Origin of the sequence: Pseudomonas sp. CYM-20-01 (genome assembly GCF_023169845.1) — a bacterium.
GTDB classification, from domain to species: domain Bacteria; phylum Pseudomonadota; class Gammaproteobacteria; order Pseudomonadales; family Pseudomonadaceae; genus Aquipseudomonas; species Aquipseudomonas azotoformans.
This window is the reverse complement of record NZ_AP025169.1, coordinates 4,753,181-4,809,357: the sequence shown is the minus strand read 5'-3', so window position 1 is coordinate 4,809,357 and position 56,177 is coordinate 4,753,181. Positions and strand designations below refer to the sequence as shown.

The window sequence follows — 56,177 nt, the reverse complement described above, 5'->3', positions numbered from 1 at the left end:
CGGACGTCGGCCAGAGCCGCATCGATCCGAATGGCTTGCCGGTCAGTTGGTCGATCCAGGTGGCCAGCCTGGGTAACCGCGAGGGGGCCGACGCGTTGCAGAAGAAGCTGCGTAGCCAAGGCTACAATGCCTATATCCGTAGTGCCGATGGCAAGAACCGGGTGTTTATCGGGCCGCTGATCGAGCGTGCCGAGGCGGATCGCCTGCGCGATTTGCTGGATCGCCAGCAGAACCTCAAGGGTTTCGTGACCCGGTTCCAGCCTGAGCGCGGTTGATTTCGCAGCGGCTTGAGTTTGAAATGCGGTCAAGTGTGGGAGGGGGATTACCCCTCCCACAGTTGTTTCGGGGTGTGCTTGAAATTGGATTCACTCGTCCCAAACTACTGATTTGCAAGGCAGCCACAATCACAGCTTACCGACAGCCCGACGCTCTGCTAAAATGCGCCGCCTCATCTGTCCGTAGGCTACAACGTGCCATTTACCTGGGTTGATTGGGCGATTGTTGCAATCGTCGCCATCTCCGCTTTGATCAGTCTAAGCCGCGGCTTCGTTAAGGAAGCACTGTCGTTGCTGACTTGGATCATCGCAGGAGTCGTAGCCTGGATGTTCGGTGGTTCATTGTCGGTCTACCTGGCTGGATACATCGAGACACCTTCGGCTCGCGTCATCGCGGGCTGCGCCATCATGTTCATCGCCACGCTGCTGGTGGGGGCAATGGTCAATTATCTTATTGGCGAGTTGATACGTGTCACCGGCCTCTCCGGGACCGATCGATTTCTCGGCATGGCCTTCGGTGCCGCGCGTGGCGCGTTGCTGGTGGTCGTGGCGGTCGGGCTGTTGAGCCTGGGGCCGGTACAGCAGGATTCGTGGTGGCAGGAGTCGGTACTCGTGCCAAAATTTCTATTGGTTGCAGACTGGTCCAAGAACCTCATTCTGGGGTGGAGCAGTCAGTGGCTGGCCAGCGGAATCAGCGTACCCGCTGATCTTCCGTTCAAGGAACACCTCTTGCCGGCCAAAACGCCTCAGTAAGTTGTGTTCAGTCAAGATTCATTAAGTAGGGGTTGCGTCGCATGTGTGGCATCGTCGGTATCGTCGGTAAGTCGAACGTCAATCAGGCGCTGTATGACGCGCTAACCGTCCTCCAGCACCGCGGCCAGGACGCTGCCGGTATTGTGACCAGCCACGACGGCCGGTTATTCCTGCGCAAGGACAATGGCCTGGTACGTGACGTGTTCCATCAGCGTCACATGCAGCGCCTGGTCGGGCACATGGGTATTGGCCATGTGCGTTATCCGACTGCCGGTAGCTCGACTTCGGCCGAAGCTCAACCGTTCTACGTCAACTCGCCTTACGGCATTACCCTGGCGCACAACGGCAACCTGACCAACGTTGAACAACTGGCCAAGGAGATTTACGAATCTGACCTGCGCCACGTCAACACCAGCTCCGACTCGGAAGTGCTGCTCAACGTGTTCGCCCACGAGCTGGCCCAGCGCGGCAAGCTGCAGCCGACCGAAGAAGACGTATTTGCCGCCGTGACTGACGTGCATAACCGTTGCGTCGGTGGTTACGCGGTAGTGGCCATGGTCACCGGCTATGGCATCGTCGGTTTCCGTGACCCGCACGGCATTCGCCCGATCGTGTTCGGCCAGCGTCACACCGACGAAGGCGTCGAGTACATGATCGCTTCCGAAAGCGTGTCCCTGGACGTGCTGGGCTTTACCCTGATCCGCGACCTCGCGCCGGGCGAAGCGGTGTACATCACCGAAGACGGCAAGCTGCACACCCGCCAGTGCGCTGTGGCACCGAAACTCACCCCGTGCATCTTCGAACACGTCTACCTGGCGCGTCCGGATTCGATCATCGACGGCGTTTCGGTCTACAAGGCACGCCTGCGCATGGGCGAGAAGCTGGCCGAGAAGATCCTGCGCGAGCGTCCCGAGCATGATATCGACGTGGTGATCCCGATCCCGGACACCAGCCGTACCGCTGCGCTGGAGCTGGCCAACCACCTGGGCGTCAAGTTCCGCGAAGGCTTCGTGAAGAACCGCTACATTGGCCGCACGTTCATCATGCCGGGCCAGGCGGCGCGCAAGAAGTCGGTACGCCAGAAGCTCAACGCCATCGAGCTGGAGTTCCGCGGCAAGAACGTGATGCTGGTGGATGACTCCATCGTGCGTGGCACCACCTGCAAGCAGATCATCCAGATGGCCCGCGAAGCCGGTGCGAAGAACGTCTACTTCTGTTCCGCAGCGCCTGCCGTGCGTTACCCGAACGTGTACGGCATCGACATGCCGAGCGCCCACGAGCTGATCGCGCACAACCGTTCGACACAGGACGTGGCCGACCTGATCGGCGCCGACTGGTTGATCTACCAGGACCTGCCAGACCTGATCGAGGCGGTCGGCGGTGGCAAGATCAAGATCGAGCAGTTCGACTGCGCGGTATTCGACGGCAAGTACGTGACCGGCGACGTTGACGAGGCCTACCTGAACAAGATCGAGCAGGCGCGCAACGACTCGTCGAAGATCAAGACCCAGGCGGTCAGCGCGATCATCGACCTGTACAACAACTGAGTGACAACCGGCCCTGAGGGGCCGGTTTTGTATCTTAAATAAAGAATCGAGTAAGGAGTGGCAGCATGAGTCAGGAATGGGATGCCGGTCGGTTGGACAGCGACCTCGATGGCGTAGCTTTCGATACCCTGGCTGTGCGCGCCGGCCAGCACCGCACCCCGGAAGGTGAGCACGGTGATCCGATGTTCTTCACCTCCAGCTACGTGTTCCGTACTGCGGCTGATGCCGCTGCGCGCTTTGCCGGCGAAGTGCCGGGCAACGTCTATTCGCGTTACACCAACCCGACCGTGCGTGCGTTCGAAGAGCGTATCGCGGCGCTGGAAGGCGCTGAGCAGGCGGTTGCAACGGCGACCGGCATGGCAGCCATCCTGGCGGTGGTGATGAGCCTGTGCAGCGCTGGCGACCATGTGCTGGTGTCGCGCAGCGTTTTCGGTTCGACCATTAGCCTGTTCGAGAAGTACTTCAAGCGCTTCGGCATTGAAGTGGACTACGTGCCCCTGGCGGACCTGTCCGGCTGGGATGCGGCGATCAAGGTCAACACCAGGCTGCTGTTCGTCGAGTCGCCGTCCAACCCACTGGCCGAACTGGTGGATATCGCGGCGTTGTCCGAAGTGGCGCACGCCAAGGGCGCAATGCTGGTGGTCGACAACTGCTTCTGCACCCCGGCGCTGCAACAGCCGTTGAAGCTGGGCGCGGATATCGTTGTGCACTCGGCCACCAAGTTCATCGACGGCCAGGGCCGCTGCATGGGCGGTGTGGTTGCGGGGCGCAGCGAACAGATGAAGGAAGTTGTCGGCTTCCTGCGCACCGCTGGCCCGACCTTGAGCCCGTTCAACGCCTGGATCTTCCTCAAAGGCCTGGAAACCCTGAGCCTGCGCATGAAGGCCCATTGTGCCAACGCCCAGGCCCTGGCCGAGTGGCTGGAGCAACAGGACGGTATCGAGAAGGTGCACTACGCCGGTCTCAAGAGCCACCCACAACACGAATTGGCTCAGCGTCAGCAGCGTGGTTTCGGTGCTGTGGTTAGCTTTGAAGTAAAGGGCGGCAAAGAGGGCGCCTGGCGCTTTATCGATGCGACACGCCTGATCTCCATCACTGCCAACCTGGGTGACAGCAAGACCACCATTACCCACCCGAGCACCACCTCCCACGGTCGCCTGGCGCCGCAGGAGCGTGAGGCAGCGGGTATCCGTGACAGCCTGATCCGCATCGCGGTAGGCCTGGAAGACGTGGCTGACTTGCAAGCTGACCTGGCTCGCGGGCTGGCGGCCTTGTGATCGAGTGGTCCATGGAAGCGGCAGCGGCCAGTAACGGGCGTGTCGCGCTGGTGACGGGTGCTGCGCGCGGCATTGGCCTCGGGATTGCCGCGTGGCTGATCAGCGAAGGTTGGCAGGTGGTGTTGACCGACCTGGACCGCGAGCGCGGTTCCAAGGTGTCCAAGGTACTGGGAGACAACGCCTGGTTTATCAGCATGGATGTGGCCGACGAGAAGCAAGTCGCCCAGGGTGTTGCCGAGGTGTTGGGGCAGTTTGGGCGCCTGGACGCGTTGGTCTGCAACGCGGCGGTGGCCGACCCGCGTAACATCACCCTGGAAAGCCTGGACCTGGCGTACTGGAATCGGGTGCTGGCGGTGAACCTCAGTGGGCCGATGTTGCTGGCCAAGCACTGTGCGCCGTATCTGCGTGCCCACGGCGGCGCCATCGTCAACCTGGCGTCGACCCGGGCTCGCCAGTCGGAGCCGGACACCGAGGCCTATGCGGCGAGCAAGGGTGGCCTGCTGGCCCTGACGCACGCCCTGGCGATGAGCCTGGGGCCGGAAGTGCGGGTCAATGCGGTCAGCCCCGGCTGGATCGATGCGCGTGACCCGGCGGCCCGGCGTGCCGAGCCGTTGAGTGACGCCGATCACGCCCAGCATCCGGCGGGTAGGGTGGGGACCGTGGAAGATGTGGCGGCGATGGTGGCATGGCTGCTGTCGCGCCAGGCGGGGTTTGTCACCGGGCAAGAGTTTGTCGTGGACGGTGGCATGAGCAAGAAGATGATTTACAGCGAGTAGGGCGGATAGCCGTCTTGAAGCAATTTTGTCTTTTTCAGAAAAACTTCAAGCAGGCTATTGACTTAGGTCTGCTACCTGCGTAAATTTCGCGGCCTCAACGAAGCAAAGGGTGATTAGCTCAGCTGGGAGAGCATCTGCCTTACAAGCAGAGGGTCGGCGGTTCGATCCCGTCATCACCCACCACTTCTTGAGAGTTTTGCTTCAGGGCAAGACGCAACGTTAAAGGTTGCACCGACGCGCAGCGGTAGTTCAGTCGGTTAGAATACCGGCCTGTCACGCCGGGGGTCGCGGGTTCGAGTCCCGTCCGCTGCGCCATATTATTCAGGTTCGATGTGTCGGACTTGAGATTGAACAGCCAAGGCTGATCAATCAGATGTTTAAAGACGGTTGAGGGTTTACGATCAACCGGTCAAGCGATACGCAGCGGTAGTTCAGTCGGTTAGAATACCGGCCTGTCACGCCGGGGGTCGCGGGTTCGAGTCCCGTCCGCTGCGCCATATCTGCCTCAAGGCCCACTGAACGCCTTGGAGCACAAAGCAAGCCTCTGGCTACTTTGATCCGATAGCAAAGACCCTGGTCGAAAGACCGGGGTTTTTTGTGTCTGCGATTTGATAATGCAACCTGGAGGAGCCCGCAAACGAGCTCCTGCAGGTTCGAGTCAGAATCCCAATTTGTCGCGTAGCCCGTAGTACCAGGCGCCCATTGCCGCAAACGGTGTGCGCAACAGTTGCCCGCCCGGGAACGGGTAGTGTGGCAGGTCGGCAAACGCGTCAAAACGCTCTGCCTGGCCTCGCAGTGCCTCCGCCAGTACCTTGCCCGCCAGGTGCGTATACGTCACGCCATGGCCGCTGCAGCCCTGTGAGTAGTAGATGTTGTCGCCCAGGCGACCTACCTGCGGCAAGCGCGACAGGGTCAGCAGGAAGTTTCCGGTCCAAGCGTAGTCAATCTTCACGTCTTTGAGCTGTGGGAAGGCCTTGAGCATCTTCGGGCGGATGATCGCTTCGATGTTTGCCGGGTCGCGTGCGCCATACACCACGCCGCCGCCGAAGATCAGGCGCTTGTCGTTGGTGAGGCGGTAGTAGTCGAGCAGGTAGTTGCAGTCTTCGACGCAGTAATCCTGCGGCAGCAAAGTTTTCGCCAGCTCGTCGCCCAAGGGGGCGGTGGTGATTACTTGCGTGCCGCACGGCATCGACTTGGCGGCCAACTCCGGCACCAGGTTGCCCAGGTAGGCATTCCCCGCGACGATGATGAACTTGGCCCTGACCTTGCCCTCGGCGGTATGCACCACCGGGTTGGCGCCGCGCTCGATACGCACGGCAGCGGATTGCTCGTAGATCGTACCGCCCAGGGACTCCACGGCGGCCGCTTCGCCGAGTGCCAGATTGAGCGGGTGGATGTGCCCACCGCTCATGTCCAGCAGGCCGCCGACGTAGTTGTCACAGGCCACTACTTCGCGAATACGGCGTTCGTCCAGCAGCTCCAGTTGAGTGTGGCCGTAGCGCTCCCACAGGCGCTTCTGCGACTCCAGGTGGCCCATATGCTTGCTGTTGAGCGCGGCGAATACACCGCCGTCCTTCAGGTCGCACTGAATCTGATACTTGGCCACGCGCTCACGGATAATCTTGCCGCCCTCGAACGCCATCTGCCCCAGCAGTTGCGCCTGCTTGGGCCCAACGCTGCGCTCGATCACATCGATATCCCGGCTGTAGCTGTTGACGATCTGCCCGCCGTTACGGCCCGAGGCGCCAAAACCCACCTTGGCGGCTTCCAGCACCGTTACGCGAAAACCGTTCTCCAGCAGGAACAGCGCACTGGAGAGGCCGGTGTAGCCTGCGCCGATCACGCACACATCGGTTTCGACTTCGCCTTGCAGGACCGGGCGAGGGGGAACGGCATTCGCGGAAGCGGCGTAATACGACTGGGGATAGGGGGTGTTCGCCATCCTGGAACCTCTGTTTTATATTTTTTACGAGTGCGCCGATCCTACCTGAGTTGAAAATTGCCTGCCAGCCACCCGAAATCCGCGGGTGTGCCCCGCGCAAATAAAAAATTCGCATATTCATAGGGTTAGCTGCAAAAAAGATGTTGACACCCCTCCGGAATTCCGTAGAATGCCGCCTCACAGCAGGCACGTAGCTCAGTTGGTTAGAGCACCACCTTGACATGGTGGGGGTCGTTGGTTCGAGTCCAATCGCGCCTACCAAACAAAATCCGCTCTGCTGGGCGGTCTAGAAGGGCTCACCGAAAGGTGGGCCCTTTTTTGTTGCCTGCGATTTGCAAAACTTTTGCAAACCCTCTCTTCAGCCCGTATCTCCAAGAAAAATCTGCAGCAACACCAGTTCAACAACCGCCACCAGCAGCAAAAACATCACGAACCCGAGTGAGAACACGCGTTTTCGCCGTGGTGGGGTGTAGTCGCCTGCGAACTCAAGCAGCTTCCAGATGAATTCGAGAAACTCGCTCACGATGGCGGCTTACTTGGCTTTGGCGTTCTTGATATCGCTGATCATCTGTTTGGCAATCGCCTGCACCTGCTTCTGCGTCATGGCCGAGGCAATGCCTTCCCAGGCGGATGACGAGGTGTCGTAGGTGCGCGAGCCAATCGGCGTGCCGGATTTGAGGTCCGAGTAATCTGCGCGGGAGAACACCCAGGCGTTACCTACCAGCGCACCGGCTACATACCGTGAGCCCGGCTCGATGTAGCGAAACTTGCTCACATTGATCTTGATGCCGACACCTTCTTCACCACTCGGAATCACTGCAGGGCTTTCGGTGACGTTGAAGCCGGCCTGGCGGGCTTCGACCTGGAGCGCGTTGTTCCAGTCACGCTTGAGCAGGTTCCAGTCCGGGTTTTGCTCGACCTGGCCTTCGCCCTTGATGCTGACCACGAGGTTGTGTTTCGCGGAGTCCGGGATCGCCAGCGCGGCGCTGCCGCCACTTTTTACCTTGGCGGCGCAACCACCCAGCATGGACAGCGCAACTGCGCAGGAGAGGGCGATCAGGACCTTTTGGGTTTTCATTGAATTTCCATATCCACAACAGTAATCGGGAAGAGTGTGCTGATTTGAGGTGCGCGCCTGATAAGACAGGCGGCGCTAAGATGCGCGAATCCCTGCGGGTCTGTCCACATCTCGTTACATGCATGCTGTGCAATCACCCACAAAATTTATTGGTTCGCAGCAACAATTTTTCTTGTTGGACACCTCCCGTCCCCAGGCAGCAAAGTTGCCGCCACTGACGCTCGACCTTCCGGGTCAACAATAAAAAACCGAGCCGACTGCACGCCACTTCCTGCTGTGAACCCTTTGTTCACATCCTGCTGTAATGGCGCCGCAGCGCGCACTTAAGGACCTCACCGCCATGCAAACTGTTGTGAACTTATGGCCGTTGATCGGCGTACTTGTGATCGTGGTTGGCTTTGTTTTGCGCATCAACCCTCTGTTGGTGGTCACCGCGGCCGCTATCGCTACCGGGCTTGCCGCCCATTTTCCCCTGGAAAAAATCCTCGCCACCATGGGCGATGGCTTCCTTCAGACCCGTGCCCTGCAATTGATTCTGTTGCTGCCTCTGGCGGTCATTGGCCTGTTGGAGCGCCATGGGTTGCGCCTGCATGCGCAGAACTGGATTGCACGGTTCGAGCGCGCCACGGTCGGGCGTTTGTTGATCATCTATTTGTTTGTGCGTGAATCCACGGCCGCCATGGGCCTGACCAGCCTGGGCGGGCATCCGCAGATGGTGCGTCCGTTGCTGGCGCCGATGGCTGAGGGTGCAGCGGAAAAACGCTACGGCAAGCTTCCCGACAAACTGCGTCATAAAGTGCTGGCGATGTGCGCGGCGACTGACAATGTCGGCCTGTTTTTTGGTGAGGATATCTTTGTCGCCTTCGGTGCAATCGCCTTGATGCATACCTTCCTGCTGGGGTCGGGGATTGATGTGGAGCCGCTGCATATTGCGGTGTGGGGGATTCCTACCGCGATCTGCGCCTTCATCATTCACGCGATCCGCCTGCATCGGTTTGACCGCAGGCTCACCCGAGAGATGACGCCGGCAGCTGCATCCGTGGAGGCTGCACAATGATTATTTCCATTCAATACCTGTACTGGCTGGCCGGGGTCCTGCTGCTGATCACGGCTTGCATGATCCTGATGGACCGCACCCATCCCAAGCGTTGGTCCAGTGCATTGTTCTGGCTGTTGTTCGCCATTCCATTCCTGATCGGTGAGCGTCTGCCTTCGGTGGCTATCGGGGTAGGCATAGTGGTCATGGCCTTGATTGCCGGCATGGGCGGCGTCGGCCGTGGCAAGCATGCCGAGTTGCACGACAAGGCATCCCGTGCCAGTGCGGGTCGCCTGGGGCACAAGCTGTTCATCCCGGCGTTGGCGATTCCGCTGACCACGGTGATCGGCTCGGTATTGCTCAAGCACACCGAGATTGGCGGAGTGCCGTTGCTGGACCCGAAAAACACCACCTTTGTCTCCCTTGGTATCGGCTGCCTGATCGCCCTTGGCCTGGCGTGCTGGTTGACCCGCGATACGCCGGTGCAAGCCTTGCGTGAATCCCGTCGCCTGACTGAAGCGCTGGGCTGGGCCATGGTGCTGCCGCAGATGTTGGCAATGCTGGGCTTACTGTTCAACGAAGCTGGGGTTGGTACGGCTGTCGCGCATGTCACCACCACTTATATCAACCTGGATTACAAGTTGGTGGCGGTGATGGTCTACGTGTTGGGCATGGCGTTGTTTACGGTGATCATGGGTAATGGCTTCGCGGCTTTCCCGGTGATGACTGGCGGTGTCGGCGTGCCGGTGCTGGTCGGCATCTATGGTGGTAACCCGGCGGTGATGGCGGCGATCGGCATGTTCTCCGGCTACTGCGGTACCCTGATGACCCCTATGGCCGCCAACTTCAATATCGTCCCGGCGGCATTGCTCGAGCTGCCGGACAAGAACGCGGTGATCAAGGCTCAGCTGCCGACCGCGTTGATGATGCTGGTGGTCAATATTGTGCTGCTTTACCTGTTGATGTGAGGCCGTTATGCAAATAGTTCTGCTGACGGGTTTCGAGCCCTTTGATCAAGACCCGGTCAACCCCTCCTGGGAAGCCGTGCGCCAACTGGACGGCGTGCAGCTGGGCAGCGACGTGCAGATTGTTGCGCGTCGACTGCCTTGCGCATTTGCCACAGCGGGCCCGTGCCTGGCCGGGCTGATCGAAGAGTTGCACCCGGCGATGGTAATTGCGACTGGCCTGGGGCCTGGGCGTAGCGATATCTCAATCGAGCGGGTGGCGATCAATGTCAATGATGCACGCATCCCCGATAACCTCGGGGAGCAACCTATCGATACGGCAGTTGTAGACGGCGGCCCGGCGGCCTACTTCACGACCTTGCCGATCAAGGCGATGGTCAAGGCCGTGCGTGAGGCGGGAGTCGCGGCCTCGGTATCGCAGACGGCTGGGACATTTGTGTGTAACCAGGTGTTTTATCTGTTGCAGCATGCGCTCGCAGGTTCTGGGGTGCGCAGTGGGTTCATCCACGTACCTTTTCTGCCAGAGCAGGTGGCAGATTCACAGCGGCCCTCAATGGCGCTGGATACATTGGTTGCGGGGCTGCAGACAGCTGTGCTGGCGGCGTGGCAAACATCCGTCGATGCAAAGGAAGCGGGCGGGCAGGTCAGTTGATCAGCCCGCTGCTCCTCAAGTCGCAAACAGTCGGGTGAGCCCGAAGGTGATCGCGCAGGCCAGGCCTGTCATGGCGAATGCGGTTGCCACGTACCACTTGATAAGGTTCAGTTCAGTGGTTGCCAGGTCGGCCTTGGACGCGAAGTGCTTATCCATGGCGTCTGCCTTGCTCGAAACGGTGATCAGCTTCTCATTCATTTCAGCCAGCCCCTTTTCCAGTAAGCGCATTTCCATTTTGGAATCTCCATTGTTTTACCGCTGCCGGCTCTACCTTGAGCCCATTGGGAAGCAAAATTAGCCTGGCTTGCGTCGAGCGGTTAAGAGACAAACCTTTGCAAAATAACACCGGGCGTTTGCGCTCAATCTTCCCGTTTCGGAAAGAACAACTCAAAACACGTCACGCCTGCCTCACTGCTCACGCTGTACCGTCCGTTGTGCAGTTGCATGATGGTTGCCACAATCGATAACCCCAACCCGTTGGACTGCGCCGAACGTTCCCGTGACTCATCCACTCGGTAAAACCGTTCGAACAGGCGCGGCAGATGCTCGGCGGCGATGGTCTCTCCTTGGTTGCTGACCCTCAGGTGAATGCCCTCGGCGCTTGGCACGGCGCGGATCTCCAGCTCGGTACTCGGTGCACCATATTTGATGGCATTGGCACACAGATTTGCCAGGGCTCTGCGCAGCAGCATCGGCTCCACCCAGATCACGCCTTCACCTTCGGCACGAATGCTGATATCCACATCACCCGCCAAGCCCTCAAAGTACTCGGCGATGCGTTCCACCTCATCCACGGCACTGAGTTCCTGGCGTTGACGCAAAGCACTCGCCGGGTCGGTGCGCGCGAGGAACAGCATGTTGTCGAGCATCCGCGCCAGGCGTTCAAGCTCTTCGACATTGGACGCAAGCAACTGCTGGTAACTTTCAATGCTGCGGTGCTGTTGCAGGGCGACCTGGGTTTCCCCCAGCAAATTGTTGATGGGCGTGCGCAGCTCGTGGGCCATGTCGGTGGACACCTGGCCCAGTTGCACAAAGCCCTTGGCCAGCCGCTCAAGCATGGTGTTGAACGAATCTATCATCGGCAGCAGTTCTTTCGGCGCACCGTGGCTGTCGAGGCGTTCGGCAAGGTTGCCGACACCAATGCCCTGGGCGTGCCGGGCCAAGCGGCGCAACGGCACCAGCCCACGATGAACCAGCAGGTAACCGACCACTGCCAGGATAATTGCAGCAATGCTCGCCAGGATATAAACGCTCAAGCGATAGCTGGCGAGTACGGCGGTGCGTTCGGTCATCAGGCGCCCCGTTGTGACTTGCAGGCTGCCCAGGTCACCGGAGTCGATGGACGCGGCCAGGGTTGCAAAGGGTACCCCATTGATGCCGGGAAAATGGTGCACGTCGGCGAACGTCAGTTCGTGGTTCTTGGGGACCGGCGGAACGTCTGGCAGGTCGATATTGCCGGGGTTGACCGTCAGCAGGGGCTTCTGGCCTGGCGCGGCGATGCTCAGCACTGACTCGCGGTTGCCGAGCATGTTCTGGAACAACTCCGGCTTGGTCTTGATCAGGTCCAGGGTGTTGCTGTCATTGAGCAGGTTGCGCAACTGATCGATGCGGTAGATCAAGGCTGCGTCGTCACGCATGATCAGTTCACGCTCCAACTCGCGATACAGCGCCACGCCGAGGGTCGCCAGCAGGGCGAAGGCGAGCAGGGCGAAGATCAGCGCCAGGCGCAGGGTCAGGGAGTAATGACGGCGTGTGTTCATGGTTGGGTATCGAAGCGGTAGCCGATGCCACGCACGCTGTGGATCAGCTTGAGCTGGAAAGGGTCGTCGATTTTCAGGCGCAGGCGTCGTACAGCGACGTCCACCACATTGGTGTCGCTGTCGAAATTCATGTCCCACACCCGCGACGCGATCAGCGAACGGGACAGCACCTGGTCCTGATGAGTTGCGAACAGGTGCAGTAAGGCGAACTCTTTGTTGGTCAGGGTGATACGGGTGCCTGCCCGGGTGACGCGACGCTTGAGCACATCGATTTGCAAGTCGGCGATCTGCAGTTGTTCCTCTTCGCGGCTTGGGCCGCGACGGGTCAGGGTTCGCAAGCGTGCCACCAGTTCAGCGAAGGAAAAAGGCTTGATCAGGTAATCATCGGCACCTAGCTCCAAGCCCTTGATGCGGTCGGCAATGTCATCGCGAGCCGTCAGAAAAAGTACCGGCGTATCCGCTTCCTTGCGCAGGCGACGCAGCACTTCCCAGCCGTCCATTTTCGGCATCATCACATCCAGCACGATCACGTCGAACGGTGTTTCCAGGGCCTGGTGCAAACCGTCCACGCCATCACGGGCGAGGCTGACGGAGTAACCCAGTTCCTGCAGGCCGTTGAGCAGGTAATTGCCGGCCTTGGGTTCGTCTTCGACTACAAGAATGTTCATGGGAAGTGCCCCGTCTCAATGCGTGGCGCAAGTGTAGCCCGATCAATTGTCACTGGCGCAACCGATGCCCTGGACCTGGTAGTCCAACACATGTTCGCGACCCTGGCTGTCCAGGTAGTCGAGGCGCGCCGGGACAATGCCGCATTGGCCGTAGGTGTCGGTGCTCGACAGCACTTTGGCCACATCCAGGTGTACGAAGAAGCCGGTTTTGTCATGGATCACAGGTTCAGTTGCAAACACGGAACCGGTAGCGAGCAGAGCGGCAAAGCCGAGGATAAACAGTTTCATGGCGGTATCTCTCTTAAGGGGTTGGCTGCCAGATCGTGGCGTTGAGTTCACAGTAACCAGGCACCCCGAACAGCCAACCAACAGGATGATGACAAGTTTGTAATGCAGGGCTCAGGGCTGGCGGCCGGAGGCTTCGAGGATCAGGTCGGTGATTTCCTTGGCGTGGGACACCAGCGACAGGTGGCTCGAAGGCAGCTCGATGGTGGTGGCGTTCATGCGCTTGGCGAGGAAGCGCTCCAGGTCTGGATTGATGGTCTGGTCATTCGCCGACACCGCATACCAGGAAGGCTTGGTGTGCCAGGCGGCGTTGACAGTGCGACCGCTGAACAGGGTCTTGGTGATGGGCTGCTGCACGGCGTACAACTCCAGGGCCTTGGCATGCGGCACATCGCCGGCAAAATACTTGAGGAAGGCCTCCTGGCTCAGGGTGAGGTAGCCGTCGTGGTCTTCAACGCCGGCCCGCACCGGCATGCTCGGATACTTTGCCGAGAGCGCGACAAAGTCTTCATTGGCGTCCGGCGCGCGTGCGGCCACGTACACCAGGGCGCTGACCTTCGGGTTGGCCCCAGCGTCGCTGACCACGGTGCCGGCGTAGGAGTGGCCGACCAGAACAGTGGGGCCGTCTTGCTGGGCCAGTACACGGTTGGTGGCGGCGACATCGTCGGCCACCGAGGTCAGCGGGTTTTGTACTGCAGTGACATGCAGACCGGCGGCCTGGAGGCGGGTGATCACCTCGGACCAACTTGAGCCGTCAGCCCAGGAACCGTGCACCAGCACCACGTTATTGGCTTTGACCGGCGCCACGGTGCCGGCCATGGCGGTACCTGTGCCCAGCATCAGCAGGCTGGCGGCGATCAGGCAGAGTTTGCTTGCAGGCTTCATGGGGGGACCCTTTTCATCAGTAGGAAGTGGCGTCATCCGGTGTGGGTGACTGACGACTCCACTGTATGAAGTGAGGGTGCTGGTAAGGCTTACCGCTCCATTACAAACCTGTAATGCAATCGACCTCGGTAGCGTTTACAAGCACCAAGGCGATCCGTAGATTGCATCGGGCCTATCATTTTTCCGCTCATGAGGAATTCGCTCAGTGTCTATCCGAGGTTCAGCCGTGTTCAATCGCCGTTACCGTGCCTTTTTGTTTGATATGGATGGGACCTTGCTCAACTCCATTGCCGCTGCCGAGCGGGTGTGGAGCATCTGGGCTGAACGTCATGGCCTGGATGTGGCGGCTTTCTTGACGACTATTCACGGTGCCCGCGCGATCGACACCATCACACGCCAGGCCTTGCCGGGCGTCGATCCTGAGGTTGAAGCGCAGTGGATCACCGAGGCTGAAATCAATGATGTCGAAGGTGTTGTGGCGATTTCCGGCGCCGTGGCGTTTCTGAACCGCCTGCCGGGTGATCAATGGGCGTTGGTCACTTCTGCTCCAAGGGAGTTGGCGTTGCGTCGACTGCAAGCCGCGGGCATTGCGCCGCCGGCGGTATTGGTGACGGCTGAAGATGTGGCCCTCGGCAAACCGAATCCGGCTTGTTACGTTTTGGGGGCGCAACGCCTGGGTGTGCCGGTGCATGAATGCCTGGTGTTTGAAGATGCAACGGTGGGTATTCGTGCGGGAGAGGCCGCAGGCGCGGATGTGATGGTCGTGACGTCGACGCATCACACGCCTATGACCACTGACCATCCTTCGATAGACGGGTATCAGCAGTTAGACGTACAGCGTGACGCGGACGGCTTGTTGTACTTGCAGAGGGGGGCGGGCTGATACGAAAAGGCCAAGCTCGCGCTGTGACGCTGTTGATGCCGGTGTCTACTGGCGATGAGAGCGATGTCACTGAAGCGTTTGCCGACACAACCTGCGTTGCACGGACTTCTGGATAGGTTTGAGACAAAACAGGAACAAGTACCCGCAAAGCAGCAGCGCCAAGTCCAGCCCTGAACGAGGGGCGGTGGAGCCGGAGCCTTCGATTGCATACTTCAAACCATAGGCCAGCCCTGCGAAGACCCATCCTATCGATAAGGCGATCATCCAAGACGTGTAGGCAAATGGCGGTGGGGGTCTGGGCCGCATCGACGTGCTCCTGAATGCACACGGATGGCTGAGTGTCAGTCAGAAGATTCGGCTGAGAATGAAACAACAAGTTCCGGGCGTGAAGACAGTTTCATCTTTCCATGAAGATGAACGCATTGGTGGCGTCAGTCACGCAGCAATGACAAGAGCGGTGTGAAGAGGTTTTCGCCAGCCATTACAGTGTACGAAAGGGCTGGCTACTGAGGGCGCTTCAAGGCGTCTGGTTTTTGTCCGGGGCAGTCAAACCGGCCTGGATGCGCTGGTAGATTTCCTCGCGATGCACGGCAACATCCTTGGGTGCGTTGATGCCGATTCGTACTTGCTGGCCGCTGACGCCCAGGATGGTGATCGTGATGTCATCACCGATGTTTATGCTTTCACCAACTTTGCGGGTGAGTATCAGCATGGACTTCTCCTTGATTACTTTTAAGGACACATGTTTCAGACAGGGCAGGTGTCGGATGTGTGTAGCTTACTGCTAAGCGCTTCCCTGTGACTGCCTCTTTTTAGGACGCATAGAGGCGACATTAATTCCCATGGCGGCATCATACAGGTCTGCGATACATGATTCGCATTGTTTAAGCCAACGTTTATGACGGCCAGAATAGACAGTGAATGATAAAGTCGCCTCTTTATCTTTAAAGGAGCAGGGCAGTGCGTAAAGTAGCGATGGCAATGGCGGTGTTGGCATTGGCCGGTTGCGGTGAGGGCAAACGCGTCGAGGCCCCCAGGAGCAAGCCTGCCGTGACCGAAACCCAGCCGCAAACCGGCGCGATTGCTGCCCAGGAATGGGATGTATGGGTAGGGCCGCCGGACCACAAGCTACAGGCCATCACCGACCTTACGGCCTGGTTGCTGGAACATGGTTTCAACTTTTACATCGTGAAGGTTGACGGCAAGGACGAAGTCCTGCTGGGGCCGTTCGCGACCAAGGCTGAAGCCGAGGCCAAGCAAGCACTGCTCAACGAGAAAATGGCGCGCGCCAAGAAAACCGATACCGAATCGCAGGTTATCGAGCACAAGGCTGCACAGTAACGCGCCGGGTGGGCGGGAGGTTCGCCCATTTTCAACTACAGGCTTTCAGGTTCACCGGGCCGACAAACTCATTGCCGCGCCCCATCACACACGCCACTGTCTGGTTACGCTGGCGCTCCCAGACCTGCACCGGGTAGGTCTTGTTCCAGGCTTCGTACAACTGGCGATCCTGTTTCGACAGTCGCAAGCCGTACTGTTTGCTCATATAAAAATAGGTGCGGGCGATCATTCCCCGGATGGAAGGGCGCGGCATGACCTTCTTGGCCTTGAAATCCACTTGAGTCAGGCAAGACCCGTACTGCCCGCTTTGTACCGGCAGCCAGCCAAAACTGAAGTTATTACGGTCACCGTTGACCTCGCCGATGCTTGGCACCAGGTTATGCAGGTCCGCTTCGGCGCGCTTGAACACGTCATCATGGCGCGTGCAGTTCTTACGCCCACCGTCCTGCCAGCATTGGCGCTGATGCCCGATCTGCCAGGCGGGAACAATGTGCTCCCATTCGATGCGTGCGGCACGATTGGCGTTTTTGCGGGGGATGTAGCCACAGGCTTTCAAGTCCACGCGATTGCCCGTGTACTTGCAGCCGCAATAGAACTCGGTGGATTGTGGAGCGTAGAGCTTCCAGGCGATTTTCTTGGCTTCACTGAACGTGCGTGGCGCCTGGGCGTGGGCGGTGACGGCAAAAAACAGGCAGCACACCGCGATAAAACGGACACTCATTGAATCAATCTTCCTTCGGTACAACCCAGAAAATCTGTACGCCACCGTCGTCACGATAGGCGAGGGTGACATTGTCGTTCTCTGCGATTTCCTCCAGTAAGCGCGCCCATTCATCCTCAGGCTCGTCCGGCAAACGGAAGATCAACGCTGCCTTGGCTTTCTGGGCGTTGGTTGAATTGATGATCTTTTGCACGCGAATAGCCAGGCGTTCGTAGGTATCAGGTGCGGTGGGCACTGCGGAAGAGGACTTTGCCACGGAGTATTCCTTAATAAGCTGTACGCACATACAGTATTTAACTGTAGGTGATTTCGCAACCACTTAAAATTCAAGAAGTTCGTCTTACAGCAATTCAGGCAATTGGATGTAGGGCGGAGCGTGAGGGTGTAGGAGCGAGCAAACTCGCTCCTACAGGGGGGCAGTCAGGAATCAGTATTCCCAGAACATCCGCTGCAGCTCTTTGCTGTCTTGGGTCTTGGTCAAGGCGACCATGGCCAGGATGCGGGCTTTCTGCGGGTTCAGGTCGAGTGCAGCGACCCAGTCGTATTTGTCGTCAGGCTGTTCGGCGTTGCGCAGAACCATGCCGCCGGCATTCACGTGGGAAGAGCGAATGATCTGTACACCCTGCTTGCGCAGTTCCACCAGGGCAGGTACGACTTTCGAGGACACGGAGCCGTTGCCAGTGCCGGCGTGGATGATGGCTTTGGCGCCTGCTTGAGCCAGGGCCTTGTAGGCAGTGTCGCTCACGTTGCCGTAGCCATAGGCGATCTCGACGTCCGGCAGGCTCTTGATGTTCTTGATATCGAATTCCGAATCCATGGTGTGACGCTTGGCCGGCAAGCGGAACCAGTAGGATTTGCCTTCAACCACCATGCCCAGTGGGCCCCATGGGCTCTTGAACGCTTCGGTCTTGATATTGATCATCTTGCTGACGTCGCGACCCGACTGGATCTCGTCGTTCATGGTGACCAGCACGCCTTTGCCGCGTGCATCCTTACTGCCGGCCACGGCCACAGCGTTGTACAGGTTGAGCATGCCATCCGCCGACATGGCGGTGCCTGGTCGCATGGAACCGACCACCACGATTGGCTTGTCGGTTTTCTCCACCAGGTTCAGGAAGTAGGCGGTTTCTTCCAGGGTGTCGGTACCGTGGGTGATCACGATGCCGTCCACGTCCTTGCTGTCGGCCAGTTCGGCGACGCGGCGACCCAGTTGCAGCAGGTTTTCATTGTTGATGCTTTCGGACGCAATTTGCATCACTTGCTCGCCACGCACATTGGCGATCTGGCTAAGCTCAGGAACACCAGCGATCAATTGCTCGATACCGACTTTCGCTGCCTGGTAGGTGGCGCTGTTGGCTGCGCTGGCACCGGCGCCAGCAATGGTGCCGCCGGTGGCGAGGATCACCACGTTGGACAGTTTGGTCTTGGTTTCAACTTCCTTTGCCTGGGCGGCAACGGGGAACAACAGCAGGAGGGCTAACGCGCCCGGAACAAAAGTCTTCAGTGCAGATTTCATTATTTTTCTCTCTGGTTTTTGATGAGTGCTGTAGCAGGTTCATCTAGAACACCCGGGCGGTTCTGAATGCCACGAGGTGATGGGGTAGAGCAGGATCTGTACCAGGCTCAGCGTGATCGCTAAAACAATTTAAATGATTGATTTATAACAATTAATATTGATTTTTCGGGTTTGTTGATAATGTGGGTGTCCGGCTTTCCGAACATCGGACTGCATTGTGTTCGGTTGTCCGAAAAAGTTGACCGCCAGGCTTTGGGGGATGCATGAATGATGCGCACCAGCCTGTCGTTTTAAGGAGCGACCGAGAGGGTGCGATGTTTAACTGCACCTATGCTCAAGCGGGAGGGAGGGCGTGGATGAAAGGCTGTTTTCAACCGTTGACAAATCTCGACAAGGTTCTCATAGTTTGAATAACGCAAACGTTTGCGAGATGTTTCACGGAGCACTCCTTGAGTATCGTGACAGCTCGTATCAGCCGCCCGGGTGGGAAGGCTGCCGAAGGGGTCTTCGGTGCAAGCGTTGCTCACAATAATCATAAGATCGGAGTGAACCCATGAAGCTGCCATTCGCTGGACGTCTTCTTGCTGTCGCTGTGCTTGCTGCTGCATCTGCTGCCCTGCCTCTCTCCTCTGCATTTGCCGATGACGCCGCCAAACCCAAGGTCGGCCTGGTCATGAAATCCCTTGCCAATGAATTCTTCGTCACCATGCAGGATGGTGCCAAGGCGTATCAGAAAGAACACGCCACCGATTTCGACATGATCACCAACGGGATCAAGAACGAAACCGATACCAGCGCGCAGATCGACATCGTCAACCAGATGATCCTCGCCAAGGTCAACGCCATCGTCATCGCGCCTGCCGACTCCAAGGCACTTGTCACCGTGCTGAAGAAAGCTTCGGACGCCGGTATCAAGGTCGTCAACATCGACAACCGCCTGGACCCGGACGTGCTCAAAAGCAAGAACCTCGACATCCCCTTCGTAGGCCCGGACAACCGCAAAGGCTCCAAGCTGGTCGGCGACTACCTGGCCAAGCAACTGGCCTCGGGTGACAAGGTCGGTATCATCGAGGGTGTTCCGACGACCACCAACGCCCAGCAACGTACCGCAGGCTACAAGGATGCGATGGACGCTGCCGGCATGAAGATCGTCTCCACCCAATCCGGCAACTGGGAAATCGACCAGGGTCAGAAAGTGGCATCCGCCATGCTGAGTGAATACCCCGACCTCAAGGCCCTGCTGGCCGGTAACGACAACATGGCCCTGGGCGCCGTCTCTGCCGTGCGCGCGGCCGGCAAGGCTGGCAAGGTGCTGGTCGTAGGCTACGACAACATCGAAGCCATCAAGCCGATGCTGCAGGACGGCCGTGTCCTGGCGACCGCTGACCAGGCTGCTGCCCAGCAAGCCGTGTTCGGTATCCAGAATGCGCTCAAGCTGGTCAAGGGTGAGAAAGTCGATGCCAAAGATGGCGTGATCGAAACCCCGGTCGAACTCGTCCTCAAGAAGTAATCCTGGCAGCACCCAACAGCGCCCGCTCGTCCTGGGCGGGCGCCTGGAGATTTTCCTATGTCATCTTCCGCCCCGAACGCTGTCCTCTCGGTCAGCGGTATCGGCAAGACCTATGCCCAACCGGTTCTGTCCGACATCACCCTGACGCTCAATCGCGGGGAAGTGCTGGCGCTGACCGGAGAGAACGGCGCAGGCAAAAGTACCTTGTCGAAGATCATCGGCGGGCTGGTCACGCCGACTACCGGGCACATGCAGTTCAACGGCCAGGATTTTCGCCCTGGCAGCCGCACCCAGGCTGAAGAGTTGGGCGTGCGTATGGTCATGCAGGAGCTCAACCTGCTGCCGACACTGACTGTTGCCGAAAACCTGTTCCTGGATAACCTGCCCAGCCACTGTGGCTGGATCAGCCGCAAGCAACTGCGCAAGGCTGCAATCGAGGCCATGGCCCAGGTCGGGCTGGATGCCATCGATCCGGACACGCTGGTTGGCAGCCTGGGTATTGGCCATCAGCAAATGGTCGAAATCGCCCGCAACCTGATCGGCGACTGCCACGTACTGATCCTTGACGAACCCACGGCCATGCTGACGGCCCGTGAAGTCGAGATGCTGTTTGAACAAATCACCCGCTTGCAGGCCCGGGGCGTGGCGATCATTTACATTTCGCACCGGCTGGAAGAGCTGGCCCGTGTTGCCCAGCGCATTGCGGTACTGCGCGACGGCAAACTGGTCTGTGTCGAGCCGATGGCCAATTACAACAGTGAGCAACTGGTCACCTTGATGGTCGGTCGTGAGCTGGGCGAGCACATCGACCTGGGCCCGCGCTCCATTGGTGGTCCGGCCTTGACGGTAAAAGGCCTGACTCGCTCGGACAAGGTCCGCGACGTGTCCTTTGAAGTGCGCGCCGGTGAGATCTACGGTATCTCCGGCCTGATAGGTGCCGGTCGTACAGAGTTGTTGCGCCTGATCTTCGGCGCCGACCTGGCCGACAGCGGCACCGTGGCGCTTGGTTCGCCAGCCCAGGTGGTGAGCATCCGCTCGCCCGTGGATGCGGTGGGCCACGGTATTGCCCTGATCACCGAAGACCGCAAGGGTGAGGGCCTGCTGCTGACCCAGTCCATCAGCGCCAACATTGCCCTGGGCAACATGCCGGAAATCTCCGGCGGTGGCGTGGTCAACAGCCGCGACGAGACCGCCTTGGCCAAGCGTCAGATCGACGCCATGCGCATCCGCAGTTCCAGTCCGGCGCAGTTGGTTTCCGAACTGTCCGGCGGTAACCAGCAGAAGGTAGTGATTGGCCGCTGGCTGGAGCGCGACTGCTCGGTGATGCTGTTCGATGAGCCAACCCGCGGCATCGACGTGGGTGCCAAGTTCGATATTTATGCCTTGCTGGGCGAATTGACCCGCCAGGGCAAAGCGCTGGTGGTGGTGTCCAGTGATCTGCGTGAACTCATGCTGATCTGCGACCGCATCGGCGTGTTGTCCGCCGGGCGCTTGATCGAGACCTTCGAGCGCGACAGCTGGACCCAGGACGAATTGCTCGCCGCCGCCTTTGCTGGCTATCAGAAACGTGATGCGCTGCTCAACGACGCAGTGCTTAGGGATACCCCATGAAAACCACAACTTCCCCTGGCAAGACCGGCGGCAACTTCTATGGCCTGGGCACCTACCTGGGTCTTGCGGGTGCCTTGCTGGCGATGATTGCGCTGTTCTCGGTGCTCAGCGATCACTTCCTGTCCTATGACACCTTCAGCACCCTGGCCAACCAGATTCCGGACCTGATGGTACTGGCGGTGGGCATGACCTTCATCCTGATCATCGGTGGGATCGACCTGTCGGTGGGCTCGGTGCTGGCACTGGCTGCATCGGCCGTCAGCGTAGCGATCCTCGGCTGGGGCTGGAGCGTGTTGCCGGCTGCCGTGCTGGGCATGGGCTGCGCGGCGTTGGCCGGTACCATCACCGGCTCGATCACCGTGGCCTGGCGCATACCATCGTTCATCGTGTCCCTCGGCGTGCTGGAAATGGCCCGAGGCGTCGCATACCAGATGACCGGCTCGCGCACCGCTTACATCGGGGATTCGTTTGCCTGGCTGTCCAACCCGATTGCCTTTGGTATTTCACCGTCGTTCATCATCGCGTTGCTGGTAATCATCGCCGCGCAGCTGGTGCTCACCCGCACTGTGTTTGGTCGCTACCTGATCGGCATCGGCACCAACGAAGAGGCTGTGCGCCTGGCGGGGATCAATCCAAAACCTTACAAGATCCTGGTGTTCAGCCTCATGGGCCTGCTGGCCGGCGTGGCGGCGCTGTTCCAGATTTCGCGCCTGGAAGCGGCGGACCCGAACGCCGGTTCCGGCCTGGAGCTGCAAGTGATTGCGGCAGTGGTGATCGGCGGCACCAGCCTGATGGGCGGGCGCGGCTCGGTGATCAGTACCTTCTTTGGTGTGTTGATTATTTCGGTACTGGCGGCTGGCCTGGCGCAGATCGGGGCCACGGAACCGACCAAGCGCATCATCACCGGTGCCGTAATCGTGATCGCCGTGGTCCTCGACACCTACCGCAGCCAGCGCGCCAGTCGGCGGGGCTGACCTATGGCAACGATCAAGGATGTGGCAGCGCTTGCGGGTATTTCCTACACCACGGTGTCCCATGTGGTGAACAAGACTCGCCCGGTCAGTGAGCCGGTGCGCATCAAGGTTGAAGCGGCGATCAAGCAGCTCGACTATGTGCCCAGTGCCGTCGCGCGCTCACTCAAGGCCAAGACCACGGCCACGATCGGTTTGCTGGTGCCCAACAGCCTCAACCCGTATTTTGCGGAATTGGCTCGCGGCATCGAGGATTACTGCGAGCGTAACGGCTACTGCGTGATCCTCTGCAACTCCGACGACAATGCTGAAAAGCAACGCAACTATTTGCGCGTGCTGTTGGAAAAGCGCGTCGACGGCTTGATCGTGACCTCGGTGGGCGGTGACGACAGTGGCCTTGCCGCTGGCTTGAGCGCGGTGCGCACGCCCATGGTGATTGTCGACCGGGCGCTGGATGGCATTGATGTGGACCTGGTGCGTATCGATCACGAGGAGGGCGCCTATCTGGCGACCCGGCACTTGCTCGAACTGGGCCATCGCGACATTGCTTGCATCGGCGGCCCTGCCCATACCCGTGTCGCGCAAATGCGTTTGGCGGGCTATCACCGTGCGCTGCGAGAGGCCGGTGTCGAGGTGGCCGCCAACCGCACCCAGGAAAGCGATTTCACCAGCACGGGCGGTTATGCCGCCGCTGTGCATTTGCTGGCGCAAAACCCGCCCAGTGCGATTTTTGCCAGTAACGACATGATTGGTTTTGGCGTGTTGCGTGCAGCGGCAGAGCGCAATATCCGCGTACCGGGTGAGCTGTCGGTGATCGGTTTCGATGATATTCAAATGAGCCGTTACGTCTACCCGGCGCTGACCACGGTCGGGCAGTCGATCGTGCAACTGGGCGAGACGGCGGCCGAACTTTTACTGCGAAGAATTGCAACACCCCAAATGCCGATTGATCAACGCATCGTGACGCCGAGCATCGTGTTGCGTGAGTCGACGGCACCTGTCTCCGGTACGTTCGCCCAATACCGCTGAACCGAATTGATGAGTACTGATGTATGCCAGCAAAAGTAGTGGTAATAGGCAGCTTGAACATGGACCTGGTCACCCGTGCCAGCCGGTTGCCCCGTGCCGGTGAAACCTTGATCGGCCAGACATTCTCAACCGTGCCTGGTGGCAAGGGTGCGAACCAGGCGGTAGCCTCCGCACGCTTGGGGGCCGATGTGTCGATGATCGGCTGTGTCGGCAGCGATGCCTATGGCATCCAGTTGCGCGATGCGTTGGTGGTGGAAGGCATCGATTGCCAGGCCGTCAGCACCGTGGACGGTTCCAGTGGCGTGGCCTTGATCGTGGTCGATGACAGCAGCCAGAACGCGATTGTGATCGTGGCGGGCAGTAACGGCGAACTGACGCCAGCCTCATTGCAGGCGTTTGATGCGGTGCTGCAGGCGGCTGAGGTGATCGTCTGCCAGCTGGAAGTGCCGATGAATACGGTGGGCTATGCCCTCAAGCGCGGTCGTGAGCTGGGCAAGACGGTGATCCTCAACCCTGCACCGGCCAGCGCGCCGTTGCCGGCTGAGTGGTACGCCTCGATTGATTACCTGATACCCAATGAAAGCGAAGCTGCCGCACTGAGTGGTGTGGCCGTCGACTCCATTGACAGTGCCAAGGCTGCGGCCACCCACCTGATCCAGGCGGGCGCCGGCAAAGTCATCATTACCTTGGGCTCCCAGGGCGCACTGTTTACCGACGGCCTGAATTTCGAGCACCTGCTTGCGCCCAAGGTCAAGGCGGTAGACACAACGGCAGCGGGTGATACGTTCGTCGGTGGCTTTGCGGCGGCGTTGGCCAACGGCAAGAGCGAGGCCGAGGCCATTCGTTTTGGCCAGGTCGCGGCGGCGTTGTCGGTCACCCGCGCCGGTGCGCAACCCTCTATTCCAACGCTGCACGACGTACAAGGTTTTGTGCCCTCATGAAAAAGACACCTCTGCTCAATATTGCCCTGTCGCGCGTGATCGCCTCGCTTGGGCATGGTGACATCCTCGTGATCGGTGACGCTGGCCTGCCGGTGCCGCCGGGTGTCGAGCTGATCGACCTGGCGTTGACCCAGGGCATCCCGGATTTCATCAGCACCTTGCGTATCGTGCTCAGCGAGATGCAGGTTGAACGCCATGTGCTGGCGGAAGAAATCCTGCTCAAGCAACCACCGGCTTTGGCCGAGCTGAATGCGCTCACAGAACAGGCGGCCATCGGTGAGCGGCGTCTGGTCAGCCATGACGAATTCAAGCAGCTCACTCACAACGCGCGCGCGGTAGTGCGCACCGGTGAATGCCAGCCCTACTGCAATATCGCGCTGGTGTCCGGCGTAACGTTCTAGCGTTCTCAACGACAAGGAGTGTTTTATGCAATATGGTCTTCCAACCCTGAAAAACCTGTTCCGGAGTGTCCTGCTTTTGTCTGCGCTCACTGCTGCAAGCGCCCAGGCGGCGGAAAAAATCGACCTGATCATCGACACCGATCCAGGTGCTGACGATGTGGTCGCATTGCTGTTCGCCATGGCCTCCCCGGATGAGCTGAACATTCGCGCGCTCACCACCGTCGCCGGCAACGTGCGCCTGGACAAGACCTCCCGCAATGCACGCCTGGCCCGTGAGTGGGCGGGGCGCGAGGACATCCCGGTGTACGCTGGTGCGCCCGCACCGCTGCTGCGCACGCCGATCTACGCCGAGAATATTCACGGTAAGGAAGGCATTTCCGGCGTCACCGTGCATGAGCCGAAAAAGGGCCTGGCTGACGGCAATGCGGTTGATTACCTGATCAAGACCCTCAGCACTGCCAAGCCGCACAGCATCACCATCGCGATGCTCGGCCCGCAGACCAACCTGGCGCTGGCGCTGACCCAGGCACCGGAAATCACCCAGGGCATCAAGGAGGTCGTTGTGATGGGCGGCGCGCACTTCAACGGCGGCAATATCACGCCGGTGGCGGAGTTCAACCTGTTCGCCGACCCGGTTGCGGCTGAAATTGTGCTCAAGAGCGGCGTCAAGCTGACTTACCTGCCGCTGGACGTGACCCACAAGGTACTGACCAGCGAAGCCCGCCTGAAAAAGATCGCCGACCTCAAGAACAACGCGAGCAAGGTGGTTGGCGATATTCTCAATGAATACGTCAAGGGCGACATGGAGCACTACGGCATTCCCGGCGGCCCGGTGCATGACGCCACCGTCGTGGCTTACCTGCTCAAGCCTTCGCTGTTCAGCGGTCGTGAAGTCAATGTGGTGGTGGATAGCCGTGAAGGTCCAACCTTCGGCCAGACCATCGTCGACTGGTACGACGGCCTGAAACAACCGAAGAACGCGTTCTGGGTGGAGAACGGTGATGCCCAGGGCTTCTTCGATCTGCTGACCGAGCGCCTGGCGCGTCTGAAGTAATGGGTTGACCGGTCGGCGTGCGCCAGCCGGTTCTTATTCGCGCTCGGGGTCGTGTGCCCCCATGTGATCGGCCGGGTATTTCTCGAATATCTGGCCGATGAACGCTTGCGCTGCCTGCGTACCCAGTTCCTTGACCAGCAGGTCGATGCCGATAATCGCCAATTCCTCTGGGCTGCCGGGGCTGTATGAGCTTTGTCCTTGGGGCCACTTGGCTTTGATATCGGCTTGGAGCGTTACGGTGGTCATGAAGGTCTCACGGGGCTGAAAATACAGGGCAATGCGCTGGAACGCGGTTCTTACCCGGCCAGTTAACCATTTTGCATTGCGTTTGGCACTGATACTTAGGCATGGGGCGGTTCGGCATGACGTTACTGCTGTGCGACACTGTCCGCCTGTTTAATTGCCGGGGACACCACGTGCAGATCGATTTGAACAACCCCGAGAACCTGACACTGGCGAATGTGCGCCAGCTTCTCGCCAGTGCCAGTGACGACGAACATGCCCAGTTGCGGGTGACCAAGGCCGGAATCGCCTATATCTCTTCAGGAAGGGTTGTAGGTGGCGTGGATATCGACGGCCTGCTGTTTCGCCTGGAGACCTGGGCCAAGGGCTCCGGATACGTAGGTAATGTTGCCGCCAGTGATGAAGTCTGGGTGACACAGATCTTCAATGCTCTGAAGGAAAACTGGCCGAAGCCGGCATTCGACTACATCGACATCTACTGAGCACATTCATATCCGGTCACGATTGAGCGGGCGAATGCCTGTCCCGACTCAGGCAAACTTGCCCGGCGGCGGTTTACGTCTTGAAACCAATCCGCCCAATCGCTGTCGCACGATCTCTGTCCATTTTTTATCATAGGAGGCTTCATGCCTTGGAAGCTCGCATCATTCGGTACTTTGTTGGCGGCACTCGCATTGGCGGGTTGCAGCACCCCGGGTGCCTCTGAGCCAGCCAAAGACGCCGCCGTGGCCGATGCCGGTCATAGCCGCTGTGAGTCGAAAGCCGCCGAATTCACCATCGGCCAGAAAGCCTCGCCCCAGTTGCTGGAACAGGCGCGTACCCGTGCCGGTGCGCAGAACGCACGTATCCTCAAGCCTAACGACATGATCACCCTGGAATACCGCTCCGACCGCCTCAACCTGAACACCGATGACAACCTGGTGATCACGCGGGTCAATTGCGGCTAAGTCTCTCAAGGCTTTTGCAGTGCCCATAAAAAACCCCGTCACATGGACGGGGTTTTTTTAGCTCAGCGGAGAATTACTCGCCGCGAACCTGTGCAGCTTGCATACCCTTTTGGCCTTTCTCAGCCACGAAGGAAACGGTTTGGCCTTCTTTCAGGCTTTTGAAACCGTCGCTTTCGATAGCTTTGAAGTGTACGAACAGGTCGTCACCGCCACCTTGAGGAGTGATGAAGCCGAAGCCTTTTTCATCGTTGAACCATTTAACGGTGCCGGTTTGGCGATTAGACATGGTGTATCTCCAAGAAACATATATTTTCAGTAGTGCTGTGCTGCTCAGGCCAACTGGGCACACCGGGCTATCATAGTCGAAATGTTCGGCTTGGGAGCCCCCCCAAGGCATTGTTTGCTAATCAATAGCGTTGCGTTTAATACCTGTCCCGGCTGAAAGCCCCGATCTACGGGGCTTTCGCTCGAAATATCAACTGGTAAAAAAAGCCGTAAAAGCTGCGTATTTTGTGAGAAATGGCAGTTTTCAGGCTGTTTTGCCCGATAAAAAGCCGTCTGATCTGTGGCCGATCTTACTTTTTCTTCACGACTTTGCAGGACGAAATAGCCGCGACCGCTTTGTTTTTAAGCTCAGGCTTGGCGTTCGGGTTGGTCATGAGTTCCTTGATTTCTGCAGTGCTCAATTCGGCATTGATTTTGTCAGCGCCACATTCGCAGTGGTCTTTGGCGGTCTTGACGTCTACGTTCTGGCTGGCGGCTGCGCTGCAGTCGTTGACGAAGCTGTCACGGGCACCGGCTGGCCAGTTCGACGGGGCGGCTGCCTGTGCACCGAGGGAAAGGAGGGTCAGGGAAGCGGCGAGAGCGAGGGTAGAGGTAAAACGCATCATGAGGATGCTCCTTTGGGTCGAGGACGAACGGCGATTCTCAGTGGGTTTGAGGCATTGCGTACAGCTCAAGTTCACTTTTGCGGCTATAAAGCGCGGATTTTGTCGTTACACAAGATAGCAGCGCCGCGATGACCGTTCATCTGTGCTAGCATCTTGCGCTTGGCTATTTCCAGGCGCGCCAATTGCCGCCTTGCCATGTTCTTTTTAGCTCACTCCAGTCACTCTGGTTCGATTATCGGTTGGCCGAAAGGCTCCTGCCGCTGTAAGGCAGGCGTTCATCATTGAACGGCCTGGTGTTGGATCTTGTACTGGCTCATCCCAACCCACGTGACCTTTGGTAGGGGTCACCACTAGGAGAGGAGGCGCCATGCCAACTATTACTCTTCCCGACGGCAGTCAACGTTCATTCGATCATTCGGTTTCCGTAGCCGAGGTCGCCGCATCCATTGGTGCAGGCCTGGCCAAGGCTACCGTAGCCGGCAAGGTCGACGGCAAGCTGGTCGATGCCAGCGACCTGATCACCTCCGATGCCAGCCTGCAAATCATCACGCCCAAGGATCAAGAGGGGCTGGAGATCATTCGCCACTCTTGCGCGCACTTGATTGGCCATGCGGTCAAGCAACTGTACCCAACCGCGAAGATGGTGATCGGCCCGGTCATCGACGAAGGCTTCTATTACGACATCGCCTACGAGCGTCCTTTCACTCCGGACGACCTGGCGGCCATCGAACAGCGCATGCACCAGCTGATCGAAAAAGACTACGACGTGATCAAGAAAGTCACGCCGCGTGCCGAAGTGATCGACGTGTTCACCGCCCGTGGCGAAGACTACAAGCTGCGCCTGGTGGAAGACATGCCGGACGAGCAGGCCATGGGCCTGTACTACCACGAAGAATACGTCGACATGTGCCGTGGCCCGCACGTGCCGAACACACGCTTTCTCAAGTCCTTCAAGCTGACCAAACTGTCCGGCGCCTACTGGCGTGGCGACGCGAAGAACGAGCAACTGCAGCGGATCTACGGCACCGCCTGGGCTGACAAGAAGCAGCTGGCGGCCTACATCCAGCGCATCGAAGAAGCCGAAAAGCGCGACCACCGCAAGATCGGCAAGCGCCTGAACCTGTTCCACCTCCAGGAAGAAGCGCCGGGCATGGTGTTCTGGCACCCGAACGGCTGGACCCTGTACCAGGTGCTTGAGCAGTACATGCGCAAGGTTCAGCGCGAGAACGGCTACTTGGAGATCAAGACACCCCAGGTCGTTGACCGCAGCTTGTGGGAGAAATCCGGGCACTGGGCCAACTACGCCGACAACATGTTCACCACCCAGTCGGAAAACCGCGATTACGCCATCAAGCCGATGAACTGCCCGTGCCACGTGCAGGTGTTCAACCAGGGCCTGAAGAGCTATCGCGAGTTGCCGATGCGCCTGGCTGAATTCGGTGCCTGCCACCGTAACGAGCCATCGGGTGCGTTGCACGGCATCATGCGCGTGCGCGGCTTCACTCAGGACGACGCCCACATCTTCTGCACCGAAGAGCAGATGCAGGCTGAATCCGCCGCGTTCATCAAGCTGACCATGGATGTATATCGCGATTTCGGCTTTACCGACGTCGAGATGAAGCTGTCCACTCGTCCGGAAAAACGCGTCGGCTCCGACGAACTGTGGGACCGCGCCGAAGCTGCACTGGCCGCTGCGCTCGACAGTGCGGGCCTTGCGTACGATCTGCAGCCGGGCGAGGGCGCTTTCTACGGTCCGAAGATCGAGTTCTCGCTGAAAGATTGCCTTGGCCGCGTCTGGCAGTGTGGTACCCTGCAGCTCGATTTTAACCTGCCGATCCGTCTGGGCGCTGAATATGTGTCCGAAGACAACAGCCGTAAACACCCGGTTATGCTGCACAGGGCGATCCTTGGCTCGTTCGAACGGTTCGTCGGGATCCTGATCGAGCACTACGAGGGTGCATTCCCTGCGTGGCTGGCTCCGACCCAGGCAGTGATCATGAATATCACTGATAAACAGGCAGATTTTGCCGCTGAGGTTGAAAAAACACTCAACGAAAGCGGATTTCGTGCCAAGTCCGACTTGAGAAATGAAAAGATCGGCTTTAAAATCCGCGAGCATACTTTGCTCAAGGTTCCCTATCTTTTGGTTATCGGAGATCGGGAAGTCGAGATGCAGACTGTCGCTGTGCGTACTCGTGAAGGTGCTGACCTGGGCTCGATGCCCGTCGCCCAGTTCGCTGAGTTCCTCGCGCAAGCGGTTTCCCGGCGTGGTCGCCCAGATTCGGAGTAATTATTATTAAGCGTGAAATGAGACAAGATAAACGAGCTGCACCGAAAGCCCCGATCAACGAGAATATCTCGGCACGCGAGGTTCGGTTAATTGGCGCTGACGGCGAGCAGATTGGCATCGTCTCGATTGATGAAGCGCTTCGTATCGCTGAAGAGTCCAAATTGGACCTGGTGGAAATCTCCGCCGACGCAGTCCCGCCTGTTTGCCGGGTGATGGACTACGGCAAGTCGATCTTCGAGAAGAAGAAGCAGATTGCTGCGGCGAAGAAGAACCAGAAGCAGATTCAAGTAAAAGAAATCAAGTTTCGTCCAGGGACGGAGGAAGGGGATTACCAGGTAAAACTGCGCAACCTGGTACGTTTCCTGAGTGATGGGGACAGGGCCAAGGTATCCTTGCGATTCCGCGGCCGTGAGATGGCCCACCAGGAGCTGGGGATGGAACTCCTCAAGCGGGTTGAAGCTGACCTGCTCGAGTACGGTTCGGTCGAACAGCATCCTAAGATGGAAGGACGCCAGCTGATCATGGTCATCGCCCCGAAAAAGAAGAAGTAATCAACAGGGCACGGCAGGCCTTCTGATTATGTTTATCAACTGAATGCGGAGTATCCGAACATGCCAAAGATGAAGACTAAAAGTGGTGCTGCTAAGCGGTTTCTGAAAACTGCTAACGGTATCAAGCACAAGCACGCTTTCAAGAGCCACATCCTGACCAAAATGTCGACCAAGCGTAAGCGTCAACTGCGCGGTAGCAGCTTGCTGCATCCGTCTGACGTGGCAAAAGTCGAGCGCATGCTGCGCCTTCGTTAATTTTTGGATCAAGAATAGAGGAAGTAACTCATGGCTCGTGTAAAGCGTGGCGTCATTGCCCGTAAGCGTCACAAAAAAATTCTGAAACTTGCTAAAGGCTACTACGGCGCGCGTTCACGCGTATTCCGTGTTGCCAAGCAAGCGGTAATCAAGGCAGGCCAATACGCCTACCGTGACCGTCGTCAGAAAAAACGTCAGTTCCGCGCTCTGTGGATCGCTCGTATCAACGCCGGTGCACGTGTTAACGGTCTGTCCTACAGCCGTTTCATTGCTGGCCTGAAAAAAGCGTCCATCGAGATCGACCGTAAGGTTCTGGCTGATCTGGCAGTGAACGAAAAAGCGGCGTTTGCTGCGATTGTCGAGAAAGCTAAAGCCACCTTGGCTTAAGTACCCCCGACAGTCACCCTGGGTTACTCTGTAGCCCAAGGTGTTAAACGTCATAAATAGGGGAAGAGCCTTCAAGCTCTTCCCCTATTTTGTATCTGGAGTCTGTACATGGAAAACCTGGACGCGCTCGTCGCTCAAGCCCTTGAGGCTGTGCAAAGCGCTGAAGATGTAAATGCCCTGGAGCAAATCAGGGTTCACTACCTTGGCAAAAAAGGTGAATTGACTCAGGTGATGAAGACCCTGGGGAATTTGCCGGCTGAAGAGCGTCCGCAAGTCGGTGCGCTGATCAACGTCGCCAAGGAGCGTGTCACAGAGGTGCTCAATGCACGCAAGGCGTCGCTCGAGGAGGCCGATCTTGCGGCCAAGCTCGCCGCCGAGTCCATTGACGTAACCCTGCCTGGCCGTGGTCAGGCCTCGGGTGGCCTGCATCCGATCACCCGGACTCTGGAACGTATCGAACAGTTCTTCACCCACATCGGCTACGGCATTGCCGAAGGCCCTGAGGTCGAAGACGACTATCACAACTTCGAGGCGCTCAACATCCCAGGCCACCACCCGGCCCGGTCGATGCACGACACCTTCTATTTCAACGCGAACATGCTGTTGCGCACCCATACCTCGCCGGTACAGGTCCGCACCATGGAAGCGAACAAGCCGCCGATCCGCATCGTCTGCCCAGGCCGTGTGTACCGCAGCGACTCCGATATCACCCACTCGCCGATGTTCCACCAGGTCGAAGGCCTGCTGGTTGATCGCGACATCAACTTCGCCGACCTCAAGGGCACCATCGAAGAATTCCTGCGGGTGTTCTTCGAGAAGGAGCTGGCGGTGCGTTTCCGTCCTTCGTTCTTCCCGTTCACCGAGCCGTCCGCTGAAGTCGATATGGAATGCGTGATGTGCAGCGGTAAAGGCTGCCGCGTCTGCAAACAGACCGGCTGGCTGGAAGTGATGGGCTGCGGCATGGTTCACCCCAACGTGTTGCGCATGTCCGGCATCGATCCGGAAGAATTCTCGGGCTTTGCCTTCGGCATGGGTGTAGAGCGTCTGGCCATGCTGCGTTACGGCGTGAACGACTTGCGTCTGTTCTTCGACAACGACTTGCGGTTCCTCGCGCAATTTCGCTAGTCGTAACGAATCTTTAGGAGAGCAGGATGAAATTCAGTGAACAATGGCTGCGTGGCTGGGTAAGCCCGCAGGTAGGTCGCGACGAGCTGGTTGCTCGTTTGTCGATGGCCGGTCTTGAGGTCGATAGCGTTACTGCGGCGGCCGGTGTTTTCAGTGGCGTAGTGGTGGGTGAGGTGCTGAGCACCGAACAGCACCCGGATGCCGACAAGCTGCGTGTGTGCCAGGTCAGCAATGGCGCGGAAACCTTCCAGGTCGTGTGCGGAGCGCCCAACGTGCGCCCGGGCCTGAAGATCCCGTTCGCCATGATCGGTGCCGAGCTGCCAGGCGACTTCAAGATCAAGAAAGCCAAGCTGCGTGGCGTCGAGTCCAATGGCATGCTGTGTTCCCAGGCCGAGCTGCAAGTCGGCGAGGGCAATGATGGCCTGATGGAACTGCCGGCCGACGCGCCCGTGGGCCAGGACATCCGCGTTTACCTGGAACTGGAAGACGCCAGCATCGAGGTCGACCTGACTCCGAACCGTGGCGACTGCCTGTCCCTGGCCGGCCTGGCGCGTGAAGTGGGCGCGTTGTACAACGCCCCGGTCACGCGTCCGGCCGTTGCTGCTGTACCCGCTGTGCACGACGAAGTACGTCCGATCGACGTGCTGGCACCCAACGCTTGCCCGCGTTACCTGGGCCGTGTAATCCGCAACGTCGACCTGTCCAAGCCAACCCCGCTGTGGATGGTTGAGCGCCTGCGTCGTGCTGACGTGCGCAGCATCGACGCTGCCGTCGACATCACCAACTACGTGATGCTGGAGCTGGGTCAACCGCTGCACGCGTTCGACCTTGCCGAAATCAACGGCGGCATCCGCGTACGCATGGCAGAAGAAGGCGAGAAACTGGTGCTGCTCGATGGTCAGGAAGTCAGCCTGCGTGCCGATACCCTGGTCATCGCCGACCACTCCCGCGCCCTGGCAATTGCCGGCGTGATGGGTGGCGAGCACAGCGGCGTATCTGCGACCACTCGCGACGTATTCCTCGAAAGCGCATTCTTCGATCAGATCGCTATTGCCGGCAAGGCCCGTTCCTATGGCCTGCACACCGACGCCTCGCACCGCTATGAGCGCGGCGTGGACTGGAACCTCGCCCGTGAAGCCATGGAGCGCGCCACTGGCCTGCTGCTGGAAATCACCGGCGGCGAAGCCGGCCCAATCACCGAAACCGTCAATGAACAGTTCCTGCCGTCGGTTGCGCCGATCACCCTGCGCGCCAAAAGCGTCGAGCAGATGCTCGGCCTGGTGATCGCACCGGCTGAAATCGAGCAACTGTTGTCCGCCCTCGGCCTGGGTATTTCCGCAGGCGGGGAAGGGCAGTGGACCGTTGAAGTACCAAGCCATCGCTTCGATATCAGCCTGGAAGTCGACCTGATCGAAGAGCTGGCTCGCCTCTACGGCTACAACCGCCTGCCGGTTCGTTACCCGCAAGCGCGTCTGGCGCCGCAACCTAAGGCCGAGGCGCGTGCGCATTTGCCTGAACTGCGTCGCCTGCTGGTTGCCCGTGGCTACCAGGAAGCCGTGACCTACAGCTTCATCGATCCGAAGCAGTTCGAACTGTTCAACCCGGGCGTCGAGCCGCTGTTGCTGGCAAATCCGATATCCAACGACATGGCAGCCATGCGTTCGTCCCTGTGGCCAGGCCTGGTGAAAGCACTTTCCCATAACCTGAACCGTCAGCAAGACCGTGTGCGCATGTTCGAAAGTGGCCTGCGTTTCGTTGGTCAACTGGATGGCTTGAAGCAAGAGCCGATGTTGGCCGGTGTTGTTTGCGGTAGCCGCCTGCCCGAAGGTTGGGCGCAGGGCCGCGATGCCGTGGACTTCTTCGACGTCAAGGCTGACGTGGAAGCGGTGCTGGGCTTTGCCGGTGCACTGGACGCGTTCACCTTCGTACCAGGCAGCCACCCGGCGTTGCACCCGGGCCAAACTGCACGCGTTGAGCGCGAAGGGCGTTTGGTAGGCTTCGTCGGCGCCATTCACCCTGAATTGTCGAAAACCCTCGGTCTTGATCGTCCGGTATTTGTGTTCGAACTGCTCCTGGCTGAAGTGGCTTCGGGCAAAATGCCTAAATTCAGCGAGCTGTCGCGCTTCCCTGAAGTGCGTCGTGACCTGGCGCTGATTGCCGATCGTGAAGTAGCCGCCACTGCCGTTCTGGATGTAATTCGTGAAAATGCAGGGGAATGGCTGACAGACCTCAGGCTATTTGACGTCTATCAGGGTAAAGGTATTGATCCGCATAGAAAAAGCCTTGCAGTTGGCTTGACCTGGCAGCATCCATCGCGCACTCTTAATGACGATGAGGTGAATACCACGACACAAAATATCCTCACCTCGCTCGAACAAAGGTTGAACGCCACGTTAAGGAAGTGACGTATGGGGGCTTTGACGAAAGCTGAGATGGCGGAACGTCTGTACGAAGAGTTGGGTCTGAACAAGCGCGAGGCCAAGGAATTGGTCGAGCTGTTTTTTGAAGAGATCAGACACGCTCTGGAAGACAACGAACAGGTCAAATTGTCCGGTTTCGGCAATTTTGACCTGCGGGACAAACGCCAGCGGCCTGGCCGCAATCCAAAAACGGGAGAAGAAATCCCGATCACGGCTCGCCGTGTGGTCACCTTTCGTCCAGGGCAGAAGTTGAAGGCCCGAGTTGAGGCTTATGCTGGAACCAAGTCATAACGACGAGCTACCCGTCATCCCAGGCAAACGCTACTTCACCATTGGTGAAGTCAGCGAGCTCTGTGCGGTAAAACCGCACGTGCTGCGCTATTGGGAGCAGGAGTTTCCTCAACTCAACCCCGTCAAACGCACCGGGAACCGTCGGTATTATCAGCGCCAGGATGTGCTGATGATCCGACAGATCCGCGCGTTGCTCTACGACCAGGGGTTCACCATCAGCGGCGCGCGCCAGCGTATGTCCGGTGATGAAGCCAAAGACGACACCACCCAATACAAACAAATGATCCGCCAGATGATCGCCGAACTCGAAGATGTGCTGGTGGTTCTGAAAAAGTAATTCCGGCTTTTAAAATACTTCCACATTTCAAAAGCTTGCGGTATATTCCGGTTCGCTTCGTCAAGAAGCAAACCCAGTAACACGCCTAGTCGGGGCGTAGCGCAGTCCGGTAGCGCACTAGCATGGGGTGCTAGGGGTCGAGTGTTCGAATCACTCCGTCCCGACCATATAATTCAATGAATTAGCCCAATCTGGGAAGGTTGGGCTTTTTCATGTCTGAAAAAATACTCCCACATTTACTCCCACGAATATTCTGGATCCTGGTGGCTCCGACATCTGTCGACGGCATCGTGATCTATTACGTTTTCAGCGAATTATCTCAGCATGTCGATGGCATCGACATCCATCAGCATTTTCGACGATTTTTCTGGATATTCACGGGAGCGATAACCGAAGAACATTTTGACTTGGCTCTAGCGCAGTATTTCAGCGCGGAGTATTGAGACGATATCCCCAATTTCCCCCCAGTCGTGGCGGCTGCGCGGGCGATCGCGAGTGGCGATCTCTAACACAGAGCCGGGTGGTCGTCCGCGGCTTTCAGTGTACGTCAGGCTCGGCTTGCAGGGGGGCTGGATGATTGGTAGCCATGGGGCTGCATTAGATGCTGAGTTGGGGCTTGAGTTTGTCAGCGCTTCTCTGGAATCATTATGAAGTCCGTCGAGTGGCAATCGCTGTAAAGTTCGAATTTCTCCGCTTCCAGTTTGTTACAAGCCCCGATAATGATGCCATATCGTGTGCATCAAACGCTCAGATTTGGAGCACCCTTGGGGGCAGCTGGCAGGCGACCTTCCACCCAGGCAAATTTGTTTTTCCAGTGAACTGACTACCGAAGGTGTTGCCTGGCGGGCGATCGAACCAATTTTGCACACACTTGCCAATTCAAGCGTATTTGAACAAGCAGGGGGGGGCGCCGGATAGCCTTTACAACAGGGTGAGCGACATGTTGATTTCAACGATGTTGCTCAATCAGCCACATTCGCATTTGCAACGCAGTCCGCACTTGGAGCGTATTGATAGCGCACGGTTAAGGCGGGCCAAGTCGTTCATGCTGGAAAATTTGGAAGCGCCGCTGTGAACTGGTCAACTAATCCCGGACACGACGTTAAGTTTTTTCTCGGCCTGAGCCGGGGACAGCCCATCGTTGAACTGGTGCGGTCCAGTCCAGTTGTACCGATGCATCAGGTAATGACTGATGTCTCGGTTCGCCTCTTGAGCCGTCATGTAGCCCACGCTCGGTATCCATTCAGTTTTCAAACTGCGAAACACACGCTCCATCGGCGCATTATCCCAACAGTTTCGACGACGGCTCATGCTTTGGCGCAGGCTGTAACGCCAGAGCCGTTGGCGAAACTGGCGACTGCCATATTGCGAGCTCTGATCCGAGTGAAACAGCAGTCCTTGAAGCCGGCCACGCTGCTCGTAAGCCATATTCATTGCCTTGATCACCAAGTCCGCGTCCGGTTTGCTCGACAGCGCCCAACCCACAACTCGGCGCGCGTAGAGATCCAGCACGACAGCCAGGTAATGCCATTTCCCTTGGTCCCAGGTGTAGGTGATATCGCCACACCAGACTTGGTTGGGTGCCGGCACTTCAAACTCTCGATTCAAGATGTTCGGAATATCCGGCCGCTCAACCGTCGCTTGTTTGTAAGCATGTGATCCAGGTTGTTTGCTGACTAACGCCAGCTCCCGCATCAGACCACGCACTTTGAACCGTCCGATTTGCTCAACATCTTCCTGCATCATCGACACGATGCTGCGGCTGCCGGCGGCGCTCCGACTTTGTGTGAACAACTCATTGACTCGACTGCGTAACCGAAGTCGCTCAACGTCCGGAGTTCGACATCTGAGGCGGTGGGCGTAGTAGCACGAACGAGTGATATCAAAGACCACACAAAGCCAATCAACTGGCTCTTGGGTGCTCAGTTGATCAATCAGCGCGTGTGCTCGTGCTCCTCCGAAATCAAGAGCGCGGTAGGATTTTTTAAAATGAATTTCTCCCGCTCAAGACGAGCGATCCGGGCTTCCAACTCCTGGATATTCTGCTTCTCGGGCGTGAGCGCTTTTGTCTGCTGAGTAACACCACTGCGCTCCTGCTGGAGTTGATTAATTCAGCGACGCAACGCGGATTCGACCACCCCGAGCGAGCGGCAGGCCTCGATATAGCTATCGCCTTGATCGAGCACGAGAGCTGCGGCCTCGCGTTTGAATTCAGCGGAAAAGGAACGACGTTGCTTGGTCATCAGACACCTCTATCTGGTGAGCATTCTCGCCTATATGGGTGTCCGGTTTCATTAGACCACTACACTACATGCAAGATGCCTATTGGCGAGGCGCCTTTGACCACAGCCCTCCGATACAACGATTAGACTCTCTCACTTTTCTCGCTTAAGCCATCTCCGATAAATAGGTTCCGCGAGAAAGAGAACGAGCAGTATCCTCAGAGTTTGCATCGCCGTTACCAACGGTACAGCTAAATGCAGTGTTTCAGCCGTCAGGCTCATTTCCGCGATACCACCTGGCATCATCCCCAACGTAAAGGATCTGATGTCACCGTCGACAATCCATCCTATTCCAGCAGCCGCCACCGAGGCGGTTATGACCATCGCGCAGGTCGAGATAAAGCTCCTAGCAAGAAACGCAGGGGCATAGCGGAAGAATGACCGCTCGAAGAAACACCCCAAGCTGCTTCCGATCAAAAGCTGACCTAACTGGCTTGCTCCGAACGGTAAGCCTATGTGCAAATCAAACCAGGTGCTCGCCCCAGCGGTGACCAACAACGGCCCGAATAACCACGGGTTGGGCTGGCGAAAGTGTTGAAGTAGCCAAGCCGCTACTCCACCTATGACAAACACGGGTCCTAACCAATACCAGTCGACTGGTAAGGAGGTGTGCTCAAGATTCGTGTTACTGACGAGCAGTTTGAACACCGCCGGCACAGTCAGCACCACCATCACGACCCGCAGTGTCTGGGCAGCCGCAACATGGCTCAATTTCGCCCCGTTGCGCTGGCCCAAATTGACCATTTCAGCGGAACCGCCAGCCATAGATGAGAAGAACGCAGTCGCCTTGTCCTCCCCTCCTTTGCGCATGAACCAAACACCCACACCACTCACTGCTGATGTAATCAGCGCGCCCACCAAAATGGGAAAAATATTGAGGGCTATCTGCTCCATCACGTACGCATTGAAGTGAAGACCAATCCCGATACCAACGATCCACTGACCTGTTTTACGGCCTCCTGGCAACGGCTGAAGATTCAGAGGAGTGAAGCATTGACCCAACAAAACCATTACCAATGAGCCAATCATCCATGGCAAGGGCCAGTGGGCATAGGTAGCAAGCACGCCCCCAACGCCCCCAAGTGCAAGGGTGTATAGAAAACTGCCCCACTGTGGTTTCGTCGCGCTCAAGGGGATCTCCTAATGACTGAGGGAAAGTGTCAGATGATCAGCCCACCTAGGTAGGCTGATGCTTCCAAGGCTCAGATGGACAAGCTGCGCTCGCGCAATTCTGAATTGAGAATGCGGTCGTTCTCGGAGTAATCGACAGGACAGTCGATCACATGCACCCCAGGCGTATTGATGCATTGCTCGAGCAATGGGCGCAGACCGTCAGCACTTTCTACACAGTGACCTTCAGCACCATAGGCTTCTGCATACTGCACAAAGTCGGGGTTGCCGTAGTCCAAGCCATAGTCGGCAAAGCCCATGTTGGATTGCTTCCAGCGGATCATGCCGTAGCCATCGTCACGCAGGATCACCACAGTGAGGTTCATCTTCAGGCGAACCGCAGTCTCCAGCTCCTGGCTATTCATCATGAAGCCGCCGTCACCACACACCGAGATAACGGGTCGATCAGGGTAGACCAGATGAGCAGCCATAGCCGACGGAAGACCAGCCCCCATGGTTGCGAGCGCATTGTCGAGCAGCACAGTGTTGGGCTTATGGGCTTTGTAGTTGCGAGCAAACCATATTTTGTAGATGCCGTTGTCCAGAGCAACGATGCCCTTCGAGGGCAGAACAAGGCGAATGTCAGCCACCAATCGCTGCGGGTAGACTGGGAAGCGGTCGTCGTCAGCACCTTCGGCAATCTGTGCCTCATTGGCCTCGCGGATTGTCATCATCCGCGTGAAATCCCAATGTGAGGTTTCATCAAGAGCTTCGCCGATTTGCCAAATAGCGTTGGCGATGTCGCCAATCACTTCGACCTGTGGAAAGTACACCGGGTCAACTTCGGCTGACCGGAAATTGATGTGGATGACTTCAGTACCGCCGCGAACCATGAAGAACGGTGGCTTCTCGATAACGTCATGGCCTACGTTCACGATCAGGTCTGCTGCTTCTACCGCGCGGTGCACGAAATCGCCAGATGACAGTGCAGCGTTTCCAAGGAAGCGTGGGTGACGCTCGTCGACAACCCCTTTGCCCATCTGTGTGGTAACGAACGGGATACCAGTCTTGTCGATCAGCTGTTTGAGCACCTTGGCAGTCATCTTGCGATTTGCGCCGGCACCGATCACCAGGATCGGGCTACGAGCTGACTGCAATTTTTCGACAGCGGCCTCAATGGCCTTGTGCTCGGCGAGCGGACGTCGATGCAGGCTTGGTGGAATCGGCAGGCTGTCGGTTTGCTCGGCGGCAATATCTTCCGGCAGTTCGAGATGCACGGCCCCGGGCTTCTCTTCCTCCGCCAAGCGGAAAGCTTCGCGTACACGGGATGGGATGTTGTCAGCCGAGGCCAACTGATGGGTGTACTTGGTCAACGGCTGCATCATGCCGACCACATCCAGAATCTGGAAACGACCTTGTTTGGATTTCTTGATTGGTTTTTGACCGGTGATCATCAGCATGGGCATGCCGCCAAGGTAAGCGTAGGCGCCGGCAGTAACGAGGTTTGTTGCACCAGGGCCTAGAGTCGACAGGCTCACTCCAGTCTTGCCAGTCAAACGTCCGTAGGTTGCCGCCATGAAGCCCGCTGACTGTTCATGGCGAGTCAGCACGAGCTTGATTTTGGAGCGACGGAGCGATTCGAGAAGATCGAGATTCTCTTCACCAGGGATACCAAAAACGTACTCGACGCCTTCACTTTCCAAACACTGAACAACGATGTCCGAAGCCTTTGCCATTTTCTGCTTACCTTGAAGTAATGAGGACGACAGTCGCCCTGCATATCCGAGTAACGGATGAAAAGTATTACTTGGATGGCCCGCAATTGCAGGCGAAGGAGCGGTCTTAAATAGGAGAAGTTGGTAAATTCGGTAGTACAACACGGGCGTCACTTTGACCGCTCTCAACCAACGCTTGGGCTACAAAGCCATCCCTCACAAAATGGCTGAGAAAACTCTCGATGAATTTGGCCGCGATTTTCCTTGCCTTCGGGACAGCTATCGCCTGGCGAATTTCCGTAAAATTATCTGCCAGCACTCTTACTCCTGGGGTGGAGCTGGCGAATCGCTCCAACGGTTGTCGAACCCCAGCTGCCGCCTCCAGCCCCTGCTCAAGGAAGAGATCAACAGCACTCGCTGATGTCTCCCCTCTAACAAGCTGTGCATGCCTCAGGGTACGTGAGAGATACAGATCGTAAGCGGCACCACGGCCTACCGAAATCCTGTGGCCTTGCCCATCCAGGTCAGAGGCTTTATGGAACGGACTATCCATGCGGACGAGGTAGGTGCCATCGATGCTCACATAAGGACTTGAGAAGGCGATCTTCTCCGCGCGCACCGGCTCGATGGCCAAAAACGCCAAGTCCCAGAGTCCGTCCTCCAAGGCAGCAAATACTTTTCCAGCAGCATCATATGGAGTTAGCTTGGCAGCGATGCCCAACTCGTGAGCCAGTGCATTAGCGAGCGCAACGGAGACGCCACCCAAGTTGCCGGTGGTTTCATCACGTTGGGCCAGGACAGGATTGCCTAAATTGATGGCCACCCGCAGCTCACCGCTTGGAGCTAACTCACCGCATACAGCAGCAATATCGAAAGTCATGACTGTTCACCTCTCTCAGGCTCTGGAGACAGACCGCAGTCAGCTTGCTGACGCCTCTTCAAAAGTAACCCAACAATCAAGACCAGTACCGCACCGACAGTCCCAGCAGCGTAATGCGACCAGGACAGGAGGCTTGGCAGGCTGATATCACCGACAGCCATGCTGCCAGCGATCCACCCAAGCAATGCTGCTCCGAGCGTAATGACCATTGGAAATCGATCCATGAAATGAAGCACCAGCTTGCTGCCCCAGATGATGATAGGGATGCTGATGACGATGCCAAAAATCACCAACTCCAGGCTTCCATCGGAGGCCCCCGCGACCGCAACGACGTTATCCAAGCTCATGACGGCATCAGCGACGATGATCGTTTTGATTGCTCCCCACAGCCGTGGACTGGCCGCAAGGTTGTCATGCGCATCCTCCTTCTCGGGAATCAGCATCTTGATAGCGATCCAAAACAGCAGCGCCGCACCGATGAGCTTGAGGTAAGGCAACTCCAACAATTGCAGTGCAAAGAAAATCATCACAATGCGAAGCAAGATGGCGCCTGCTGCACCGCCAATAATGGCGCGATTGCGTTGAGCTTTCGGGAGCTTGCGGCACGCCAATGCAATGACTACAGCATTGTCGCCTCCGAGCAAAATATCGATGGCGATGATTTGCGCCACGGCCAACCAGAACGTTGGCGAATTCAAGAGTTCGATCAAGGTAGGTACTCCAGCCCGAGGCTAATCAGCCTGTCAGGTCGTTTTAAATATCATGCAAACCGGGCTGCCGGTCTTAATCATCTGGCCATTTGCACTCAGGCTCCCGGTGTTTCTGTCTACGTCGAAAGCGACAATATTGTCGGTCTCCTCGTTGGCAACAAACAGGCGAGTGCCATCTGGGGTCAGATTCATGAAGCGCGGCTTACGGCCTTGTGAGGGCGTGTGTCCTTTTGCAATAAACTCTCCACCTTCATTGATTACAAAGGTGGCCACGCTATCGTGCCCACGGTTCGAGACATATAGGTGCTTGCCTGACGGAGCCAGGACGATGGCCGCAGCTCGGCTGTTACCAGTGAAGGACGACGGCAAGGTGGAAAGAATTTGCTTCGGCGTAAGCGCCCCTTGATCTGCCTCGTAGGCGTAACCCGTGACACTGCTGTCGAGTTCATTTACGACATACGCATGACGGGCGTCTGGAGCGAAGACAATATGGCGTGGGCCTGAACCTTCTCTCGCTTTGATCATGCTGACCTGAGTTGCTTCAAGTTTCGCGTTATTGTTTCGGACGCGATAAACGAAGATCGCATCAAGGCCCTTATCAGGAACGACCACGTACCGCCCTGAAGGATCAAACGGAATCATGTGGGGGTGACTGCTACCTTGTTCGACCTTATGAGGGCCTGCTTCACCCGGAAGCGATTCGGCATGGGATAAGTCACCCAGGCTTCCATCATCCTTGATAGGAAATAAGGCGAAGCTGCCTGTCGCGTAATTAGCAACAGCCAGAAATTTATTGGTGGGATCAACGCTGAGATGAACGGGATTCTTACCTTGAGTACTGACGGAATTGAGTTTGGTCAGCACGCCAGTGTTTGTATCAATAGCGAAAGAGGTGACTTCACTCTGATCGCCATGAACGCAGTAGAGATGAGTTTGGGAGTTGTCAAAGGCTAGAAACGACGGGTTCACCAAGTCATCAAGCGTTTGAACCAGTGCGCACGCCCCAGTCTCTGGATCGTATCGATAAACTGTTATACCTACGCCGCGAGCATTTCGCTCTTTGGTTGTCCTGGATCCGACGTATGCAAACCGGGGAGCCTGAGCGGCTTTATTGTTCGCCATTTTGTTGTCATCACTCGAAGAAGCTGCGCTTGCAGGAATGTTGAAGAGGCCTGCCACGATCCCACCTGCCGCAATGGCAGAGAGCTGAACGAATCGGCGGCGTTGCATGAGGTAACCTGGGAATTCGGAAGAGTTCATGAGATGGATCTCTTTTGTTTTTATTATCGAATTCAAATGCGTGATGCCGAGCTGAGCTCGGCATCACAGTGGCAAATCAGATGACTTCGGGGATACGTACCCAGCCTTCCATCAGCCGACGAGCACTACGGCTCATGACAGCTTTTTCAACCACCCAAGCTCCGTCCTCCAAGGCTGTTTTCGCCCCCACGGCGACGCTGCCTGCGGTGTGGCCCATGCGTACCTGGCGGTCACCGATATCACCAACAATGCGATTGACAAGCGTCCCATCAAGCGCCGCCGCGACAGCAACAGCCACGGCTCCGGTACCAGTGATCGCGTGATGAAGCTTGCCCATTGAGAGAATCCGCGCGATCACGTCGATATCGTCTGGCTTCACCTGTTTGCCACCAGCGGCCTGGTAGGCTTGAGGCTTGGCAACCATGCAAAGCTTTGGAGTGTGAGGACGCAATCGCGTGGCTTCTTCCGCCGTCTCAGCCAATCCCATGGCTACTGTGCAGTGGGCACGAATGGTTTCAAGCCGTGCAAGCAGCTGAGCATCACCATTTACCTGGTCTTGAGTTTCGGTGCCCTTAAGACCCACCTTATCTGCATCGATGAAGATGGTTGGGTTACCAGCATTGAGCAGGGTCACTGGCAGATTCCCGATGCCTGGGATATCCAACTCATCCACGGCATTTCCTGTCGGCAGAATGCTGCCATCTGAACCGCCTGGGTTCAGAAACTCCAGGACGACTTCAGCTGCAGGAAAGGCTACTCCGTCGAGTACAAAGTCACCTTCCTCCTGAACCTCGCCATTACGCATGGGAACATGGGCAATGATTCGCTTCTGAATATTGGCCTGCCAGATCCGGATGACTGCAATACCGTCGCGAGGTGCATCCACCAGACCTTCGGAAATCGCATATGGGCCGACCGCCGAGCTCAAGTTTCCGCAGTTACCCGACCAGTCAATTACAGGAGTCTCGATAGCCGGAGCACCGAACAGGTAATCCACATCGCAGTCCTCCCGTGTGGATTTGCCAATAACCACCACCTTGCTGGTGCTGGAAGTTGCGCCACCCATACCATCGATCTGTTTGCCGTACACGTCGGGGCTGCCAATCACACGAAGCAGGATCGCATCACGCTCGGCGCCTGCTGGTGGCAGGCTCTCGTCAAGGAAGAACACACCTTTGCTCGAACCGCCACGCATGTAAACAGCAGGAATACGTCTTTGGGTCATTACAAATTTACTCCAACGAATAAGCGGTGCATCAGTTAACGGATGCGCTCTTCATGCTTTCGATAAGAAGCTGTGGCAGCAGACCACCGCTGCGGAAGTAGCGGACGTCTTCGAAGGTATCCAGACGGCTCACGACTGTGACGCGCTCGGCTTCACCGTTCTCACGTTCGATCACCAGAGTGACTTTCGCCCCCGGTTGGAAGTCATCAGTGATGCCTTCAACACTGAAGGTTTCACGTCCGTTTAGACCAAGACTCTGGCGCGAAACACCCTGCTCAAACTGCAGAGGAAGGATCCCGAGACCGGCCAGGTTGGTGCGGTGGATGCGCTCGAAGCTTTCCGCTACGACTACACGAACGCCCAGCAGACGGGGGCCTTTCGCAGCCCAATCGCGTGAAGAGCCACTGCCATATTCCTTGCCAGCGACAACTATCAGCGACTGCTTGCGCTCGGCGTAGATCTCAGCGGCCTGGAAGATGGTCGTCACTTCTTTTTCCGGGAGCAGCAGCGTCCATGGGCCTTCACGGCCATCTTCAAGTAGTTCGTTTTTCAGCCGAGGGCTAGCGAAGGTCGCGCGCTGCGCCGCTTCATGGTTGCCACGACGCGTACCGTAGGAGTTGAAGTCCGGTACTGCGATGCCATGGGACTGCAGGTACTGGCCGGCATCACTTTCCGGAAGAATCGCACCAGACGGAGAGATATGGTCGGTGGTGATGTTGTCGGACAGCATGGCGAGTACGCGCATGTTGCTGAGATCTTTACGGGTATCCGTCGCCGTCACCGCATCGCTCCAATACGGAGGTTTGCGAATGTAGGTACTGCTCGCCTGCCATGCATACTGATCGCTGACACCTGCGCGCAGATCGCTGGCGATCAGGCCGGCCTCACGCGGAATATCCTCGTACGCCTTGTCGAACAAATCGGCAGTCAAATTATCTGCCTCGATTTGAGTCAGCTCGTCATCGCTCGGCCAGAGCTCGTGCAGATAAACCGGCATACCATTGTCATCGAGACCCAATGCATCCTTTTCTGGGTCGATCAGGTATGTACCGGCAATAGCATATGCAACGATCAACGGTGGCGACATGATGAAAACTTCACGCGCCAGTGGGTGAACCCGGCCCTCAAAGTTACGGTTACCCGATGTCGCGGCTACAGTTTCCAGCTTGCGAGCACGAATTTCGTCTTCGATTTCGGTGCTCAGCAGTGGGCCGGACATACCGTTGCAGGTAGTGCAGCCGTACCCGACGAGATTGAAACCCAAGGCATCCAGGTCTTCATTCAGTCCGGAGCGCTCAAGATAATCCGATACGACCATAGATCCTGGTGCGAAGGAGGTCTTGACCCATGGTGCTCGTTTCAAGCCACGCTTACGGGCATTGCGTGCAACCAGACCTGCCGCAATTACGCCGCGCGGGTTAGAGGTGTTGGTGCAACTGGTGATTGCAGCCAAAACGACGGATCCGTTATCTAGACCGGTAGGCAGGTTGGTCGCAGGCGCCTTCTGGCCCAGTACGATGCGCTGGTGCGGTTGTTTTGGGCCAGCAATCGAACGGGCAACAGTACTAAGATCGAGCGTTACAACGCGGTTGTATTCAACCTCAGACAGGCTGTCGTGCCACAAGCCTTGCGCCCGAGCATAGGCTTCCGTCAGACCAGAAATCTGACCTCCACGACCGGTCATGCGCAGGTAGTGCAAGGTGCGATCATCAATGGCAAACATCGCTGCTGTAGCACCGAACTCCGGTGCCATGTTCGACAGTGTTCCACGATCTGCCAGCGATAGCTGCGGAACGCCAGGGCCGAAGAACTCCAGAAACGAACCAATCACACCGGCTTTACGCAGCAGCTCGGTCAGAGCCAGCGCGATGTCAGTTGCCAGGTAGCCCTGAGGTAGCGTGCCTTCCAGGCGAACACCAACGATTTCCGGCAGACGCAGCATGAGGGATTTACCCAGCATTGCCGCTTCAGCTTCGATACCACCTACACCCCAACCCAGTACGCCAATGGCATTGATCATGGTGGTGTGGCTATCGGTACCTACCAGCGTATCGGGGAATGCCCACAGCTCACCGTCGCGACGCTGAGTACCGACAACAGTAGTCAGGCGCTCCAGGTTGATCTGGTGAAGGATGCCTTTGCCCGACGGAATGATCGAAAGATTGCTGAATGCCTTGTTGCACCAGTCCAAGAACTGGAAGCGCTCTGCATTGCGCTCACGCTCGATGGCTTCGTTGTCAGCAAGTGCACTGGCATCACCCCAACGCTCAACGTTGAGCGAATGATCAACCACCAGATGAGTTGGAGTAACTGGGTTGACCAAGCGTGGGTCGCCGCCTTTTGCTGCGACGGCATCACGCAGACCAGCGAGGTCGACCAGCGCCGGCGTACCGAGCAGATCCTGCAGCACAACCCGAGCTGGACGGAATGGGATGTCGAACTCTTTAGAGCGGGCACAGATCACTTTCAGTGCGGCCTCTGGATCAGCCTCACCACGCAAAACGTTTTCGGCAAGGATTCGCAAGCTGTAAGGCAGCTTCGCGTAATCACCGCCCAGGTCAGTTACAACCCCACGGATATCACTGACACGGTACTCGATTCCGTTTGCGGTAACGGTTCGACCCTTTGACATAGGCATTGGCTAATCCTCACAGGCTGTACGGACAATGTTTTTGTGAGGGTCATATTGCACTTTGTCACGATATAGGTCAATGTTGATTCATCCGATTCATCTCAACCAAGAGATCGGACGTACCCAACCAACGATTTCTACTGTGCACACTCGCTCCTCCGACGTAGCGCCCAGTCAGGTACGGTAGAAAAAATAAACATAAGAAAATCGAGGCCCACCATGATCAAGCTCACATGCCCCAGCTCCACCTTCACTCCCATTTGTATCGAGCCAGTCTCGATCTGAAAGCCATGGCGCTATCCCAGCCATACGGCTGACGAGAGCCATTTACGTCTAAGAAAAATGGGAGTTCGACCGTGCTAACAGTTCTTGGCTTTTCAATGGTCATCTGTTTCATGTACCTGATCATGACGAAGCGCCTATCCGCGCTCATCGCATTGATCTTGATACCGATCATTTTCGCGTTGATTGGAGGCCACTACGCAGGTCTCGGCACCATGATGCTCGACGGTGTCAAAACGCTTGCCCCCACCGGCGTGATGCTGACCTTCTCGATTCTCTACTTCGGGATCATGATTGACGCCGGGCTGTTTGACGGCCTTGTACGCTTCATCCTGAAAGTGGTGAAAGGTGACCCGCTTAAGGTCTCGGTAGGGACAGCCATTCTGACGATGCTTGTATCGCTGGATGGTGATAGTTCGACTACGTACATGATTGCCTGTGCTGCCTTCTTGCCGCTGTACCAGCGACTGGGAATGAGCGTATTGGGCATGACATGCCTGGTAAACATTGCCAGCGGCATCATGAACATCTCTCCTTGGGGGGGGCCAACCGCTCGCGCTGCTGCGGCACTGCACGTGGACGCGATGGAGATTTTCGTGCCCATGATTCCTGGCATGTTGCTGGGTGCCGCCTGCCTGATCCTGACCGCCGTAGTGATTGGGCGCAAAGAACGAGCACGCCTTGGCATCCTTCACCTGGATGACTTCCACCATGGCTCCATGTCTCTGGGCAACGGATCAGCAGAGGAATGTGATGAGAACCGCCGTCCGAAAATGTTCTGGCCAAACCTGATCCTGACGCTAGGCCTGATCACTTGCTTGATCATTGGCGCCATGCCTATCCAGATCCTGTTCATGGTCGGCTTCGCTATCGCCATTATGCTCAATTACCCGAACATCGAGCAGCAAAAAGTCCGTATTGCCGCTCACGCAACAAACGTGCTGGCAGTTACAGCTGTCATTTTCGCAGCGGGTATATTCACAGGGATCCTTTCGGGAACCGGCATGGTGGACTCCATGGCCAAGAGCTTGCTGCATGTAATTCCACCAAGCTTTGGCCCGTTCCTGGCTGTATTTACCGCCCTCGTCAGCTTGCCGTTTACATTCTTCATGTCTAACGATGCGTTCTACTTCGGCATCCTGCCAGTGATTGCGCAAACCGCAGCACAATACGGGATAACCCCGTTGGAAATTGCACGCGCTTCCGTGGTCGGTCAGCCAGTGCACCTGCTCAGCCCACTGGTTCCCTCACTCTACCTGCTCGTTGCCTTGGCCAAGGTGGATCTCGGAGACCATCAACGCTTCGCTCTTAAATGGGCCATTTTGGCGAGCTTTGGCCTGTTGGTAGGCGGCCTTCTGTTTGGTGCGTTCCCACTTTACCAAGTGCGATAAAACAGGCTTTCAAGCAGTCGAAGTCACGGCAGAGATAAGAAAACTGGTCTCTGCCGTTAAGCTTGCCGACACGCTAGAATGGTGATTCCATGGTCAGCTCTATTCGGTTCTCGATCTAATGCCTTTAAGCCCTCTGCAAGCACGCATTGCGCGTGACATTGTTTCTCTCGTGCGTCGTGAGCGCTTTGATATTGGACACCACTTGGTCGAGTCACAGTTGGCCGCAACGCTCAACGTCTCACGTACACCGGTCAAGTTTGCTATGGGCCATTTGGTCGAAAAGGGCATGCTCACATACGACCGCAATCGTGGCTTTTTTCTGGCCCGCTCTAGCGACGAATTGGGCGATCTCGTCTCGGAAGTCATGGAGAGCAGTGACGACCCGCTCTATCTGAAATTTGCCGAACTACGTCTTAGCAGGCAGCTCCCAGAGCTGTTCACCGAGATTGAGTTTATGCGTCAGTTTGATGTGTCTCGGGCAGCGCTAAGAGCGGTTCTCTCACGCATCCAACAGGAAGGATGGATTGAACAACGTGCAGGTCAAGGATGGCGGCTTTTGCCCATGATTGACTCTGTGGAAGCGTACGAAGAAAGCTATTCGTTCCGCGCCACCATCGAGCCCTCAGGACTACTCTCACCGACCTTTCAGATTGACCGTGAGACGCTTGCTAGCTGCCGCAAGCAGCAGGAGTTCATCGCCAACGGCGGTTATCTGACCATGACTCCTCAAGAGCTGTTTGAGGCAAACTCCCTGTTTCACGAGACCTTAGCGGCGTGCTCCGGCAATCGTTTCCTACAGCAAACTGTCAGGCGCCTCGACCAATTACGTCGGCTGGTGGAGTACCGTCAAGCCAGTACACGAGCCCCGCGCAAAGGCCAGGCGGAAGAACATCTCGCTATCCTCGACTGCCTGGAACGCGGGGATCGATTGGCGGCAGCAGACCAGATGCGCAAGCATCTGGAGCAGGCCCGACGTAAAAAAGTAGATCCCGCGTTGTTCGAATAATCCTCCCGCCTCCCTCATTTCAACCCAAGCGCGGCCTTACAGGTCGCGCTCGTTGCCCCTTGCCTGAATTTTGCCAAACGACTGCATCCAGCTAGTCGTCGGGTTCATGCAATAATCGAAAATCACAGATTGATTTGTATCGCTACAAAGTACATTCTTTAATTAAGCAACGCGAGCATTGGCTGATGTGTCCGCCCGAACACCACCTAACCAGCCACCGCATCGACCGAGCGCCACCACCACAATCAAAATAATGGTGATTACATGTCGTACCGCAGAGGCTGGATAGCCGTCTTCCTATTTTCATTGGCAATGATCAACTACATGGATCGCATCGCGCTTTCCATTGCAGCCAAACCCATCGCTGAGGAATTTCACCTGACATCGGTGGGGATGGGTTACCTGTTCTCATCCTTTATCTGGAGCTATGCCTTGTTCCTGATCCCTGTCGGCCTGCTGATCGACAAATTTGGAGTCAAGCGTGTAGGTGGCCTGGGTATTTTCATCTGGTCTTTGGCAACCGCGCTTACTGGCGCAGCATCAAGCTTTGCCAGCCTGCTGACTGCTCGATTGGTAATGGGCGCAGGTGAGTCAGTGAGCAACCCCGTAGGCGCCAAAGTTATACGCGAGTGGATACCTAGTACCGAACGCGGAACGATCACTGCTATTTTCAACAGCGGCTCGTACGCCGGCCCAGCTATTTGCTCGCTGGTGCTGGCAGCACTCGTCGCGGCTTTCGGCTGGCGCATATCGTTTCTGATTGCTGGCAGCATCGGTTTTGTGTGGCTACTTGCGTGGTACTTCTTTTACGGCAAGCCGGAACAGGTTTCCTGGCTCAGCGAAAAGGAGCGCGATCTGATCATTGAGACTCGCACAGCCACCGGCAGCAAGGACGTCGACTCCACAACCTACGGCCTCAAAAAGTTGCTCAAGACTCCGACGCTTTGGGGCTTGGCCCTGGCTCAGGGTTGCAATGTCTACACCCAATATCTGTTTTTGACTTGGCTGCCGAGCTACCTGCAAGACGCACGTCATTTGACGATTGCCAAAAGCGGCCTATTTACCGCCATTCCTTACGCAGTGGCCGTAGTCCTTTGCGTCGGTATTGGCAAATTGAGCGATCAATACCTGAAGAAAGGCAGTGGTGCAGCGTCCGGTAAACGCCGAAACGTAATCGCCCTGACGATGATGATTGCTAGCTGCATCCTGCTTATCCCTTTTGCTGAAGGCATAACCCACCTCGTAGTGATTTTTTCGCTCACACTGGCCGGTATCGCATCGACCACATCACTGAATTTCACACTACTCAATGACATGCTCCCAAGCTCAGGCGATGTCGGTAGAGCGATGGCATTTGTGGTGGTGGGAGGGAACATCTTCGGCATGTTGGCGCCAGTAGTTACCGGCTATGTGATCAGCGCAACCGGTAGATATAACTGGGCATTCGGCATTGCAGGTGGGTTGCTTGTTACAGGGGCGCTGGTGATCCTGTCGATGACAAGAAAACCCATGATTCCGAAAGAGCGCCTGCCTTCTTCAGCAGCGATGGCAATACAAGCAGTATAAATGTCAGCCTTTTTTTGCAGGCACTCCAACCCTAACGTCGGAGTGCCTGCAACCCCACCTTTCACTAAAAGCGATAATGCACTCTCAGACTGCCTGTAAACGGTGTCCCTGGGTAACCCGAATTGCTTGACCGATAGGCGCTTTCGACAAGGAACTACTGGATAAAAAAGCATTGAGGCTAGCGCGTACAGGGATAGGGAAACACGGGAAGAGACCCAATTTCCGAACGTCTGCTTCTGGCCCAGGCCGTGTAAAAACGCAGGTGTCGTTTTGAAGTCTGTGTTGCTACGTGAAATCAGCCGGTGTTGCGGTCAGTTGGAAGACCTGAAATTGGGGTGGGAACAAGTTATTTGGCACGACTCAGCTCGCTATTACTGGTCGAAAACATTTTTACACAGAGTCGGCCGATTGTAGCCTGTTGCGAAGGGCTGCGTTAGTCCCAGGGGGCCGTTGACGAAAAGACGGCGATTGCCTCGGGATGAGTAACAGAGCGGTAAAGCGGCGAGTGTGCACTTCAGAATCAACTTGAGTTTCGATTCCTACCTGCGGGGCCGTTGAAAGTTAATCTCTTTCGATCTTAAGAAACGGATTATCGAGTGGTATAAGTTCAAATAATAGCTTGGGGTCCTCTATCAGGTACGCCTTCAAAGTCGATTTCTTCCTGGGCCCTAGCACATTGCATACCCAGATGTTTAAGCCGTTGTCACGCTTCTTATGGATCTTCAGTTTTTCGAATTGCTTCTGCACCCAACGCCATTCTTCATTTTCTTGGCAGGCGCCCTGTGAGATCCCAGGAAACTCCTGAACATAGCTTTGAAAAATACCTGGTGTCACGAGAAACACAGCGCCCGTCACTATATGCACCTTTGCTTTGCTGTCGTTGATGATCAGCTTGTGGCTCAGGATGCTTTCCTTGACCCAATTCAGGAATGCCTGGCCAGGGTTGTCCGATGAAGGATTTGAGATTTCGAGGGTGCCAGCTGACGATGCGTCGCTAACCTCAGGCTCTTCCAGCTTGAACATATCCGACAACGTGTCGAGATAGTCAGCGTCTTCTATCGCCCTAGGATCTGCCAACGAACAGCTTTGACGCGATCCTGTACTGACAGCCTTGGGTACTGCTGGCGAGAGTGGAGCGGCAGACGAATTGTCCTCGACGACCAAGCTCACGGTTCCGCTGAAAGCTTCGGGGCGTTCCTCGCTCCCCCAAATCAACGCCGGTTGAAGGCGCAGAAAGGTGAAGGTCTGCTGCCAGTTTCCCTGTGCGACAAGGGCGGTCCAGATAGCTTTGCCTTCCGGAGTAGACTCGACCAACCCATGCGATTGCAGTTCGTCGAACACCGCGATGTTGGAGGAGGGAATGCCCTCAATTGATTGCGACAGCAAATAAGCTCGCAGCTTATCGGTGACCGCCTTGCTGACTAGCCACAGCGCTTCCTGAGTCAACCAGCCCGCGGCACCCGGCTGGTTGAGTTTCAGCTCGTGCTGAACCAGATGACGCAGTCCGCTGATCAATTGGTGTTGCAGCGAATGAATCGGCGCTCGCAGCGCCTTGCTCGGGTTGCCGCCGATGTTCTGCGCGGTGGAGACGCGGTCGGCCTGAATGACCAACTCGCCGAGCACGCCAGCACGTTCGTACTGACCGGCCAGGACATACAGAAGGCTGGCCCAGAGTTGAGGGAATCCACTGAGCCAGTCCAAGATCGGGCGGTCGAGAATCTGGGTGTAGAGTAAGCCGGCGGCGGCACCGTGTAGGTGGTAGTCACGACCCTTGAGGTAACGAAAACGGTAGGGCTGATCCAGGGCACCCTGCCAAGGATGCCAAACACGGCCATCCTGGCGTTCGACCAGCAGGTCCACGGCGATCTTGCCGATGTCATGGAGCAGGGCGCCATAGGCGATGCCAGCCGACCACGCGTCGGTCTGGGCCGTCTGGTCTTCGGGCGCGGCGCCAGTGGGAAGCAGATACGACTGACGCAGTTTCAGACTACAGGCGACCAGTTCCAGTCCATGGTCGAGCATGCCGCCGAGGTACGCATGGTGGTGGCTCTCGCTGGCCGGGAGCTGCTGGACCAACTCGGCGTAGCGATGGATAGGATTTAAATAGAGCTGGCTGAACTGCGGATTGGACAGGGCGGTGTACTGCCAGATGCGATCGAGCAACTGACTGCGGTGCTCCGCAGCTAACAAGCTGTGATCCGACTCAATGGGCAGGTAACCCTCCGCGACGTTGACGGTCGGTGGCGGAGGGGGCTTCTGCCTTTTGTGGCGAAACAGACTGAGCATCGTGACCTCCGGGAAGTGGCTGGTCGGTGGCCTTTTAGCCTTTTCGGATAGGGCTCTTACCCTTGATCCCCCTTTCCTTTCCAACCCTTACCGTCCTTTTGGCTCGTGTCCCTTTGCGCGGCAATCGGAATATGGATACTGCTAGGCGTCGTTTTGTTGGGGCTAGTATGGCAAAGACAAGAGTCGGTACACTGCGGTGCCTATTTTTTGGGTCTTGCCATGAACCTCACTGACGCCACACTCGTGTTGCTGCTCGCGGCACGTATCCATGGGACCGATGAAGCCGTCCGGGCCTCGGCGAAGAGCGTGGTCAAGAAGTTGCCGCGCAGTAAGCGTGATCTGATCTACAAGGTAATCGATAGCCGAAGTCCGCTCGAGCTGGTGGATTTTCTGGCGCAGAACCTGGATGCGGAATGACAGGCTGCGAGTGTGTGCTCATCCCTGACTCTTTGCATCAGAGCCCGCGGCATGGTTTTTTCTGGGTGCCACAAAAAGGCCCAACTCGCGTTGGGCCCTGTGAAGCGATTGCAGCGGAGAGGTAACGATTAAGCTCTATCGATCATGCATCGTGAGTCATCCATTACCACCTGCTTCAGTTGCTGCTCCAGGTTGAGTACATACTCCGAGGCGCTTCGGGCATGACCACTGGCGCGAAAGATCGAGCGTTTGTCAGCCTTGAGCAGGCCGAGCCAGGAATCGATATAGCCCTCGTGCCTCAGCTCTCCCTGAATGCCGGCGTAAGCACATAAAAACGCAGCACCCATCTCGGCAATCAACTCCTCAAACGCGTAGCCTGGCGAGCCGAACGGACAGGATGACGTCACGCCTTCGCGCTGCAACCGAGAATGATGCCCTGTCCAGTGCGTCAGCTCGTGAAGTGCGGTGGCGTAGTACCCACCTTCATCGTGGAATTGCGCTTTTGTCGGCAGTTGGATGAGATCCCTGATCGGGTGGTAAAAGGCTTCATCGACAGGCCGATGAACGATGCGTGAACCTGAACTTAACAGCAGATTTTCCGCAACGCTGTTGGCCTGGAAGGGATCGGTCGGTTCCGTTTCGAGCAGGGTTTGATTGAACATTTCGAGCCCCTCCGTTTGCTCGATATTGAACAGAAAATGCGTCCTGAGAATACCGAAGTGAGCGACCTTGGGTTGATCGCTTTCATCGAGTACGGGTTGGCCTGACTCGGTCTGTTCCTCGCGCTCCATCTGCTTGTAGAGCACCGCCAGAGTGCTGTGCTCACCCTTACGAATGTGCCCGCCAGCTTTTTTGGCTTGATTAAAAGTCAGCCAACGATCTTGAGTGAACCCCTGCAACCTGGCCTCGGCCCAGAGCAACGGTAAATTGATCCCCGAATAGGGACGCCGCGTGATGGCATTGATGGGGTAGGGTTGATGACCGATATCAACTGTGCCACTTGAGGACCAGGGTTTGATCCAGGGAACAACGCCTTGGTCTAACGCGGTAACGATCTTGTCTGTCACGTCTTGGTAGATATCGCGCATGGCAATTTCCTCGAGAGAAAAACGGAGGAACACCTTGCCCGTCGGGGAGGGGGCCCCGTTTGGGTGATGGGTTGGATTGATGCAGGTCTTGCATGCCGTCCGAATGTGGAGGTGGGCGCCGCCCATTGCGCTTAGCGCTGGTGTTCTCCTGCAAGCGCTATCAGCAAGGCGGCAGGCTGATCCGGTTCTTGGATTAGGCTGAGACTCAATTGCAGCAACGGGTCGTGGTCTAAGTGATCGGTTGGTTCAGCGTGGACTACCTCGAACAGTAAATAGGGCTCGTGTGGAGAGGCCACATGGGTCTCGAAGGCTGCGCGCAATACGTTGCTCAACCGATCGACCTGCAGCTCCTCAGTGTGATCGGATTGCTCGAGCATTACTGAGCGCTGCCACGCGTCATGGGTGAACACGATGGGTAGCCGAAAAGTGTTCAGTGTTTCCGGTGTAAGTGAGTCGGGCATGGTATTTCTCCGTTGAAAACGCGAAGAAACCTGTCCCGTGCGGAGAAAGATTTCCCCGCAGTGGGTTGAAGAAAATCAAGAGGGCTTGCCTCACGAGCAGAGCTCGAAAGGCGCTCATAAGAGCAGTAGGCGTTCATCACCGTAGAAACACGGTCACTGTGCGAGCCTCCGAACGCTAATCGCACTTGGGAGAACCATCACCGAAGTGACGTAGCCTTGAAGGTTCTGGCTACCTGGGAAATGCTGTCGAGAA

At 57.2% G+C, this 56,177-nt stretch carries 57 protein-coding genes, 5 tRNA genes and 1 pseudogene (1 of these 63 cut by a window edge); 36 read left to right on the top strand and 27 right to left on the bottom strand.

Annotated elements, in window-relative coordinates:
• The 8 genes from M2497_RS21675 to M2497_RS21640 form a co-directional block, all read left to right on the top strand.
• A protein-coding gene (locus tag M2497_RS21675; RefSeq protein WP_248483076.1) for an SPOR domain-containing protein crosses the window boundary here: on the top strand, positions 1-275 show its final stretch. Its footprint begins 385 nt before the window's first position; only the last 275 of its 660 coding nucleotides appear in the window; its start codon lies off the left edge, out of view; its stop codon occupies positions 273-275.
• Positions 276-470: 195 nt separating this feature from the next.
• Positions 471-1,028 (top strand): CvpA family protein, encoded by a 558-nt coding sequence (locus M2497_RS21670; RefSeq protein ID WP_003192538.1) that lies wholly within the window; start codon positions 471-473, stop codon positions 1,026-1,028.
• A 41-nt stretch (positions 1,029-1,069) separates the two neighbouring features.
• Positions 1,070-2,575: an amidophosphoribosyltransferase gene (gene purF / locus M2497_RS21665; RefSeq protein ID WP_058426877.1), complete on the top strand. Its 1,506-nt coding sequence runs from the start codon at positions 1,070-1,072 to the stop codon at positions 2,573-2,575.
• 65 nt (positions 2,576-2,640) lie between these two features.
• A complete protein-coding gene (locus M2497_RS21660; RefSeq protein WP_248483074.1) occupies positions 2,641-3,852 on the top strand; it encodes an O-succinylhomoserine sulfhydrylase in 1,212 nt (403 codons plus the stop codon).
• Positions 3,853-3,863: 11 nt separating this feature from the next.
• Complete coding sequence (locus M2497_RS21655) at positions 3,864-4,628, top strand: SDR family oxidoreductase (RefSeq protein ID WP_033901791.1); 765 nt, start codon at positions 3,864-3,866, stop codon at positions 4,626-4,628.
• A 107-nt stretch (positions 4,629-4,735) separates the two neighbouring features.
• Positions 4,736-4,811: transfer RNA gene (locus M2497_RS21650), tRNA-Val, on the top strand.
• A 55-nt stretch (positions 4,812-4,866) separates the two neighbouring features.
• Positions 4,867-4,943 (top strand) — tRNA-Asp (locus tag M2497_RS21645).
• Positions 4,944-5,048: 105 nt separating this feature from the next.
• Positions 5,049-5,125 (top strand) — tRNA-Asp (locus tag M2497_RS21640).
• A 161-nt stretch (positions 5,126-5,286) separates the two neighbouring features.
• Here the strand turns inward: M2497_RS21640 and M2497_RS21635 are convergent.
• Positions 5,287-6,570: an FAD-binding oxidoreductase gene (locus M2497_RS21635; RefSeq protein ID WP_248483072.1), complete on the bottom strand. Its 1,284-nt coding sequence runs from the start codon at positions 6,568-6,570 to the stop codon at positions 5,287-5,289.
• Positions 6,571-6,754: 184 nt separating this feature from the next.
• On the opposite strand from M2497_RS21635, the gene M2497_RS21630 reads away from it, so the two are divergent.
• A tRNA-Val gene (locus M2497_RS21630) sits at positions 6,755-6,831 on the top strand.
• Positions 6,832-6,928: 97 nt separating this feature from the next.
• Here M2497_RS21630 and M2497_RS21625 read toward each other — a convergent pair.
• Both M2497_RS21625 and M2497_RS21620 read right to left on the bottom strand, forming a co-directional pair.
• Complete coding sequence (locus M2497_RS21625; RefSeq protein ID WP_248483071.1) at positions 6,929-7,093, bottom strand: hypothetical protein; 165 nt, start codon at positions 7,091-7,093, stop codon at positions 6,929-6,931.
• A 9-nt stretch (positions 7,094-7,102) separates the two neighbouring features.
• Positions 7,103-7,648 carry a hypothetical protein gene (locus tag M2497_RS21620; RefSeq protein WP_248483069.1) on the bottom strand — a complete coding sequence of 182 codons (546 nt, stop codon included), beginning with the start codon at positions 7,646-7,648 and terminating at the stop codon, positions 7,103-7,105.
• Between the two features lie 340 nt (positions 7,649-7,988).
• Between M2497_RS21620 and M2497_RS21615 the strand changes: the two genes are divergently transcribed.
• The 3 genes from M2497_RS21615 to pcp are packed head-to-tail and all read left to right on the top strand — an operon-like array spanning position 7,989 to position 10,301.
• Positions 7,989-8,705: a DUF969 domain-containing protein gene (locus tag M2497_RS21615; protein ID WP_248483067.1), complete on the top strand. Its 717-nt coding sequence runs from the start codon at positions 7,989-7,991 to the stop codon at positions 8,703-8,705.
• Entirely contained in the window at positions 8,702-9,652 is a 951-nt protein-coding gene (locus tag M2497_RS21610) for a DUF979 domain-containing protein (protein WP_248483065.1), read from the top strand. Before M2497_RS21615 ends, M2497_RS21610 begins: the two co-directional genes overlap by 4 nt.
• A 7-nt stretch (positions 9,653-9,659) precedes the next feature.
• The gene (pcp, locus tag M2497_RS21605) at positions 9,660-10,301 is read left to right on the top strand and encodes a pyroglutamyl-peptidase I (RefSeq protein WP_248483063.1); all 642 of its coding nucleotides are present in this window, start codon (positions 9,660-9,662) and stop codon (positions 10,299-10,301) included.
• A 15-nt stretch (positions 10,302-10,316) separates the two neighbouring features.
• Here the strand turns inward: pcp and M2497_RS21600 are convergent, their stop codons facing one another.
• The 5 genes from M2497_RS21600 to M2497_RS21580 form a co-directional block, all read right to left on the bottom strand.
• Complete coding sequence (locus M2497_RS21600) at positions 10,317-10,535, bottom strand: hypothetical protein (RefSeq protein ID WP_248483061.1); 219 nt, start codon at positions 10,533-10,535, stop codon at positions 10,317-10,319.
• A gap of 125 nt (positions 10,536-10,660) precedes the next feature.
• Positions 10,661-12,061: a heavy metal sensor histidine kinase gene (locus M2497_RS21595; protein ID WP_248483059.1), complete on the bottom strand. Its 1,401-nt coding sequence runs from the start codon at positions 12,059-12,061 to the stop codon at positions 10,661-10,663.
• On the bottom strand, positions 12,058-12,729 hold the full coding sequence (locus M2497_RS21590) for a heavy metal response regulator transcription factor (protein ID WP_015884955.1): 672 nt from the start codon (positions 12,727-12,729) through the stop codon (positions 12,058-12,060). Before M2497_RS21590 ends, M2497_RS21595 begins: the two co-directional genes overlap by 4 nt.
• A gap of 42 nt (positions 12,730-12,771) precedes the next feature.
• Positions 12,772-13,017, bottom strand: a complete 246-nt coding sequence (locus tag M2497_RS21585) for a DUF2790 domain-containing protein (protein WP_248483057.1) — start codon at positions 13,015-13,017, stop codon at positions 12,772-12,774.
• Between the two features lie 111 nt (positions 13,018-13,128).
• Positions 13,129-13,899, bottom strand: a complete 771-nt coding sequence (locus tag M2497_RS21580) for an alpha/beta hydrolase (protein WP_058426268.1) — start codon at positions 13,897-13,899, stop codon at positions 13,129-13,131.
• 205 nt (positions 13,900-14,104) lie between these two features.
• Between M2497_RS21580 and M2497_RS21575 the strand changes: the two genes are divergently transcribed.
• Complete coding sequence (locus M2497_RS21575; RefSeq protein ID WP_248483055.1) at positions 14,105-14,782, top strand: HAD-IA family hydrolase; 678 nt, start codon at positions 14,105-14,107, stop codon at positions 14,780-14,782.
• A 66-nt stretch (positions 14,783-14,848) separates the two neighbouring features.
• Here M2497_RS21575 and M2497_RS21570 read toward each other — a convergent pair whose 3' ends face one another.
• Positions 14,849-15,088, bottom strand: coding sequence for a hypothetical protein (locus M2497_RS21570; RefSeq protein WP_248483052.1), 240 nt, complete (start codon positions 15,086-15,088; stop codon positions 14,849-14,851).
• A 211-nt stretch (positions 15,089-15,299) separates the two neighbouring features.
• Positions 15,300-15,494: a carbon storage regulator CsrA gene (gene csrA / locus M2497_RS21565; protein ID WP_003192511.1), complete on the bottom strand. Its 195-nt coding sequence runs from the start codon at positions 15,492-15,494 to the stop codon at positions 15,300-15,302.
• Between the two features lie 263 nt (positions 15,495-15,757).
• On the opposite strand from csrA, the gene M2497_RS21560 reads away from it, so the two are divergent.
• On the top strand, positions 15,758-16,123 hold the full coding sequence (locus M2497_RS21560) for an SPOR domain-containing protein (RefSeq protein ID WP_248488243.1): 366 nt from the start codon (positions 15,758-15,760) through the stop codon (positions 16,121-16,123).
• Between the two features lie 31 nt (positions 16,124-16,154).
• Here the strand turns inward: M2497_RS21560 and M2497_RS21555 are convergent, their stop codons facing one another.
• The 3 genes from M2497_RS21555 to M2497_RS21545 all read right to left on the bottom strand — a co-directional run bounded on the left by M2497_RS21555 (position 16,155) and on the right by M2497_RS21545 (position 18,360).
• The gene (locus M2497_RS21555; RefSeq protein WP_248483050.1) at positions 16,155-16,844 is read right to left on the bottom strand and encodes an endonuclease I family protein; all 690 of its coding nucleotides are present in this window, start codon (positions 16,842-16,844) and stop codon (positions 16,155-16,157) included.
• 4 nt (positions 16,845-16,848) lie between these two features.
• On the bottom strand, positions 16,849-17,100 hold the full coding sequence (locus M2497_RS21550) for a DUF1654 domain-containing protein (RefSeq protein WP_248483048.1): 252 nt from the start codon (positions 17,098-17,100) through the stop codon (positions 16,849-16,851).
• Between the two features lie 171 nt (positions 17,101-17,271).
• Entirely contained in the window at positions 17,272-18,360 is a 1,089-nt protein-coding gene (locus M2497_RS21545) for an asparaginase (RefSeq protein ID WP_058426261.1), read from the bottom strand.
• A 553-nt stretch (positions 18,361-18,913) separates the two neighbouring features.
• Between M2497_RS21545 and M2497_RS21540 the strand changes: the two genes are divergently transcribed.
• The 7 genes from M2497_RS21540 to M2497_RS21510 are packed head-to-tail and all read left to right on the top strand — an operon-like array spanning position 18,914 to position 25,877.
• Entirely contained in the window at positions 18,914-19,870 is a 957-nt protein-coding gene (locus M2497_RS21540; RefSeq protein ID WP_248483046.1) for a sugar ABC transporter substrate-binding protein, read from the top strand.
• A gap of 57 nt (positions 19,871-19,927) precedes the next feature.
• Positions 19,928-21,481 (top strand): sugar ABC transporter ATP-binding protein, encoded by a 1,554-nt coding sequence (locus tag M2497_RS21535; RefSeq protein WP_058426259.1) that lies wholly within the window; start codon positions 19,928-19,930, stop codon positions 21,479-21,481.
• Entirely contained in the window at positions 21,478-22,455 is a 978-nt protein-coding gene (locus M2497_RS21530) for an ABC transporter permease (RefSeq protein WP_010209107.1), read from the top strand. The genes M2497_RS21535 and M2497_RS21530 overlap by 4 nt, the downstream gene beginning before the upstream one ends.
• A 3-nt stretch (positions 22,456-22,458) precedes the next feature.
• Positions 22,459-23,481: a LacI family DNA-binding transcriptional regulator gene (locus tag M2497_RS21525; protein WP_248483044.1), complete on the top strand. Its 1,023-nt coding sequence runs from the start codon at positions 22,459-22,461 to the stop codon at positions 23,479-23,481.
• A gap of 23 nt (positions 23,482-23,504) precedes the next feature.
• Positions 23,505-24,422, top strand: coding sequence for a ribokinase (rbsK, locus tag M2497_RS21520; RefSeq protein ID WP_248483042.1), 918 nt, complete (start codon positions 23,505-23,507; stop codon positions 24,420-24,422).
• Complete coding sequence (gene rbsD / locus M2497_RS21515) at positions 24,419-24,823, top strand: D-ribose pyranase (protein ID WP_248483040.1); 405 nt, start codon at positions 24,419-24,421, stop codon at positions 24,821-24,823. Before rbsK ends, rbsD begins: the two co-directional genes overlap by 4 nt.
• Before the next feature lie 25 nt (positions 24,824-24,848).
• The gene (locus tag M2497_RS21510; RefSeq protein ID WP_179029782.1) at positions 24,849-25,877 is read left to right on the top strand and encodes a nucleoside hydrolase; all 1,029 of its coding nucleotides are present in this window, start codon (positions 24,849-24,851) and stop codon (positions 25,875-25,877) included.
• A gap of 33 nt (positions 25,878-25,910) precedes the next feature.
• Here M2497_RS21510 and M2497_RS21505 read toward each other — a convergent pair whose 3' ends face one another.
• Positions 25,911-26,123, bottom strand: a complete 213-nt coding sequence (locus M2497_RS21505) for a hypothetical protein (protein WP_010209115.1) — start codon at positions 26,121-26,123, stop codon at positions 25,911-25,913.
• A gap of 170 nt (positions 26,124-26,293) precedes the next feature.
• Between M2497_RS21505 and M2497_RS21500 the strand changes: the two genes are divergently transcribed.
• The gene (locus tag M2497_RS21500; protein WP_071492213.1) at positions 26,294-26,602 is read left to right on the top strand and encodes a hypothetical protein; all 309 of its coding nucleotides are present in this window, start codon (positions 26,294-26,296) and stop codon (positions 26,600-26,602) included.
• A gap of 144 nt (positions 26,603-26,746) precedes the next feature.
• Positions 26,747-27,067, top strand: a complete 321-nt coding sequence (locus M2497_RS21495; RefSeq protein WP_025857833.1) for an I78 family peptidase inhibitor — start codon at positions 26,747-26,749, stop codon at positions 27,065-27,067.
• A gap of 73 nt (positions 27,068-27,140) precedes the next feature.
• Here M2497_RS21495 and M2497_RS21490 read toward each other — a convergent pair whose 3' ends face one another.
• Complete coding sequence (locus M2497_RS21490; RefSeq protein ID WP_003234260.1) at positions 27,141-27,353, bottom strand: cold-shock protein; 213 nt, start codon at positions 27,351-27,353, stop codon at positions 27,141-27,143.
• A gap of 289 nt (positions 27,354-27,642) precedes the next feature.
• Positions 27,643-27,957, bottom strand: a complete 315-nt coding sequence (locus M2497_RS21485) for a hypothetical protein (protein ID WP_081049314.1) — start codon at positions 27,955-27,957, stop codon at positions 27,643-27,645.
• Positions 27,958-28,324: 367 nt separating this feature from the next.
• Here M2497_RS21485 and thrS point away from each other — a divergent pair, with 367 nt between their 5' ends.
• The 9 genes from thrS (at position 28,325) to M2497_RS21440 (ending at position 35,780) form a co-directional block, all read left to right on the top strand.
• Complete coding sequence (gene thrS, locus M2497_RS21480) at positions 28,325-30,247, top strand: threonine--tRNA ligase (RefSeq protein WP_248483038.1); 1,923 nt, start codon at positions 28,325-28,327, stop codon at positions 30,245-30,247.
• Positions 30,247-30,798: a translation initiation factor IF-3 gene (infC, locus tag M2497_RS21475; RefSeq protein WP_169850653.1), complete on the top strand. Its 552-nt coding sequence runs from the start codon at positions 30,247-30,249 to the stop codon at positions 30,796-30,798. Before thrS ends, infC begins: the two co-directional genes overlap by 1 nt.
• A 60-nt stretch (positions 30,799-30,858) precedes the next feature.
• Positions 30,859-31,053 carry a 50S ribosomal protein L35 gene (gene rpmI / locus M2497_RS21470; RefSeq protein ID WP_002553160.1) on the top strand — a complete coding sequence of 65 codons (195 nt, stop codon included), beginning with the start codon at positions 30,859-30,861 and terminating at the stop codon, positions 31,051-31,053.
• Positions 31,054-31,083: 30 nt separating this feature from the next.
• A complete protein-coding gene (gene rplT, locus M2497_RS21465; RefSeq protein ID WP_002553161.1) occupies positions 31,084-31,440 on the top strand; it encodes a 50S ribosomal protein L20 in 357 nt (118 codons plus the stop codon).
• A gap of 108 nt (positions 31,441-31,548) precedes the next feature.
• Positions 31,549-32,565 carry a phenylalanine--tRNA ligase subunit alpha gene (gene pheS, locus M2497_RS21460; RefSeq protein WP_003192486.1) on the top strand — a complete coding sequence of 339 codons (1,017 nt, stop codon included), beginning with the start codon at positions 31,549-31,551 and terminating at the stop codon, positions 32,563-32,565.
• A 26-nt stretch (positions 32,566-32,591) separates the two neighbouring features.
• Positions 32,592-34,970: a phenylalanine--tRNA ligase subunit beta gene (pheT, locus tag M2497_RS21455; protein WP_248483036.1), complete on the top strand. Its 2,379-nt coding sequence runs from the start codon at positions 32,592-32,594 to the stop codon at positions 34,968-34,970.
• Positions 34,971-34,973: 3 nt separating this feature from the next.
• Positions 34,974-35,276, top strand: a complete 303-nt coding sequence (gene ihfA / locus M2497_RS21450; protein ID WP_002553164.1) for an integration host factor subunit alpha — start codon at positions 34,974-34,976, stop codon at positions 35,274-35,276.
• On the top strand, positions 35,257-35,613 hold the full coding sequence (locus M2497_RS21445; protein WP_010209127.1) for a MerR family transcriptional regulator: 357 nt from the start codon (positions 35,257-35,259) through the stop codon (positions 35,611-35,613). The genes ihfA and M2497_RS21445 overlap by 20 nt, the downstream gene beginning before the upstream one ends.
• 90 nt (positions 35,614-35,703) lie before the next feature.
• Positions 35,704-35,780, top strand: a tRNA-Pro gene (locus tag M2497_RS21440).
• 913 nt (positions 35,781-36,693) lie between these two features.
• On the opposite strand, the pseudogene M2497_RS21435 reads toward M2497_RS21440, so the two are convergent.
• From M2497_RS21435 to M2497_RS21400, 8 genes and pseudogenes are all read right to left on the bottom strand, one after another.
• Positions 36,694-37,856: pseudogene (locus tag M2497_RS21435) on the bottom strand (IS3 family transposase).
• Between the two features lie 132 nt (positions 37,857-37,988).
• A complete protein-coding gene (locus M2497_RS21430) occupies positions 37,989-39,026 on the bottom strand; it encodes an AbrB family transcriptional regulator (protein ID WP_248483034.1) in 1,038 nt (345 codons plus the stop codon).
• A gap of 71 nt (positions 39,027-39,097) precedes the next feature.
• Positions 39,098-40,741 (bottom strand): acetolactate synthase large subunit, encoded by a 1,644-nt coding sequence (locus tag M2497_RS21425; protein WP_248483032.1) that lies wholly within the window; start codon positions 40,739-40,741, stop codon positions 39,098-39,100.
• A gap of 106 nt (positions 40,742-40,847) precedes the next feature.
• Complete coding sequence (locus tag M2497_RS21420) at positions 40,848-41,600, bottom strand: transporter substrate-binding domain-containing protein (protein ID WP_248483030.1); 753 nt, start codon at positions 41,598-41,600, stop codon at positions 40,848-40,850.
• Positions 41,597-42,310, bottom strand: coding sequence for a TerC family protein (locus M2497_RS21415; protein WP_248483028.1), 714 nt, complete (start codon positions 42,308-42,310; stop codon positions 41,597-41,599). Before M2497_RS21415 ends, M2497_RS21420 begins: the two co-directional genes overlap by 4 nt.
• Positions 42,311-42,343: 33 nt before the next feature.
• A complete protein-coding gene (locus tag M2497_RS21410; protein ID WP_248483026.1) occupies positions 42,344-43,570 on the bottom strand; it encodes a lactonase family protein in 1,227 nt (408 codons plus the stop codon).
• Positions 43,571-43,646: 76 nt separating this feature from the next.
• Positions 43,647-44,795, bottom strand: coding sequence for a 2-methylaconitate cis-trans isomerase PrpF (prpF, locus tag M2497_RS21405; RefSeq protein WP_248483024.1), 1,149 nt, complete (start codon positions 44,793-44,795; stop codon positions 43,647-43,649).
• A 31-nt stretch (positions 44,796-44,826) separates the two neighbouring features.
• Positions 44,827-47,433: an aconitate hydratase gene (locus M2497_RS21400; RefSeq protein WP_248483022.1), complete on the bottom strand. Its 2,607-nt coding sequence runs from the start codon at positions 47,431-47,433 to the stop codon at positions 44,827-44,829.
• Between the two features lie 350 nt (positions 47,434-47,783).
• Here M2497_RS21400 and M2497_RS21395 point away from each other — a divergent pair, with 350 nt between their 5' ends.
• The 3 genes from M2497_RS21395 (at position 47,784) to M2497_RS21385 (ending at position 51,672) form a co-directional block, all read left to right on the top strand.
• A complete protein-coding gene (locus M2497_RS21395; RefSeq protein WP_248483020.1) occupies positions 47,784-49,100 on the top strand; it encodes a CitMHS family transporter in 1,317 nt (438 codons plus the stop codon).
• Positions 49,101-49,218: 118 nt separating this feature from the next.
• The gene (locus tag M2497_RS21390) at positions 49,219-50,106 is read left to right on the top strand and encodes a GntR family transcriptional regulator (RefSeq protein ID WP_248483018.1); all 888 of its coding nucleotides are present in this window, start codon (positions 49,219-49,221) and stop codon (positions 50,104-50,106) included.
• A gap of 264 nt (positions 50,107-50,370) precedes the next feature.
• Positions 50,371-51,672: an MFS transporter gene (locus M2497_RS21385; RefSeq protein WP_282578437.1), complete on the top strand. Its 1,302-nt coding sequence runs from the start codon at positions 50,371-50,373 to the stop codon at positions 51,670-51,672.
• Between the two features lie 561 nt (positions 51,673-52,233).
• Here M2497_RS21385 and mobH read toward each other — a convergent pair.
• Positions 52,234-53,958, bottom strand: a complete 1,725-nt coding sequence (mobH, locus tag M2497_RS21380) for a MobH family relaxase (RefSeq protein WP_248483014.1) — start codon at positions 53,956-53,958, stop codon at positions 52,234-52,236.
• Between the two features lie 219 nt (positions 53,959-54,177).
• Between mobH and M2497_RS21375 the strand changes: the two genes are divergently transcribed.
• Entirely contained in the window at positions 54,178-54,375 is a 198-nt protein-coding gene (locus M2497_RS21375; RefSeq protein WP_007901093.1) for a hypothetical protein, read from the top strand.
• 128 nt (positions 54,376-54,503) lie between these two features.
• Here the strand turns inward: M2497_RS21375 and M2497_RS21370 are convergent, their stop codons facing one another.
• Positions 54,504-55,463: a zincin-like metallopeptidase domain-containing protein gene (locus tag M2497_RS21370; protein WP_248483012.1), complete on the bottom strand. Its 960-nt coding sequence runs from the start codon at positions 55,461-55,463 to the stop codon at positions 54,504-54,506.
• Between the two features lie 131 nt (positions 55,464-55,594).
• Complete coding sequence (locus M2497_RS21365; protein ID WP_248483010.1) at positions 55,595-55,924, bottom strand: hypothetical protein; 330 nt, start codon at positions 55,922-55,924, stop codon at positions 55,595-55,597.
• Positions 55,925-56,177: the final 253 nt, after the last annotated feature.

Excerpts from the sequence above, each read along its gene's own strand:
- purF (WP_058426877.1), top strand. The coding sequence starts at position 1,070 with ATGTGTGGCATCGTCGGTATCGTCGGTAAGTCGAACGTCAATCAGGCG.
- M2497_RS21660 (WP_248483074.1), top strand. The coding sequence starts at position 2,641 with ATGAGTCAGGAATGGGATGCCGGTCGGTTGGACAGCGACCTCGATGGC.
- M2497_RS21655 (WP_033901791.1), top strand. The coding sequence starts at position 3,864 with ATGGAAGCGGCAGCGGCCAGTAACGGGCGTGTCGCGCTGGTGACGGGT.
- M2497_RS21635 (WP_248483072.1), bottom strand. The coding sequence starts at position 6,570 with ATGGCGAACACCCCCTATCCCCAGTCGTATTACGCCGCTTCCGCGAAT.
- M2497_RS21620 (WP_248483069.1), bottom strand. The coding sequence starts at position 7,648 with ATGAAAACCCAAAAGGTCCTGATCGCCCTCTCCTGCGCAGTTGCGCTG.
- M2497_RS21615 (WP_248483067.1), top strand. The coding sequence starts at position 7,989 with ATGCAAACTGTTGTGAACTTATGGCCGTTGATCGGCGTACTTGTGATC.
- M2497_RS21610 (WP_248483065.1), top strand. The coding sequence starts at position 8,702 with ATGATTATTTCCATTCAATACCTGTACTGGCTGGCCGGGGTCCTGCTG.
- pcp (WP_248483063.1), top strand. The coding sequence starts at position 9,660 with ATGCAAATAGTTCTGCTGACGGGTTTCGAGCCCTTTGATCAAGACCCG.
- M2497_RS21600 (WP_248483061.1), bottom strand. The coding sequence starts at position 10,535 with ATGGAAATGCGCTTACTGGAAAAGGGGCTGGCTGAAATGAATGAGAAG.
- M2497_RS21595 (WP_248483059.1), bottom strand. The coding sequence starts at position 12,061 with ATGAACACACGCCGTCATTACTCCCTGACCCTGCGCCTGGCGCTGATC.
- M2497_RS21590 (WP_015884955.1), bottom strand. The coding sequence starts at position 12,729 with ATGAACATTCTTGTAGTCGAAGACGAACCCAAGGCCGGCAATTACCTG.
- M2497_RS21585 (WP_248483057.1), bottom strand. The coding sequence starts at position 13,017 with ATGAAACTGTTTATCCTCGGCTTTGCCGCTCTGCTCGCTACCGGTTCC.
- M2497_RS21580 (WP_058426268.1), bottom strand. The coding sequence starts at position 13,899 with ATGAAGCCTGCAAGCAAACTCTGCCTGATCGCCGCCAGCCTGCTGATG.
- M2497_RS21570 (WP_248483052.1), bottom strand. The coding sequence starts at position 15,088 with ATGCGGCCCAGACCCCCACCGCCATTTGCCTACACGTCTTGGATGATC.
- csrA (WP_003192511.1), bottom strand. The coding sequence starts at position 15,494 with ATGCTGATACTCACCCGCAAAGTTGGTGAAAGCATAAACATCGGTGAT.
- M2497_RS21560 (WP_248488243.1), top strand. The coding sequence starts at position 15,758 with ATGGCAATGGCGGTGTTGGCATTGGCCGGTTGCGGTGAGGGCAAACGC.
- M2497_RS21555 (WP_248483050.1), bottom strand. The coding sequence starts at position 16,844 with ATGAGTGTCCGTTTTATCGCGGTGTGCTGCCTGTTTTTTGCCGTCACC.
- M2497_RS21545 (WP_058426261.1), bottom strand. The coding sequence starts at position 18,360 with ATGAAATCTGCACTGAAGACTTTTGTTCCGGGCGCGTTAGCCCTCCTG.
- M2497_RS21540 (WP_248483046.1), top strand. The coding sequence starts at position 18,914 with ATGAAGCTGCCATTCGCTGGACGTCTTCTTGCTGTCGCTGTGCTTGCT.
- M2497_RS21535 (WP_058426259.1), top strand. The coding sequence starts at position 19,928 with ATGTCATCTTCCGCCCCGAACGCTGTCCTCTCGGTCAGCGGTATCGGC.
- M2497_RS21530 (WP_010209107.1), top strand. The coding sequence starts at position 21,478 with ATGAAAACCACAACTTCCCCTGGCAAGACCGGCGGCAACTTCTATGGC.
- M2497_RS21525 (WP_248483044.1), top strand. The coding sequence starts at position 22,459 with ATGGCAACGATCAAGGATGTGGCAGCGCTTGCGGGTATTTCCTACACC.
- rbsK (WP_248483042.1), top strand. The coding sequence starts at position 23,505 with ATGCCAGCAAAAGTAGTGGTAATAGGCAGCTTGAACATGGACCTGGTC.
- rbsD (WP_248483040.1), top strand. The coding sequence starts at position 24,419 with ATGAAAAAGACACCTCTGCTCAATATTGCCCTGTCGCGCGTGATCGCC.
- M2497_RS21510 (WP_179029782.1), top strand. The coding sequence starts at position 24,849 with ATGCAATATGGTCTTCCAACCCTGAAAAACCTGTTCCGGAGTGTCCTG.
- M2497_RS21505 (WP_010209115.1), bottom strand. The coding sequence starts at position 26,123 with ATGACCACCGTAACGCTCCAAGCCGATATCAAAGCCAAGTGGCCCCAA.
- M2497_RS21495 (WP_025857833.1), top strand. The coding sequence starts at position 26,747 with ATGCCTTGGAAGCTCGCATCATTCGGTACTTTGTTGGCGGCACTCGCA.
- M2497_RS21490 (WP_003234260.1), bottom strand. The coding sequence starts at position 27,353 with ATGTCTAATCGCCAAACCGGCACCGTTAAATGGTTCAACGATGAAAAA.
- M2497_RS21485 (WP_081049314.1), bottom strand. The coding sequence starts at position 27,957 with ATGATGCGTTTTACCTCTACCCTCGCTCTCGCCGCTTCCCTGACCCTC.
- thrS (WP_248483038.1), top strand. The coding sequence starts at position 28,325 with ATGCCAACTATTACTCTTCCCGACGGCAGTCAACGTTCATTCGATCAT.
- rpmI (WP_002553160.1), top strand. The coding sequence starts at position 30,859 with ATGCCAAAGATGAAGACTAAAAGTGGTGCTGCTAAGCGGTTTCTGAAA.
- rplT (WP_002553161.1), top strand. The coding sequence starts at position 31,084 with ATGGCTCGTGTAAAGCGTGGCGTCATTGCCCGTAAGCGTCACAAAAAA.
- pheS (WP_003192486.1), top strand. The coding sequence starts at position 31,549 with ATGGAAAACCTGGACGCGCTCGTCGCTCAAGCCCTTGAGGCTGTGCAA.
- pheT (WP_248483036.1), top strand. The coding sequence starts at position 32,592 with ATGAAATTCAGTGAACAATGGCTGCGTGGCTGGGTAAGCCCGCAGGTA.
- ihfA (WP_002553164.1), top strand. The coding sequence starts at position 34,974 with ATGGGGGCTTTGACGAAAGCTGAGATGGCGGAACGTCTGTACGAAGAG.
- M2497_RS21445 (WP_010209127.1), top strand. The coding sequence starts at position 35,257 with ATGCTGGAACCAAGTCATAACGACGAGCTACCCGTCATCCCAGGCAAA.
- M2497_RS21425 (WP_248483032.1), bottom strand. The coding sequence starts at position 40,741 with ATGGCAAAGGCTTCGGACATCGTTGTTCAGTGTTTGGAAAGTGAAGGC.
- M2497_RS21420 (WP_248483030.1), bottom strand. The coding sequence starts at position 41,600 with ATGACTTTCGATATTGCTGCTGTATGCGGTGAGTTAGCTCCAAGCGGT.
- M2497_RS21410 (WP_248483026.1), bottom strand. The coding sequence starts at position 43,570 with ATGAACTCTTCCGAATTCCCAGGTTACCTCATGCAACGCCGCCGATTC.
- prpF (WP_248483024.1), bottom strand. The coding sequence starts at position 44,795 with ATGACCCAAAGACGTATTCCTGCTGTTTACATGCGTGGCGGTTCGAGC.
- M2497_RS21400 (WP_248483022.1), bottom strand. The coding sequence starts at position 47,433 with ATGCCTATGTCAAAGGGTCGAACCGTTACCGCAAACGGAATCGAGTAC.
- M2497_RS21390 (WP_248483018.1), top strand. The coding sequence starts at position 49,219 with ATGCCTTTAAGCCCTCTGCAAGCACGCATTGCGCGTGACATTGTTTCT.
- M2497_RS21385 (WP_282578437.1), top strand. The coding sequence starts at position 50,371 with ATGTCGTACCGCAGAGGCTGGATAGCCGTCTTCCTATTTTCATTGGCA.
- mobH (WP_248483014.1), bottom strand. The coding sequence starts at position 53,958 with ATGCTCAGTCTGTTTCGCCACAAAAGGCAGAAGCCCCCTCCGCCACCG.
- M2497_RS21375 (WP_007901093.1), top strand. The coding sequence starts at position 54,178 with ATGAACCTCACTGACGCCACACTCGTGTTGCTGCTCGCGGCACGTATC.
- M2497_RS21370 (WP_248483012.1), bottom strand. The coding sequence starts at position 55,463 with ATGCGCGATATCTACCAAGACGTGACAGACAAGATCGTTACCGCGTTA.
- M2497_RS21365 (WP_248483010.1), bottom strand. The coding sequence starts at position 55,924 with ATGCCCGACTCACTTACACCGGAAACACTGAACACTTTTCGGCTACCC.